Origin of the sequence: Kitasatospora sp. NPDC058184, assembly GCF_042883725.1 — a bacterium.
GTDB lineage: Bacteria > Actinomycetota > Actinomycetes > Streptomycetales > Streptomycetaceae > Kitasatospora.
This window is the reverse complement of record NZ_JBHVVE010000009.1, coordinates 213,162-267,931: the sequence shown is the minus strand read 5'-3', so window position 1 is coordinate 267,931 and position 54,770 is coordinate 213,162. Positions and strand designations below refer to the sequence as shown.

The following is a 54,770-nucleotide window of genomic DNA, read 5'->3' as shown; positions in this document are numbered from 1 at the left end:
GCGAGCAGGGCCAGTACGGCGTCGGGCCCCATCCGGTGCCCGTCGAGGGCGGGCGGTTCCGGCGGCTGTTCGGCGGCCGCCTCGATCAGGTAGAGGGTCCCGGGCGCCCCGCCCCGGTGGACGGCGTCCACCAGGACGGCGGTGCGGTGGCCGTCGAGCAGCCGGTAGGCCAGGTCGACGCCGCGCACGCCGACGTCGACCACCTCGACGCCCGCCGGCAGCGGGTGGGCGGACAGCCGCCGTACGGTCTCGACCCCGAAGCCGTCGTCGCCGAGGAAGATGTTGCCCACCCCGGCGACCAGCACCGTGCGGTCCGTCATGGCCCCTCCACCGGAGCGGCTCCGTCCAGCGCAGCGCTCCCGTCCACCGGGGCGGTCCCGTCCATCGGCGTGACCTCGTCGGGCTGGAAGTAGCGGAAGCGCCCCTGGGCCCGCCACAGGTCGGCGCCCGGGTCGTCCTCCACCGTGACGGCCAGGTGCACCGAGCCGTCGAGGTCGTGCAGCACCGCCTCCACGATGCCGGTCCGCCCGTCCAGGAAGAGGTCCTGGGCGTCGGTGCGCCGCCGTCCGGGCCGCAGCAGCACCCGGCTGCCGGCGCCCACCTGGTGGCCGTCGACCAGCACCCGGTCCCGCTCGGGGTCGACCCCGGGGTCGTCGCCCGGGTCCCACCAGGGCTGCTCGGGACGGCCGAGGGCGGTGCTGCCGGTGGCCTCGCGCAGCCCGCGGATCGCGCCGTGCAGCCGGTCCAGCACCTCCGGCGGCATGGACTCGGCCAGGTCGATCACCGCGCCGGCCCGGTCGTCGGTGCCCCGGGCCTCGCGTTTCTCCTCCTCGGTCAGGGCCGCCGTCCGCAGCGCCAGGATCTCGTCGATCTCGGTGGCGTCGTACAGGGTGCCGAGGCTCTCCGGGGCGATCCGCGGGTGGTCCTCCAGGATGATCGGCGAGGACAGCACCACCCCGCGCTCGCCCTCCGGTCCGGCCAGCACCGGCCAGGTACGCTCGTTGCGGCACCGCTCGACGGCCGGGCGGGCCCACTCGGGCGGGTCGGTGACGGACAGGAAGCGGCCGTGCTCCAGCCCGAGCAGCAGGTGCGCGGAGACCAGCGAGCGCGGCAGCGCCTGGTCGCGGGTGGCGTGCCGGGACGGCCGCCAGGCGGAGCTGTTCTCCACCTCCACGGTCAGCCGCTGCGCCCGGTACGGGCCGGGCAGCTCCTCGGCCCGCAGCCAGAGCAGGCCGTCGACCTGCTCGCGGCGCCGTATCACCCGGCCGACGACGGCGTCCCGCTCGTGCACCAGCCCGGTCTCGCCGACGCCCGGCAGCCGGAACGGCCGCTGCACCCCCTCGCCGGCCAACTCCTCGACTGGCACCAGGAGTTCGATCCGCTCCTCGACGCCCTCGTCCCATTCGACGAGGTCCCGGTCGGCCAGCTCCAGCCGTTCCACGGACTCGAAGCCGGCGGCGGTGGCCTGTTCGACGGTGCGCCGCTGGACCCGTAGGAAGCGCAGCTCGACCGCCAGCCGGTCCCCGTCGCGCGCCTCCATCAGGCACTCGGTGCGCTGGTGGGAGTGCTCGCCGCCCTGCGCGGTGTACTCGGGCGGCACCAGGACGCCGAACTGCCAGCGCAGCCGGTTCTTGGCCGCCGAGGCGCGGTACGGGTAGAGGACGTAGCCCTCCAGCAGTACCGCGTCGGCGATCTGCCGGGCGGCCGCGAAGCCGCGTTCGATCCGCTCCGGGAGGCCGCTCACCGGGCCCCCTCCCCGATCGCCGCGGCCGTGAGCAGCTCGCGCACCGTCGCCTCCCAGGAGGGCAGGGCCCGCCGCGAGCGGTAGGCCAGCAGCTCGGCCATGACGTCCTCCGGCAGCCGCAGCCAGCCGCTGCCGGGGAAGTGCCGGTCGATCGCCTCCCGCCAGACCCGCACCGGCATCCGCACCCGGGCCTCCCGGTCCCAGGGCACCGGGCTGACCTGGAAGCCGCCGGGGCCGGCGAAGGCGGTGCCGGAGAAGAGCAGCAGCAGCGGCACCTCGCCGCCGTCCAGTGCCCGGAAGTAGCGGGCCGAGGCGACGTCCTGGTCGTAGGTGCACGGCACCGCGAGGTCGATCTCGGTCTCGCCGGTGAAGCCGGGGACGAGCAGCGGCACGGTGGCGAACTGGATCGGGTTGAGCGTGGTCGCCCAGCGCTCCCGTCCGCCGAACAGGTCGGCCAGCCGCCCGCCCTCGGCCTCGCCGTACGGCCGGCGGACCGGTTCGATCCGCAGCTGGACCTGGAGGGCGAGGGCGTGCACCCGGGTGTCGGCCGGGGCCGTGATCCGCAGCCGGAAGACCAGGGTCGGCCCGGCCGCGTACGGGTCGGACCGCACGCCGGTGCAGGCGAAGCCGAGCGCCGTCACGCCGTCACCTCCGCGGGCAGCGGGCGGGCCCGGTCGGCCAGGCGCGCGAAGAACGCGTCGAGTTCGGCCCGCGCCTCGGCGCCGCCGTCGAAGCCGTGCCAGCACCGCCGCAGCCGGCCGACCAGCTCGTAGCAGATGTCGATCGGCACCAGGAAGCACGCCACGCGCTCCTCGGTGCGGCGCACCAGCAGCGCCTCCACGTCGGGTTCCAGGGCGGCGGCCAGTCGGCTGCCGCCGAGGGCGCGCTGCCAGGCCTGCTCGTCCAGTTCGCTCTCGGTGGCGCCGGCCGGGCCGGGGTAGAAGGCCAGCAGCTGGTCCATCACGGTGCTGCGGAACAGGAAGGCGGTGCCCACCGGGATGCCCAGCACCGACCAGGCCTGCTGGTCCAACTCCCGTTCCGGGTCGGCGAGGTAGCGGTCCGGCACGGTGCGGTAGCGGCCGTCGGCCGCGCCCGGCTGCTGGAACAGCAGGCCGCAGGCGGTGCAGGCGCAGGCCAGGGCGCGATCCTCGACGTCCACCAGGTGGCGGTGGCCGCCGGGCAGGTCCCGACCGCAGAAGGCGCACTGCTCGGGGCGCGGCGGCGCCGGTTCGCGCAGCCGGTGCAGCAGGGCGGTCCCGTCGCGGGAGATCCGGCGGGTGTTCATCGCGCCTCCGCGGGCTGCGGCGGGCGGGTGCCGATCTGGAGCAGCTGCGGGGCGCGTTCCAGTTCCACGGCCGTCACCTCGGGCGCGTGGCAGGCGAGGACGGCCTGCGCCTCCTGTTCGCCGCAGCCGCAGCCGGTGGCCGTGCGGCGCAGCCGCAGGACGCCGGTGGCCGGGTCGAAGCCGGCCGCCTCGACCCGCTCGGGCAGGGCCGCGAGCGCCCGCTCGATCCGGGCGGGGAGGTCCTCGGGGTGCAGGTCGTGCAGGAGCAGCAGCCCGGCCACGACCGGGTCGTCCAGCATCCGGTCCAGGGCGGGCGGGGGCAGTGCCGGCACCAGCCGGGCCAGGCCCTGGCCGTAGAACTCCATGAGGTCGCGGACCAGTTGCTCACCGGCCCGCTCGGCGGCGGAGCCGCTGTCGGCCAGCGTGTCCAGGGCCTGCTGGATCCGCAGCCCGGTCTGCTCGGCCGTCATGCGGTGAGCCCGCTCAGGCCGGTGGGCACGTGCATGGTCTGCACGGTGCGCCCGCCGCCGACGTACATGTGCACGCCGCAGGGCAGACAGGGGTCGAAGCTGCGGACCGCGCGCATGATGTCGATGCCCTTGAAGGTGTCCGGCGGGTTCTCCTCGAAGATCGGGGTGTTCTGCACCGCGTCCTCGTACGGGCCGGGCGTGCCGTAGCTGTCCCGGACGCTGGCGTTCCACGGGGTGGGCGGGTACGGGTGGTAGTTGGCGATCTTGCCGTCGCGGATCACCATGTGGTGCGAGAGCACGCCGCGCACGGCCTCGGTGAAGCCGCAGCCGATCGACTCGTCCGGCACCTCGAAGCGCTCCCAGGTCTGGCTACGCCCGGCGCGGACCTCGTCGAGCGCCTTCTCGGCGAAGTGCAGGGCGGCGGCGGCCGCGTACGCCTGGAAGTAGGTGCGGGCGCGGTTGCGCTCGATGGCGTTGCTCCACTGCGGAATCTTCCACTCGAAGGTGACCTCGGGCTTGGTCATCGAGCGGGGCAGGTTGATCTGCACGCTGTGGCCGGTGGCCTTGACGTAGCCGATGTCGACCAGCCCGGACAGCGCGGTGGACCACAGCCGGGCGATCGGGCCGCCGCCGGTGTCGAGGGCGAGGTGGTCCTTGCCGTCGAACCAGCGCGGGGACATCACCCAGCTGTACTTGTCGTCGAAGTTGCGCTTCTGCGGCTGCGGGATGGTGTGCTGGTTCCAGGGGTGCCGGGGGTCGACGGGGTTGCCGAGCGGGTCGTGGGTGACGAACAGCTCCTTGCCCTGCCAGTCCTCGTAGTAGGAGCTGCCGAGCAGGATGCGGATGCCGAGGTTGATCTCGGTGAGGTCGTTGGTGACGAGCTTGCCGTCCACCACGACACCGGGGGTGACGAACATCCGCCGGCCCCAGTCCGTCATGTTGCGGTACGTGAAGTCGCAGTGGTCCGGGTCGTTGAGGCTGCCCCAGCAGCCGAGCAGGACCCGACGCCGGCCGACCTCCTCGTAGCCGGGCAGGGCCTGGTAGAAGAAGTCGAAGAGGTCGTCGTGCAGCGGCACGACCTTCTTCATGAACTCGACGTAGCGCATCAGCCGGGTCAGGTAGTCGGTGAACAGCTGCACCGTCGCGACGGTGCCGACGCCGCCCGGGTAGAGCGTGGAGGGGTGCACGTGGCGGCCCTCCATCAGGCAGAACATCTCCCGGGTGTACCGGCTGACCTGGAGCGCCTCGCGGTAGAACTCGCCCTCGATCGGGTTGAGCGAGCGCATGATGTCGGCGATCGTCTTGTAGCCGTGGTCGCCGGCGTGCGGGGCCTCGGTGCGCTCGGCGAGCTCCAGCACGCCGGGGTTGGTCTCGCGGACCATCCGCTCGCAGTAGTCGACCCCGACCAGGTTCTCCTGGAAGATGTTGTGGTCGAACATGTACTCGGCGGCCTCACCGAGGTTGATGATCCACTCCCCCAGGTGCGGGGGCTTCACCCCGTACGCCATGTTCTGCGTGTAGACGGAGCAGGTGGCGTGGTTGTCGCCGCAGATCCCGCAGATCCGGCTGGTGATGAAGTGGGCGTCGCGCGGGTCCTTGCCGCGCATGAAGACGCTGTAGCCGCGGAAGACCGAGGAGGTGCTGTAACACTCCGCGACCCGCTTCTGCTTGAAGTCGATCTTCGTGTGGATGCCCAGGCTGCCCACGATCCGGGTGATCGGGTCCCAGGACATCTCGGTCAGGCCGCTGCCGTCGCCGGCCGCCCTGGTGGTCGGTGTTGCCATCGTGTCTGTCGTGTCCTTGTCTCTGGGAGCGGGGCCTCGGCGAGCGGGGGCCGTGCGGATGGGGGGCGTGGGAGCGGGGTCTCCGCGGAGGGGATCCCGGCGGACGGGGCGGGGGAAGGCGGCGGCCGCACACCGGGCGGTGTGCGGCCCCGCGGCGTCACCAGGGCGGGCGGTAGCCCGTGGTCAGGCGGCTGCCGGTGCGGCGCCACTTGGGTTCCTTGTCGAGGGTGCTCTGGGTGATCGCGCGCAGCCTGCGGATCACCGAGCCGTACGCGCTGCTGGCGGCGGTGGAGACGTGCGAGCCGGGCGGCGGGTCCATGAAGGGCATGAACTTGTCCGGGAAGCCCGGCATGGTGCAGGCGATGCAGATGCCGCCCACGTTCGGGCAGCCGCCGATGCCGTTGGTCCAGCCGCGCTTGGTGACGTTGCACTTGACGACCGGGCCCCAGCAGCCGAGCCGGACGAGGCACTCGGGCGTGCCGTAGTCGGTGGCGAACTGCCCCTGCTCGTAGTAGCCGCCGCGGTCGCAGCCCTCGTGCACGGTGGCGCCGAACAGCCAGGCGGGCCGCAGCTTGTCGTCGAGCGGGATCATCGGCGCGGAGCCGGCCAGCTGGTACAGCAGGTAGGTGAGGGTCTCGGCGAAGTTGTCGGGCTGGATCGGGCAGCCGGGCACGCAGACGATCGGCAGTCCGGCCTTGGACTTCCAGTCCCAGCCCAGGTAGTCCGGCACGCCCATCGCGCCGGTCGGGTTGCCGGCCATCGCGTGGATGCCGCCGTACGTGGCACAGGTGCCGATCGCCACCACGGCGGTCGCCTTCGGGGCGAGCCGGTCCAGCCACTCGCTGGTGGTGATGGGCTGGCCGGTGGCGGGGTCGTCGCCGAAGCCGCACCAGTAGCCCTCCTTCTTGATCTTCTCGTTGGGGATGGACCCCTCGACGACCAGCACGAACGGCTCGATCTCGCCGCGCTCGGCCTTGAAGAACCACTCGACGAAGTTGTCCGCGCCCTGGACCGGGCCGCACTCGAAGTCGATCAGCGGCCAGTGCACGGCGACCTTGGGCAGGCCGGGCAGCGCGCCGGTGACGATCTCCTCGATGCTCGGCTGCATCGCGGCGGTCAGCGAGACGGAGTCGCCGTCGCAGCTGAGGCCCGCGTTGATCCAGAGGATGTGCACCGCGTCGGTGTCGGGCTTCGCGGCAGCCTCGGCCGTCCCGGCCGTCGAAGCGGTTGGAGCTGTTGCAGCACCCATGAGGATGCCTCCTCGGGGATGGGAGCCGGAGGGAATGGCTCGAAGCCAGTCTTAGCAACGGTCCGGGCCGGGCGCCGGTCCGCGCGGCGGGAGCCGGCGCCCGGGGAGGCAAGCCCGGCGGGGCCGTTCGGGTCACGCTCGCGCGGCGGGCCCCGTCGGCACCGGGCGCTTGTGGACGAACGCGGAACGCAGCGCGTGATACGGCGATTCGGGTGTGAAGAACTGCCGGTGCATCACCGCGAGCTCCTCCTCCCGGTACGCGTCGAGCGGCTTCGTCCGCTCGTCGGCCTCGCGCGCGGCCTTCTTCGCCGCGATCCGCTGCTGGGCGGTGGGCGAGGCGGCGAGCAGCCCGGCCAGGTGGGCCGCGGACGGCCCGAACTCCTCGGGCCCGCAGGCCAGCACCCGGTCGACCAGGCCGATCCGCTCGGCCGTCGCCGCGGAGACCGGGAGCGCCTGGCGGGTCAGCCGCTCGGCCGCCGCCGCGCCGACCCGGCGCGGCAGGGTGTACGTCCAGTACTCCGAGCCGTGCAGCCCCATCAGCCGGTAGTGGGGATTGAGGACGGAGCCGGCGCGGCACCACACCTCGTCCGCCGCCAGGGCCAGCATCACCCCGCCCGCCGCCGCGTTGCCGCCGACGGCGGCGACCACCAGCCGGTCGGTGGTGGTGAGCACCGCGTCGACCAGCTCGTCCATCGCGGTGATGTTGTCCCAGGACTCGACGGCCGGGTCCGGCGCGGCCTCGATCACGTTGAGGTGGATGCCGTTGGAGAAGAAGTCCCGGCCGCCGCCGAGCACCAGCACCGAGGTCGGACGGGCCGCGGCGAAGCGGTACGCGGCCAGCAGCCGGCGGCAGTGGCCGGTGGACATCGCGCCGCCCGGGAAGGAGAAGCGCAGGAAGCCCACCGGGCCGTCCTCGCGGTAGCGCAGGTCCGACCAGACCGGGCCGTCCCCCTCTCCCGGCATCAGCGGCGCCGCCACCTCCGGCAGCGCCGGCAGCAGCCCGCCGAGGGCCGTGGCGGCCGGGAGCTTGACGCCCGCCGGGCCGCCGGGGGTGCGACGGCGGAGCTCGGGGATCCAGACCGCGCCGTCCGAGGTGGCCCGGCAGACGGCGCCGGCCCGGGTGGCGATCAGCTCGCCCGGGCGGCCGCGCAGCACCGGCTCGCGGTGCCCGCCGTGCAGGTACCAGGCGCCGCCGCACAGCTCGTCGAGCACCCCGGGGCGCGAGTCCGCCGCGCGGAGCCTGCGCAGCACCGCCTCGGTGGGGTCGGCCGCCCAGTCGATCCGGCGCTCCTCCTGGCGCAGCGCGGGCCGGGTCCGTACGGTGCCGCTCCAGCCGGGGCCGGACTGCGGCTCCGGCGCGTACCCGCCGGAGGCGAAGCGTTCGACGGCGAGCAGCGCGGCCGCCACCGCCGCGTCGGCGACCTCGTTGCGGTACAGGTCGCTCTTGCCGTACCCGGGCAGCCGGCAGGGCGCCCAGGCCCAGACCGGCCCGGCGTCCAGCTCCGCCTCGGCCTGCAGCACCGTGACGCCCCAGTCGGTGCGGCCCTCCTGGACGGCCCGGTCGAGGGAGGACGGGCCGCGGTCGCCCGGCGGGCCGGGGTGGACGACCAGGCAGGTGAGCTGTGACCAGAGCTCGCGCGGGATCGCCGTGCGCAGCATCGGCGCGAGCACCAGGTCGGGTTTCAGGCGGTGCACCGCGTCGAGCAACTCCTCGTCGTCACCGGCCAGTTGGACGTCCACGGTGTGGAGCCGGTCGCGCAGTTCGGCGTGCAGCCGCTGGCTGAGGCTGTTGAACGCGCTGGCGAGGAGAAGAATCCGCATGTACGACTCCGACGGGGTGGGGTTCCGGGAACCCGGCGATCATCGCTTCCGCCCCCGTGACGCCCCGTCCCGTCCGGTATGTCGCGCCGCGCGTTCACCCGAGCGGCCGGAGCCGGGCGGCGGGGCCGAGCGGGTAGCATGTAAGGTATGACTCCGAGTAGTGACCCTTACGAAATCCGCCCCGGCGTGCCCACCGTCGAGGTCTTCCGCCGCCTGCGCACCGACGCCGGCCTCTCCGACAAGGCCCCCGAGGCGGTCGCGCTCGCCCTCCCCAACACCTGGTACGGCGTGGTCCTCCACCACCAGGGCGAGCCCGTCGGCATGGGGCGGATCATCGGCGACGGCGGCACCGCGTTCCAGGTCACCGACATCTGCGTCCACCCCGCGCACCAGGGCCACGGCCTCGGCAAGCGCATCATGGCCGCCCTCACCGGGGAACTGGAGCGCCGGGCACCCGCCACCGCGTACGTCTCGCTGATCGCGGACGGGCCCGCGCGCTTCCTCTACGAGAAGTTCGGCTTCGCGGACACCGCCGCCCACGACTCGATCGGCATGTACCGCCTGATGGGCGGGCGCTGACGGCCCGACGGCCCGGACTGTCGGTGGCGCGGTGTGTACTGGTGCCCGACCCGCCGCCCGCCCGCACGACCCCGGAGGCACCCCGATGGCCCGACTCCACGTCCGTTCCGGCCTCGACCCCGACGAGCCGGACACCCCGGCGGCCGCCCTGGTCGTCGACCCCGAGGGCACCCCGGGGGAACAGGCCCTGGAACGCCTCGGCGGGCACTGCTACGAGGGCGACGAGGTCCTCTACCTGGTGCAGACCGACGGCTGGGCCGAACACAGCTACGACGGGGGCCTGCTGACCGTCGCCGTCGCCGTCCACCCGGCCGTCCTGGAACGGGCGGAGATCGACCCGGCCGGCTTCCCGCTCCGCTCGGCCGCCGACCCGGCGGCCGTCCTCGTGCTGCGCGCCGAGACCGCCGTCGCCCCGGACGTGGCCGAGCGGCTCGCCGAAGGCGCCGCCGTCCTCCTCGGCCCGCCGGACGCCCCGCTCGACGACCTCCTCGGCCCCGACGGCGACTGGCCGATCATCCTCGCGGGGCCCCCGCAGCCATAGGCGGCCGCTTCGGCCGTCCGCGCGGCCGGGTCCATCCGGTCCGGGGACGGCGGAGGGCGCGCCTAAGTCCCGCAGCGGCGCAGCAGAAAGGGCCCTTCCGGTGGCGACCGGCGGGGCCCTTTCCCCACACCGAAGCGTGGGCGCGTCACTCCCCGTCGGCGGCCACCGGGACCTCGTCCTCCCGGAGGATGATGTGGTCCTCGCCCTCGATCTTGATCTCGGTGCCCGCGTACGAGCCGGACGGCTTCGCCTCGCTGTCCTCGGCCATGGCTCCTCCTTTCGGTCGACACGGTGTCGACCCGCGCTGATCCTGCCATGACCAACCGTCACCGGGCTATCGCCCTCGGTGGACCAGAGCTTCCCTGTTGATGCCAACCTGCCGATGACATCGGCGACTTGATGTCATTTCAGAATTTCGGACGCGTTGCCGCCGACGCTCCCCGGCCCGCGGCCCGTCGGACACCTCCGACGGACCACGGGCCGGACGGGTCCGGACTTCGTCACACCGAGGTCAGGGTCAGGTCGGCGGGGCCGCTGGCTCCGGTGATGGTGCCGCCCCCGACCGGGCACAGTTCGGGGTTGGTCCCGGTGATGTCGGCGGCCTCCGTGGCCTTCACGGCGGCATCGCCCAGGTAACGGCCGGCGGTGACGGTGCCGGTGAAGGTCGCGGCTCCGCCGGTGTCCTCCACGGAGGCCCAGTGCACGGTGCTCGTGGTCTGGTCGCTCCAGGTGATGGTCTCGTCGAACGGGGTGAGGGTGTGGAGCACGTTGAGGCAGGTCTCGCCGGGCTCGTTGTTGGTGACCGAGCTCGACCCGGGGAGGCCGGTCACGCACGTCGCGTAGGAGTTCTGGGTGGCGATGGTGACGTTCTGCGGCTGGTTGGTCAGCGCGGGGGTGAACTCGTCGGTGAACGTGCCGGTGCACTGCACGTCCACCACCCCCTGGGCACGGGCCGGCGCGCTCGCCGGGACGAGGAGGAGCCCGCCGGCCAGCGCCACGGCCCCGGCCGCGGCGGCGAGGCGGGAGAAGACGACTCGGGACGGAACAGCGTTCATGCGAACCTCCGACGAGGGAACCCCGAACTGCTTTGCACACTGACGGTGCCACGGAGCGCCACCGCCCGGGAGGCGTGCGAGGACGGCGTGACGGATCGCGGCGGCCGCCCGGACCCGTCCGCGCCCCGGCGGGCACAGCGGACGGGCCGGGCACACCGCGCCGGACTCTGCCCGTCGGCGGGCCCTACGCCCCGTCCGGGGTGCCGAGGAGGTCGGTGACCAGGTGGCGGGCGTAGGCGGGGGTGAGGCCGGAGGGGCGGAAGAGGATGCGGTACATCAGGGGGGCGACGAGGCGGTCCATGGCGGTCTCGACCTCGGGGGTGTCCTCGCCGCGGGCGCGGGCCCGGGCGAGGACGAGGCCGAGCTGGTCGGCGGCGTAGGCCGAGCACTGGCCGGCGTTGCCGCCGTCCGGGTCGCCGAGGAGGGCGTCGCGGACGTAGGCGCGGCCGGAGGCGGAGGCCATCTCGTCGAGGAACTGTTCGGCCCAGGCGGTGAGGTCGGCGCGCAGGCCGCCGCGGTCCTCCGGTTCGGCGTCGGGGCGCAGCCGCTCCACCGCGACGTCCGACAGCAGCTCGGCGAGGTCGCCCCAGCGGCGGTAGACCGTGGACGGGGTGACGCCGGCCCGCTGGGCGACCATCGGCACGGTGAGCGCCTCGCGGCCCACCTCCGCGAGCAGCTCGCGGACCGCGGTGTGCACCGCCTCCTGGACGCGGGCGCTGCGCCCGCCCGGGCGGGCCATCTGGCGAGGACTCATACCGCCATCTTAAAGCGTCGCCTTTGCGTTAAGGCGGGCCGGGCCCGGTCAGACCACCGGTGCGAGCGCCCGCGCGGGCTGCGTGCGCTCGTAGGCGTGGCCCACACGCAGCAGCGTGCGCTCGTCGAAGGGCCGCCCGAGCAGTTGCAGGCCGATCGGCAGGCCCGCCGCGTCGTGGCCGGCCGGGACGGTCAGGGCGGGCAGGCCGGTGACGTTGGCCGGGGCGCAGAGCCGGACGTAGGCGTCGGCGACGCCCTCGGAGGTGCCGTCCGGCCAGGTGACCGTCTCCTGGCCGGCCCGGACCGCCGTGGTCGGCACCGTCGGGGCGGCGATCACGTCGACCTCCTCCAGGACCCGTGCCCACGCGTCGCGGATCAGCGTCCGGGCCCGCTGGGCGCGCAGGTGGTCGCCCGCGTCGATCAGCTCGCCGGCCTCCAGCAGGACCCGGACGTCCGCCTGGTACAGCTCGGGGACGGTGCGCAGGGTGCGGGCGTGGTAGGCGGAGGCCTCCGGCGCCACCAGGCCCCACAGGGTGGGCAGGAGGTAGCGGGCCAGCGGGACCTCCACCTCGACGGGCCGGGCGCCGAGCGCCTCCAGCCGCGCGACGGCGTGGTGGACGGCGGCCGCCACCTCCGGGTCGACGTGGTCGACGTAGTGGTTGACCGGCACGCCGACCCGCACGCCCGTCAGGTCCGGCTCCCGCTCCGGCCGGTAGTCGACGGCGGGGGCGGCCACCGAGGCGGGGTCGCGCGGGTCGTGCCCGGCGAGGGCGGCCAGGACCAGCGCCGCGTCCTCCACGGTGCGGGTGATCGGGCCGACGTGGTCGAGTGACCAGGACAGCGGGGTGACGCCGTGGCGGGGCACCAGCCCGTAGGTCGGCTTGAGGCCGACCACCCCGTTCAGCGCGGCGGGCACCCGGATCGAGCCGCCGGTGTCGGTGCCGAGGGCGAAGGTCGCCGCCCCGGCGGCCACCGCGACGGCGGACCCGCCGCTGGAGCCTCCGGCGACCCGCTCGCGGTCCCAGGCGTTGGCGGTCTGCGGGGTGGTCAGGCCGTAGGCGAACTCGTGGGTGTGGGTCTTGCCGGCCAGGACGGCGCCGGCGGCGCGCAGCCGGGCGGCGACGGTGCTGTCGGCGGCCGCGCGGTGGCCGTCCCGGACCCGGGAGCTCGCGGTGGTGGGCGATCCGGCGACGTCGATCAGGTCCTTGAGCCCGACCGGGACGCCGTGCAGCGGCCCCCGGTACCGGCCCCGGGCGATCTCCCGCTCGGCCTCGCGCGCCGCGTCCCGGGCCTGTTCGGCGGCGACGGCGACGTACGCGCCGAGGTGCGGCTCGACCCGGTCGATGCGGCCGAGGACGGAGTCGACCAGCTCGACGGGGGACAGCCGCCGCTCCCGGATCCGCGCCGAGGCGGCGGCGATGGTCAGCTCATACGGCTGCATCGGGGCGCCCCCCTTCCGCACGGAAGGCGGCGGCGGGCGGAGTGTCCCCGAGGTCCAGCTCCCGCAGGACGGCGACGACGGACCGGATGTGCTCGGCGGTGGCCGCCACCGCGGCGTGCCGGTCGGCCGGCAGGTCGAGCCCGGCCCGGGCGGCCCGGCGGGCCGCCTCGGGCGGGGTGAGCTCCGCATTGGACATGGATGCGCTCCTGATCGTGGGCGAGGCGGGGGTGGTGCGAGGCACCACGAGGCACCCCACCAAAAGCTAAGGGTTTGCGTTAGCGAGACTGTAGGTTCTATGGTCGCGTTAACGCAAACGAATGGCTTTTGCAGCGGAGGAACCGCCCCATGCCCGACACCCCTACCCCTTCCTGGACGGTCGGCGACCTCACCGTCCACCGCGTCGACGAAGTCCCGCTGCCGCCCGCCACCGGGCCGTGGCTGCTGCCCGACGCCACCCCCGAACTGGTGGCCGGCCAGGACTGGCTGCGCCCCGACTTCGCCGACGCCGACGGCGTGCTGCGCCTGGACAGCCACAGCTTCGCCGTCGTCGTGGACGGGCTGCGCGTCCTCGTCGACACCGGCATCGGCAACGGCAAGCAGCGGGCCAACCCGGCCTGGCACGATCTGCGCACCGACTACCCCGAGCGCCTGGCCGCCGCCGGCTTCCCGCCGGACTCCGTCGACCTGGTGGTCCTCACCCACCTGCACGCCGACCACGTCGGCTGGAACACCCGGCAGGTGGACGGCGCGTGGGAGCCCACCTTCCCCGGCGCGCGCTACCTCACCACCCGCGCCGAGCGGGAGTTCTGGGCCGGGTACCCCATGGACGAGGCGCGCGCCCAGCTGTTCCGCGACTCGGTGCTCCCGGTCGAGCGGGCCGGCCTGCTGGACCTGGTCGACGTCCCGGCCGAGGGCCTGCGGATCGTCCCCGGCCTGCGCCTGCTCCCCACCCCCGGCCACACCCCGGGGCACGTCGCCGTCGAACTGACCAGCCGGGGCCGGACGGCGCTGATCACCGGCGACTGCCTCCACCACCCCGTGCAGCTCGCCCACCCCGCCATCGGCGCCTGCGTCGACATCGACCCCCGGCGGTCCGCCGCCACCCGCCGGGCGCTGCTCGCCTCCCTCGCCGGTACCGACACCCTGCTGCTCGGCACCCACTTCGCCCCGCCCACCGCCGGCCATGTCCTCGCCGACGGGGAGGCCTACCGGCTGCGGCCCGTGCCCCCGACGGCCGGGGAGAGCGGCCCGCCCGTCGGCGCCGACGGAGCGCGGTGAGTGCGCACCGGGCGGGGCCACCGAGCCGACGCGCCGTCGGTTCGCCTCCGCTCGACCCCCTGACCGTCAAGTCGGCCCGTCCGAGCGCCGGTCCGATCGTCTGATGAACCGTAGGCTCGACGGCACCCGCTTCGCCGAACCGGGATCGGTGCCCGCCCTCCCGGGGGCGGGCGGGACGATTGAGACGGCAGGAGGAGTTGAGGACGCTGGGAGCGTTCGTCGAGCCCTTCGGGCAAGGATGGGTCCACTTCACCGACTTCGCCATCGCCCTGGTCCTGGCCAGCGCGATCGGCCTGGAACGGGAGATCAGACAGAAGGCCGCCGGACTGCGCACGTACACCGTCGTCGGCCTCGGGGCGGCACTCTTCACCCTGGTGAGCAAGTACGGCTTCAGCGACGTGGTCCAGTCCGGCGTGGTCACCCTGGACCCGTCCAGGATGGCCGCCCAGATCGTCTCCGGACTGGGCTTCATCGGCGCCGGGGTGATCTTCGTCCAGCGCGGCTCGATCCGGGGGCTGACCACGGCCGCCACCGTCTGGCTGACCGCCGCGATCGGCACGGCGGCGGCCGCCGGACTGCCGCTGCTCGCCACCGCGGCCACCGCCGCCTACTTCTTCGTCGGCTACGTGCTGCGGCCGCTCACCCACCGGCTGCCGAGGCTGCGCACCCGGCCGGTCAGCTGCCACGTCACCTACACCGAGGGCAACGGCCTGCTGCGGCTGCTGCTCACCCGGATCACCGCCGCGGGGTTCGCCGTGGCCGAACTGGCGACCGTGGACCGGGCCGGGCCGCCCGACGAGGGCGGCGGCGGTGTCGACGAGCGGATCGCGGAGGTGCACCTCACCGTGCACGGCCGGGGGGACCTGTCCGCCCTCACCGCCGAACTGGCCCGCCTCCCGGGCGTCCTGACCTGCGCGGTCAGTCACGCCGAGGACTGAGGCCGACTCAGTCCGCCGACCCGGCCGGCACCGCCGGCGCCACCGGGGGCGTCCGGACGGCGAGCAGGGCGGTGTCGTCCGTCAACCGGCCGCCGGTGTGCCGGAGGACCTCGGCCGCCACCTCGTCGACCAGGCGCCCGGGGTCGACCGCCCCGGGCCGGGCGGCCAGGCGCTCCAGGTGGTCGCGCAGGGCGAAGAAGGCGCCCGTCCGGTCGCGGGCCTCGGTCACCCCGTCCGAGACGATCAGGACCGTCTCCTCCGGGCCCAGGCTCAGCCGCCGGACCTCCGGCAGCCCGCCGGCCAGCTGGGCCAGCCCGAGCGGTGCGCCGTTGCCCGGCGGCAGCTGGCGCACCCCCGCGGGGCCGAGGACGTGGGGGCTGTCGTGGCCGAAGTTGACCACCTCCACCTCCCCCGGCGCGTCGGCCGGGAACCAGACGACCACCGCCGTGGCGAACCGCTCCTCCTGCTCCCCCAGCCGCTCCGCCAGCAGGTTCTGCCGGTGCAGCCGCTCCTCCAGCCAGGACGCGACGGTGGCCAGGTCCGCCTCGTGGAAGGCGGCCTCCCGGAAGCAGCCGACCAGGGCCGCCGCCGCGGAGACCGCCGGCAGGCCCTTGCCCTGGACGTCGCCGAGGATGACCCGCGCCCCGAACGGGGTGGCCAGCACGTCGTAGAAGTCGCCGCCCACCCGGGCCTCGACGTCCGCGGCCAGGTAGCGCGCCGCCGAGTCCACCCCGCCCCAGCCCGGCGGCACCGGGCGCAGCACCACCTGCCGGGTGGTCTCGGCCGTGCCCTGGAGGTGGTGGACGTAGGCGGCGGCCCGGGCGCGGAAGATGCTGATCGGCACCGAGACGGCGGCCCCCGCGATCACCAGCAGGAAGTCCTCGATCCCCTGGGACTTGCTCCAGATGCTGTCCAGGGCCGGGTAGGCGACGACGGCGAGGAGGGCGAACAGCGTGGTGGCCGCCGGGCCGCAGAGCCCTGCGGTCACCACCGGGACCATCGCCAGCCAGCTGACGGACGCGAACGTGACGGGGGTGGCCGCGTCCACGCCCACCACCGCCGCCAGCACCGCCAGCGGCACCAGCCAGGACCAGTGGCCGTACCTGATCAGCACCGGCAGCCGCGGCCCCGGCTCCTCGACGGAACGCGCCCGCAAGCCGTCCCTCCCGTTCTCGCGACGTCCCCCGCTGTTCGGGCGCCCCGCCCGGCGCGCAGCCGCCCGGCGGAGGTTGCGCCCAAGGTACGGGGCCCGGTCACGGCAGGGGTGGTGCGGCGGCGTGGTGGCCCCGGCGCTCGCACGTTCGGCCCAGTCGGAGCACGGCTCGCGACGCCCCGCCCGGGCCCGGCACCGCTCCACCGCGTGCGGCTTTCCGAGTGAGGGGGCAGGGTGGTCCCGTACGGACCTGCCCGAACCACGCGGCGCCACCGGTGACCCGGCGGCCGGCCGAAGGAGGCGCCATGCGCACCCTGAAGATCCCCCGTCGGAGCCTGGCCCTGGCCGCGGCCCTCGCCGCCCTGCCGACCGCCGCGCTCGTCGCCCCGGCCCAGGCCGCGACCGGTGCCCGGACCGCGACCGCCGCCCCGCCGGTGTCCTTCGTGGAGCTCCCCGAGACCGCGCTGCCGCGCGACCACGCGACCCGGCCGATCACCGTCACGTACCGCAACGACTCCTCGGCCGACCGGACGGTGGCCCCGCAGATCCTCGTCGAGTCGCCGGACAACGGGCCCTTCCTCAACCCGGCGGGCATCCGGATCGAGGTGCTCTCCCCCGACGGCCACTGGCGCGCCATTCCGCTCGGCAGCCAGACCGGCACGCTGTACACCCGGCTCGTCCCGGCCAAGACCGTCCTGCACGGCCACCAGACCCTCACCGCGCACTACCGGGTCACCGTGGTCGGGAAGGCGCCGCTCCAGGGCACGGTCGAGCCCCGGGTGGCGCTCTACCGCTGAGTCACCGGCTGCCCTGGGTCACCGGTGGCTCAGGGCAGCTGCACCGGCGTGAAGGTGCCGGCCGGGGTGCCCGCCAGCGCGCCGTCCATCGCGTCGCGCCAGATCGGGCCGGCCAGGGTGCCGCCGAAGGCCTGGCCGACCACCTGGCCGCCGATCCGCTGGCCGTCCAGCGGCTTGGGGTCGTCGGTGTCGCTGACCACGGTCGCGCCCGCCATCTCCGGGGTGTAGCCGACGAACCACACCTGGCGGCTGTCGTTGGTGGTGCCGGTCTTGCCCGCGCTGTCCCGGCCGGTGAGGCCGGCCGTCTGCCCGGTGCCGTCCTCGACCACGCCCTTGAGCATCGCGCTGACGGTGTCGGCGGTGCCGGCCGACATCACCGCCGAGCAGTTCGCCTGCGGCACCGCGAGCGGCTTGCCGTCGGGGCCGGTCACCGAGGCGATGGCGGTCGGCGCGCAGTAGGTGCCGTGGGCGGCGAAGGCCGCGTAGACGGCCGCCATCGTCAGCGGGGTCAGGTCGTTGCTGCCGAGCGTCATCGACGGGACCACCTGGAGCTTCTCGCCGCCCGCCTGCTGGGTGATGCCCAGCTTGTTCGTCATCCGCGCGACGTTACACAGGCCGGTGTCGGCCTCCAGCTTCGCGAAGTAGGTGTTGACGGACTGCGCCATGGCCGACTTCATGTCGAACCGGCCGGTGAGGCTCTGGCTGTCGTTGTGCACCTGCCCGGAGGACGGGAACCTCCCGCCCGAGCAGTCCGTCATGGCCGGCCACGGGATGCTGTAGTCCGTGGTGTAGGCCTGGTCGGCCGGGATGCCGCTCTCCAGGGCCGCCGCCGCGACGACCGGCTTGAAGGTCGAGCCGGTCGGGAAGCCGAGCCCGCCGCCCATGGCCTTGCCGGCGTTGTAGTTGATCTGGGTCTGGTGCTGCTTGCCGTCGACGCCGTACGGGCGGCTCTGGCCCATCGCCAGGATCTTCCCGGTGCCCGGCTGGACGATGCTCATCGCGGTCGCCGCCTGGTCGCCCGCGTCGACGTGGCCGGTGACCGAGGCCTGGAGCGCCGCCTGGGCCTTCGGGTCGAGCGTGGTGCGGATCTGCAGGCCGCCGCGCTTCCAGACCGCCTGCCGCTCGGCGGCCGACGCGCCGAAGGCCGGGTCGGTGAGCACCGTCTCGCGCACGTAGTCGCAGAAGAAGCCCGCGCCCTGCTTGGCCAGGATGCACCCCTGCTGCGGCGCCTGGACGTTCAGCCCGAGCGGGGCGGCGATCGCCTGCCGGGCCTCCTCCTGGGTGATGTGCCCGTACCCGGCCATCTTGCGCAGCACGGTGTCGCGCCGCTCCTTCGCCGCCGTCGGGTTGACCGTCGGGTCGTAGCCGGTCGGCGACTGCACCAGGCCCGCCAGCAGCGCGGCCTGCGGCAGGGTGAGGTCCGCGGCGTGCACGCCGAAGTAGCGCTGGGAGGCCGCCTCGATGCCGTAGGCCTGCTCGCCGAAGAAGGTGATGTTCAGGTAGTTGGTGAGGATCTGGTCCTTGCTCAGGGTCTCCTCGACCTTGATCGCGTACTTCAGCTCCTGGATCTTGCGGCCGACGGTCTGCCGCTGCGCCTCGGCGACCTTCTGCGGGTCGTCGCCCGCCTCCTCGACGAAGACGTTCTTCACGTACTGCTGGGTGAGGGTGGAGGCGCCCTGGGCGGTGGTGCCCGAGGAGGCGTTCTTGTCCAGGGCGCGCAGTACGCCCTTGAGGTCGATCGCGCCGTGCTCGTAGAAGCGGTTGTCCTCGGTGTCCACCAGCGCGGTCTTCACCAGCGGGGAGATCCGGTCCGCCGGGACGACCGTGCGGTCCCGGTCGTACACGGTGGCGATCGTGCCGCCCTGGGCGTCGAGGATCGTCGTGGCCTGGGACAGCGGAGGGGTCTTGAAGTCGTCGGGCAGGCTCTGGAAGTCGTCCGCAGCCGACTGCGCGCCGAGCCCGACCGCCGCCACCGCGGGCAGCACCATCCCCGCCGCCACCACCCCGGCGACCACGCTGACCGCGACCAGCCGCGTCCCGTGTCCCAGCTTCCGTATGCCCGCCACCACCCGCAGTTCCGCCATGACGCGTGACCGTACGCGGCGCAGATGAGGAACTCCTTGGAAGCCCGGCCCGCCGCCGGGCGCGGACGGCGCACCCGGCGGCAGGCCCGTGGAGCGGGGTCAGCAGGCCTTGACGTACCAGACCGGGCCCCAGTCTGCGGTGGGGTCGCCGTAGGGGGCGCCGGGCGTGGTGTAGACGAGGTTCTTGGACTTGCCGTACATCTTCGCCTTGAGGCCGGTGGACTGGTTGTTGTACCAGGACCCGCCGCTGTTCAGGCCGTCGGGGATCTCCTGGAGGATGCCGCAGTCGCTGAAGCGGAACATGAGGTGCTGGTAGTTGCTGTACTTGTAGCCGCAGATGTAGCCCTTGGGGCAGTCGGCCGGGGCCGCCGAGACGGCCGGCTGGGCGTTCGCCACGGGGGCGAGGAGCGTGGTGGCGGCGGCGAATCCGGCCGCGAGGACGATGCCGGCCTTGTGGACGAAGCGCATGGGGGACCTCCTGGGAGCAGTGACGTCGTGGTGCGGGCCGCCGGGTCCGGCGCCCGCACCTCAGTCTCGGAGTCCGGGGCACCGCCGCTCGACGTGTTTCGGCCTGGCCCGAATCACGGACGCACCGCTCAACTCCCCTACGAACCGGGCACATCGGGAACGTCGGGCGCGTCGCCGAGCAGTCCGAGGCCGAGCGCGGTCGGGCTGTGCAGCGCGGTGTTGCGGTACCGGGAGGTGCCGATCAGCCTGGCCTCGCGCAGCACGGTGGCGTGCTCGCTGGCGCTGGAGGGGGTGATCCCGGCGAGGGCGGCGAGCTCCTTCGTCGAGCAGCCCGGGTGGTCGGCGATCACCCGCAACACGGCGGCCCGGGTGCGCCCGAGCAGGGCGGTCACGGTGGGCCCCGACCCCGCCGGGGCCGGCTCGGGGCCGAGCAGGTCCGGCCAGCCCGCGGGGCGGCTGTCGTCGATCGGGAAGGTGACCGCGGGCTGGGGCAGGCCGTGGGAGTCGTCGCTGACCATGGCCCGCTTGGCGAACACCGAGGGGGCCAGCAGGACGCCCTGCCCCTGGAGCCGCAGGTCGTGGTCGACCCTGCTGCGGACCTCCAGCACCGGCGGCTTCCAGCGCATCCACCGGGGGCTGGCGCCGGCGAGCAGGAGCTCGACTCCCCCGCCGAGGAACTGGCGCATCCGCACCGCCCGATCCGCGGCGTAGCAGTCGGTGATCCGCGACCAGTAGCGGCCGACCAGGTGCTCGTAGAGGAGGCCGAGGCTCTGGGCGAGTTCCTCGCGCAGCGCGCCGTCCTCGGCCAGGCGGCGGGCCCACCCGGGGACGGGCTGGTGCTCGGCGATCGCGGCCAGCTCCGCCGCGACGAGCCGGCCCGGGGTCGCCCGTACCCGCTCCAGCAGCTCCTCCGGCCGGCCTGCCACCGCGGGCATCAGGAAGGTCGGCCCCCAGCCGTCCGCCGGTGCCAGGGAGAGCGCCATCCGGGCCCGCTCGGGCAGCCGCCCCAGGACGCTCCGCCGCCACGGGTCCAGCCGCGCCGCGCGGCTCCGGTCCTGCAGGGCCCGCGCCGCGGCCAGGAGTTCGGCGAACGGCATCGGACCCGCCGGCCGGGTCCTGGCCAGGTCCTGGGAGGTGAAGTGGATCCGGTAGACCATGGGTTCCCTCCGGTGGCGGGCGACGGGGTCAGGTGCGTTTGAAGAACTCCACCTCCGCGAGCGCGATGGCGCGGCCGGGGCCGGTCCCGGCGGCCTCCCGGACGGTGAGCTTCACCTGGGTGACGTCGCTGATCCCGGTCTGGACGGTCTGCGGGCCCGGCTGGTCGTTGAGCGGGACCTGCTGGGTGTGGACCTCGCCGTCCTTCCCGGTGACCTCCAGGGTGAGGACGACGGGGCGGGCCTGCTGCTGGAACTGCTGGGGATCCGGGGAGGCCCCGGTGTGGACGATCAGGTCCACCAGCCGGAACGGGCTGCGGAAGGAGAAGGTGACGGAGTCCCCGATCGCGGGCGCGCCCCAGTAGGTGTTGCTGAGGCCGTCGTCGGCCAGGGTGGCCGGGTGGCCCTCGACGGCGGCGCTCGCCGAGGTGGTGGCGGGGGCGATCGGCGCGGTGCCGCGGACCTTGTCCAGGACGTCCTGGAAGACCCGCTGACCGGCCGGGAAGAGCAGGACCCCGGCCACGACCACCGCGACGAGCGCGAGCAGGGCGATGGTGCGGCGCAGCGCGTTGCCCGAGCCGCCGATCCGCACCCGGCGCCGGAACGGCCAGCGGGTGCGCCACCAGGGCAGTTCGGCGACGGCTTCGGTGGGGGTCAGGGGTGCGGCGCAGCGGCGGCAGAACTTCCGCCCGGGCAGGTTGGGCGTGCCGCAGCTGGGGCAGGGCGGGCCGTCCTGGGTCTCGACGGCCTCGGTCGCCCGGCTGACGGGGCGGGGCGCGACGGGCTTGGCGGGCTGGACGGCCACCGGGTCGGCCGGGGCTGCGGGGGCCTGCGCACCGGGGACCTGCGCTGCGGGGTCGGGGGCCGGGGTCCGCGCGGGGGCCGGGCGTACGGGGGCGGTGGCGGGGCGCGGGGGGTCGGCGGCGGCCGGGGGTTCGGCGGCCGGGGCCGGGGCAGGCGGTCGCGATGCTTCGACCCGGTCCTTCGCCTCCTGGTTCGCCTCGCCGTCCTTGGCTTCCGGTTCGGCGCGCGCCGTCCGGCGCGAGGCGCTTCGCCGTACGGGTTCGGCGGGAGCGGGGGTGGGCGTGGGAGCAGGCGCGGAGGCGGGCGTCGGCGCGGGCGTCGGCTTCGGCACGGGGGCAGGCACCGGCTCGGCCTGCGCGGGCGCGGGCACGGCCGGGGCGGCGCCGGCGGTGCGCGACCAGCCGAGGTAGGCGCCGCAGTTGCCGCAGAAGTCGTCCCCCTCCCCGTTGGCCGTTCCGCATTCGGGGCACACCGGCATTCGTCAGTCCTCCGCTCGCCCGGGTGGGCCGGGCAGGATCTCCACCCGGCAGGTCAGATGGACCGGACAGCCGGCCCTGACGACGGACCGCACCTGGTCCTCGTCCGGTTCCGCTCCGCGCAGCGGCCAGACCCGGACCAGCAGCTCGCCGCTCGGCGCGGGCGGCAGCGGGGCGTCCGGGTCGGCGGACCAGGAGGCGCCGCCGCCGTCCACGAGCTCGGCGCCGACGCCGAGCACCAGCCGCAGCCGTTCGGTGAGGCCGCGCCGGGTGCCGCGCCAGCGGTGCAGTTCCACCGCGCGCCCGACCACGGCGCGGCGCACCTCCACCGGCCAGGCCGGATCGACCTCGACCGCGACCCAGGAGGCCAGCCAGTCGAGGAAGTCGGCGGGCGCGAGGCCGGGTCGGAAGTAGGCGGGCAGGTTGTCCAGGGTGGCGAAGACCGGGGCGAGGACGGTGTCCAGGCCGGCCGTGAACCGCTGGGCGAAGTCGTCCTCGGCGAACAGCGCGGGCAGCAGTTCGCCGATCGGGTGCGGGCTGGGCAGCCCGGGGACGGCGGCTCTGGTCATGACCGCCCGTCCTCGGCCTGCGCGGTGACCACGACCTGGTGCTGGTGGGAGAAGACCAGGGCGTCCGGCGGGACCTCGACCCGCTCGGTCGGCGCGCCCCGGCGGCCGGTGATCGGGTCGGCGGGGAACAGCCGCAGTTCGTCGACGCCCGCGACGGCGGCCACCCGCTGGAGCACCGCGAACACCTCCCCGTACTGCACCGCCCGGCCGAACGGCCAGCCCGTGCCGTCGGCGCCGCCGCGCAGCGGGTTGAGGTACCGGTAGAGCGCGGCGAGCACCTCCTCACGGACCCGGTCGGGGTCGGCGGCGCGGGTGGTGAGCCGGGCGACCACCGTCACGCCCTGGTAGGCGGGCGGCTGGACGACCAGCCGGGTGCCGATCAGCCGCCGCTCGTCGAGGGCGGTCGCGACGGCGGCCAGCACCTGGTCGTCGGGGATCAGCTGCTCGAAGCGCAGCCGGTCGCCCTCGTCCGCGACGGCGTCGGGGACGACCAGCACCCGCACCGCGCCCGCCTCCCCGCCGGTGGCGGGCACGCAGCTGATCCGGGCGGCGGACGGCGCGGCCTGCCGGGCGATCAGCTCGAAGTCCCCGGCGGTGACGGCACGTTCCTGCAGGCGCAGCTGGTGCGGGGCGCGGGCCTTGGCGTTCTCGACGGTCTCGCCGTCGACCCCGCCGCGGGCCGCCTCCCGGTTGTCGACCCGGGCGATGTACGGGACGGAGCTGCGCAGCACCGTGATGGTGCCGCGGGCGACGTTGCCCGCGATCCCGCCGCCGGTGCGGTAGCGCGGGACGCGCAGGTGGGCGCCCTTGGGCGGGACGGCGCCGAAGGCTCGCAGGCTGCCGTCCGGTTCGCGGACCGCGGGCGGGAAGAGGAACTCGCCGGTGGTGGCGTCCAGCACCACGTGCCGGTCGGTGGGCGAGGACTCGCCGAAGTGCTCGACGACCGTCCACCGTTCCCAGCCCTCGCCGGCCGCGACCTCGACCACCGGGGGCTCACCGTCGAGCAGCACCGGGGGCCGGGCGAGCCGGAAGCGCTGGCCGGCGACGCCCTCCGAGGCACCGAGCGGCGCGTCGGTGACGGTCTGCGCGTGGACGGCGGTGGCGGTGCCGCCGACGGTGAACACCTCGGCCCGGCGGATCGTGGGCGACTCGGAGTAGAACGGCTGGCCAGGCTGCGGCTCGGTGACCCGGCAGCGCAGCCAGCCGGCCCGCCGTCCGGCGACCACCGAGGCGGTGTGCCCGGCGGGCACGAAGACGACCACCTCGCCGGGCCGGTTGAGGCCGCCGGTGGTGTCGCTGCCGGTCTCGCAGGCGATCCAGCGCGCGCCGTCCCAGACCTCCCAGGCCAGCGGCGGTTGGCGCGGGTCGACGCCGACGCCCTCGACCCGGCTGTCCAGCCGGACGACCAGGATGCAGCGCGGCACCACGGCCGGCAGGGCGAAGAGCATGGCGTCCCCGGCCACCGGGCGCTGCTGGAAGCATCGGACGTCCGCGCCGTCGGCCAGTCGGGCCGTGCCGTCGGACTGCTCGCCGGAGGCGGAGACGGTGACCAGCCGATCCAGCGAGCTGGGGACGATCGGCAGGTCCTCGGCGGTGGAGAGGACCACCGCCTCGTCGGTCTCGGTGCGCAGCGTGGAGACCTCGGTGCCGGCCCGCAGCAGGACGGTCTCGGTCTGCGGGGCGGAGAGCCAGAAGTCGACCTCGGCCCGGGCGGCGGCCGGTGGGAAGAGCCGGATGCCGAGCAGGTCGAGGAAGGCGGCGTAGTTCTTCTCCGGCACCCGGTTCAGCCGGTAGAGCAGCTGGTCCACCAGGTAGGCGAAGGTCTCGATCAGGGTGACGCCCGGGTCGGAGACGTTGTGGTCGGTCCACTCGGGGGCGCGCTGCTGGACGTACCGCTTGGCCTCGTCGACGAGCTGCTGGAAGCGGCGGTCGTCCAGGTTCGGGGAGGGCAGGGCCATCAGTTCGCAGACCCCTCGGCCGAGTTCGGGTGTTCCGGGATGGTGTAGAAGGGGAAGACCAGGTTGCGGCGGTCGTTGGTGGCCCGCACGGTGTAGTGGACGTCGATGTAGAGGGTGCCCTCCTCGACGCTGTCGAAGGCGATCACCACGTCGTCCACCTCGATCCTCGGTTCCCAGCGCTCCAGCGCGATGCGCACCTCGCGGGCGATCCGCCCGGCGGTGGTGCTGTCGCCGGTGGCGAAGACGTACTCGTGGATGCCGCAGCCGAACTCGGGGCGCATCGGCCGTTCGCCGGGGGCGGTGCCGAGGATCAGCCGGATCGCCTCCGCGAGTTCGCGGTCGCGCTCCACCAGGGCGATGCCGCCGGTGGCGTTGACGCGCAGCGGGAAGGCCCAACCGCGGCCGATGAAGCTGCCCGTCATATGGCGCCGCCGATCAGCACGTTGAACGCGCCGACGGTGACGGTGGCGCCGCAGGTGGTCTTGTCCCCCACGCGGGCCGCGGGCAGGCCGCCGATCAGCACCACTCCCCCGGCGAGCGCGCCCGGGGAGGGCAGCACCACGTCGCCGGGGCCCAGGGCCAGGTGCGGGGGGACGACGCAGGCGTGGACGGTGCCGACGACGGCGGCGGGGCGGCCGCCGATCAGCACGGTCGCCACCTTGAGGGCGCCCGGCGGCAGGGTGGTGAGGGCGCCGCCGTGATCGGTCAGGTCGCCGGTCCGGGCTGCGGGGGGCATGTGCGGTCTCCGTTTCGGATGGTGCCCGCTGGTCGTGGGGCACTCGTCTACTGCCAAGTGTCTGTGACGATACGTCAGTTGATCCGGACGATGGCCCCCTTGAGCACCGCCTCGGCGCCGCCTTCCACGGTGACCGCCGTCGTGCCGCGGACGGTGACCGATCCGCCGCGCACGTCCACCGTGCCGGTGCCCGCGTCCAGGGTGATGCCGGAGGGGGAGAGCCGCACGGTGCTGCCGGCCGCGCCGCCGAGGCCGTGGACGGTCAGCACGATCTCGCCGCGCTGCTGGTCCAGCTTGACCTCCAGCTTGCCGTCGCCGCTCGCCAGCCGGACGCCGGACTTGCCGCCCGGTACGTCCAGCAGCTCCATCCGGTGGCCCGAACGGGACACCACGGAACGGCGGTTGACCTTGCCGGAGCCGGCGTCGACCAGCGGCACGTCGTGCGGGGAGGGCCGGTCCACGCCGTTGTAGAGCCCGCCCAGCACGTACGGGCTGTCCAGGTCGCCCTGCTCGAAGCCGACCAGCACCTCGTCGTTGACCTCGGGGCTGACCACCCCGCCGCCGCCGGCGCCGCCCCACTGCACGGTGCGCACCCAGTCGGAGACGTAGGTGTCGTCCAGCCAGGGGAACTTGAGCTTCACCCAGCCGCGCTGACCGCCGCCCGGCTCCCGGACGTCGGTGACCACGGCGACGGCCAGGCCGGGTATCCGCGGCCCGCGCGGCGGCGCGTTGCCGCCGCTGGTCAGCCCGGCCAGCGAGCGGTCGGGGGCCGCGCTGACCACCACGGTGGTGCGGTAGCCGCGGAACGGTTCGAGCAGGTGGCGCACCCCGGTGGCGGTGTAGCGGCCGGAGAAGGCGGCGCCGACGTTGCCCAGGGCGACCGCGGTGCCCGCCCGCAGCCGCGGGTTGCCCTCGGCGACGACCTCCAGCTCGCCGAAGCCGGCCGCCACCGAGGCGGCCAGCGACCGGGCCACCGAGGCGGTCTCCGCCTGGGTGCGGTACGGGGTGTCGGCGACGGTCAGCCGGGCCCGGCCGGGGAAGGCGGAGGTCACCGCCGAGGGGCTCATCCCCGGCTGCACGGTCTGGGACGTCACCGCGGGCTCGGTGGCGACCAGGGCGCTCTTGGTGGTGACGTTCCAGCCGCGCGCCTCGACGGTGTCCGCCCCTCCGGCGCCGGTCAGCACGCCGCGCAGCTCCAGCAGGTTGCGCCCGTACTCCAGCACCAGCGGGTTCTGCGGCGCGGGGGTGGAGGGGGCCGGCGCGCCGGAGGCGGGGTCGGGCTTGACGAACTCCAGCTTCCCGTCGTCGTCCACCCGTACCTGGGCGCCGCTCTCCTGCGCCAGGAACTGGAGGAACTCCCAGTCCGGGACGTTCGCCTGGGAGAGCTGCTGGTGGACGACCGGGAAGGCGTCGACCCGCCCGCAGGTCAGGCCCGCTCCGGAGGCGACCTCGCGGACGATGTCGGCGGTCGTCATGTTCCGGAAGGCCTTCACCCGGCGCCCGCGCATCAGCCGGTGGGTGACGGCCGAGGCCCGCACCACGGTGTACGAGCCCGTGGTGTCCACCTCCAGCTCCAGCGCCGTCACCTCGCCGGTGAACAGCCGCGCCCGGGTGTTCCCCTGGACGGTCACCACGGACACCTTCAGCGGGGTGCCGATGGTGATGCCGGTGGCGGAGAGGAAGGTGTGGTCGGCGTCCCGGAAGGACAGCACGGCGGTGTCGGGCAGGCCGACGCTCTCCTCGATGTCGCAGGAGACCAGCTGGGTCGCCCAGATCGGCGGCAGCGGGCCGGGCGCCTCGACGACGGGGTCGGCGGCGAAGGAGCGGCCGCCGCGGGCCTCGGGCGTGGTCATGGCCGTACCCCCTGCGCGGAGCCGCTCTGGGTGAGCTCCTCGATTCCCGGCACGATCAGCTCCGCGCCCGGGATCAACGCCAGCGGGTCGTCGATGTCGTTGGCCTCCGCGATGGTGCGCCAGGCGGTGGCGTCCCCGTAGGCGCGCCAGGCGAGCAGCGGCAGGCTGTCGCCGGCGATCACCCGGTGGGTGCTGCGGGCCTCCGGCGAGCCCGAGGTCGGGTTCTGGCCGGCCGGGTCGACGCTGGCCTCGTCGATGGTGAGCGAGCAGACCGCCCGCAGCGGCTTCCCGTCCACGTCGAAGAGCGAGTAGGTGACCGAGAGGCCGGTCAGCACCCCGTTGAACGACGTGGTCTTCAGGGTGCCCCAGTCCAGCCGGATCCACGGGCTGGCCGGGGTCTTGCGCGCCAGGCTGGCCGGGGTGGGCACACAGGCCGTCATCAGCTGCTCCACCGCCCGCTCCACCGAGTTGTCGTGGGTCGCGGTGGAGTCCAGGAACACGTCGAGGGAGAGCGAGCGCGGACCGCTGCCGACGAACTCGGGCAGCGCGGACTCACCCGCCATCCGGGACGGGGTGCGCCGCCACTCGGTGGTCTTGCGCAGCACCAGGGTCGCCGGGTTGAACTGGAGCCGGAGCTGCGCGAGCGTGCCGCCGGGCTGGGCACCGACCGTGGACGGTGGCTCCATGATGGTCAGTTGGGCCCGGGTGACGCTCGCGGGGACCGCTGGGGACATCCTGGTGCTCCTTCCGTGGGTCGGGCTGTCGGGCGGGGGGTCGGGTAGGCGGGCGGTGGGGTCAGAAGGGGCGCAGGCCCGCGTGGGCGATCTCCAGGGTCTCCATCGCGGCCTGGGAGTTGGCCGGGTCGAAGGACGGGCCCTCCCAGCGCACCGGGACGATCCCGAGCACCTGCCAGCCGACGATCCGGCTCAGGTCCGGCCGCAGCGCCACGATCTCGCCGTCCTTCGGCTCGACCTTGCGGACGATCTCGGACAGCCAGCGGGCGATCTTCGTCGTGTCGGCGGTGACCGCCCGGGTCAGCGTGATGTTCGTCCAGGTGATGCGGCCCGGCAGCTGCCAGGCGAAGCCGTTGTTGCCGCCCTCCGCGTACTGCTCGATCTCGACCTGGGCGCCGAGTCCCGAGCAGGTGGTGAACTCACCCAGGTCGTTGCCGCCGATGGTCAGGCTGAAGAACACACTGGTCGCGAAGATGGTGTCGGTCATCGGTTCGGCTCCCTGCTCCCTTGCTTCCGGTCACGTCGCCGCGGCCCGCTGGCGGCCGTCCGGCTGGTGTGTGTCGTTCTGGTGTGCGTTTCCCGCTCCGCGCTCAGCGGCGCATGTCGTACGGCTTGCCGCCGCGCTCCCGGCCCCTGCGCAACTCGGTGCGCAGCAGCCGGCCGACCGGTTCGACCAGCCGCCGGGCCAGTTCGTCGAGGTCGGCGGGGTCGGCGGACGACGCGGCGGGCGGTCCGCCGGGGACGCTCCCCGGGGTGGTCGCGGCGGTCGAGGCGGCCGAGGACGGTGCGGCGCGCTGCACCGTGGTGGGCGTACGCGCCGGTACGGCGGTCAGCGGCACCCCGGTCAGGCCGTTCTGCTCGGCCACCCGCTGCAACAGCCGCGCCGTGGCGGGCGAAGGCGGGGCGGGCGGGGTGGACGCGGCGTTGGCGGCCCTGGTGGCGGTGGTGGCGTGCCCGGTGGGCAGGGCCCGTGACACGACGAGCGCGGGTGCGCCGGAGGACACGGTGGCGGCCGGGACGGCGGGCTGCTGCGCCGGGGACGGCTGCGGGGGCCGGGACGTCGCCGGAAGGCGCTGGACCGGCGCGGCCGTCACGGGCCTGAGCCGGACGACCGGCGGGTGTGGGGCGGCGGCCGCCGCCGTCGTGGACGCCGCACCGGGGGCGCCGGGGCTCGGGCGGCCTGCCGATGTCGGCATGCCGGAATGCTGCACCACCGGGGCGCTCGGGTTCGGGACCACCTCACGGGGCCGGTCGGGCAAGGCGTACGACGGGTTCGCGGGTCCGGCTGCGGTCGGGCCGGTACCTGCCTGCGCTGACGGGTGCTCCGCCGCCCGGTCCGACGACCGCCGGGAGAACGCGCGTTGCACGGCAGCCACGACCCCGCGCGACGCCCCCGCATCGGAGACGGCCGCCCCCGGGGTGCTGAACCGCGCCGGGGGGCCGAACCTCGCCGGGCCCGCCTGTGGGGCCGACGTCCTGGCGGCGGTGCCGCTGCCGTCCCCGGTGCCCGACGGACGCCGCGCCTGCGCACGCGCGTGCCGCGGAGCACCCGCGGCCGGCGCGGCCGCCGCCTCGCCGTCCGTACGGGAGGCGAGCGCGTTGGGCCAGACGGCCGGGACCACGGGCTTGGCGGGCCCCGTGCCCGCGCCGGTGGGCGCGGAGGTGCCGGTCGCGGGCGGCGCCGGCGGAGTGGCGAGGGCGACCGTCATCCGACGGTCGCCGAGCAACCCGCGCCGCTGGCCGATGAGTCGGACGGCGCGTTGCACGCCCAGACCGCCGGGAGCCGGACGTGCGGGAACCGTCACGGGAACCACCGGACCGCTGCCGTCGGCGGGCGCGGCGCCCGCAGGGCGGGGCCGGGCGCCGGGGACGACCGGCTGCGCGGAGGTACCCGGCCGCCGCTCCGGGCCACCGCCCGACGGCGAGGCGGCGGAGGTGCCCGTCGTCCCCTGCGGGGTGTCGGAGGCCACCGGGCGTCCGGCGGCCGGTCCGCGATGGCTGTGCTCCCCCCGCGGGTGCGCACCGTGGGCGCCGGCGGCCGGACTGGTCGAACCCGCCGATCGTCCGCCATCACCGCTCCGGGACGGGGAGTTGGGCTCCGCCGGGCTGTCGCCGGGCTGCCTGACGGCGCGCTGCACGGGCAGCCCCTCACCGGCCACCGGCGAGGTGCCGGCAGGGACGGCCTGGCCCACGGTCGGGGCCATGATCCGCTGGACCGGTCGGCGCCCGCCGAGCAAGGGAGCGGCGCCCCCCGCCACGGCCGCCGTCGGCGGCAGCGCGTCGAGCGGCGCGCCCAGGCCCCCGCGCGTCCGGGCAGGGGCCGGGTCGGGCTGGGTCGGCGCGGACGGCGCGGGCGAGGACGTCGCACGCTGGACGGACGCACCCTCGACGGTCCCACTCCTGTGGGCGGCGGCCGAGTCGGGTTGGGTCGACGCTGACGGCGCGGACGTGGTGCCCTCGACGGTCCCGCCCCGACGGGTGGAGGTCGGGTCAGGCTGCGCCGACGCGGCACGACCGGGAGCCGGTGCTGACGGCGCAGGCGAGGGCGTCGCACGCTGGACGGACGCACCCTCGACGGTCCCACTCCTGTGGGCGGGAACCGGACCGGACTGGGCAGGCGCGGCACGTTCGGGAGTCGGCGAGGACGTAGCGCGCTGGACCGGCGCACCCTCGACAGTCCGGCCGCTACGGGCGGAGGCCGGACCGGACCGATCCGACGCGGCACGACCCGGGGTCGGCGACGACGAGGGTGCGGGCGTGCTGTTCCCGGACGGTGTGCGCTGGACAGGTGCGCCCCCGGCGGACCCACGGTCGGGCCGCGCCGGTGCCGAGTTCCCCGACCCGGAGGCCGTACGGGCACGGCGGGCGGGGGTGGTGGCGGCGTCACGGCCCCCGCCGCCGGACGGCCGGGCACCATCGGTCCCGCCCGCCTCGGAGCCGGTGGGCCCCGGGTCGGCGGCGGAGACGACGGGCATGGCCGGCGCACCCGAAGGAGCGCCAACGGCCCGGGGGCCGCCGGTGGCCAGGGGCGAGGCGCTGGCGGGCAGCGCGGTCAGGGGCGCGCCGAGGACCGGGCGGGCGGCCGCGCCACTGCCCGACACGGCGGCGCGCTGGACCACCCCCGCGCCCCGTTCGGGCACAGCGGCGGCTCCCGCACCCGGCGACGTCCGTACGACAGCCTCGGGGTTCGCGGACGGCCGCGAGCCGTCGGCGGGTGCGGCCGTCGCCTCCGCGAGTGGCGGCGGCGCCTCCGTGGCCCGGCTCGGCGGCTCGGCGGCGGTGTCCCGCCTGCCGACCGCCCCCGGGAGGGCCGTCACCGGGCGCACGGGCAGGGCCCGGGGGCGCCGCGCGACGGTCAACGGTGCGCTGACGGAACGCGGACGGACCGGACGCTCGGCCCCGTAGGGACGCGAGGAGGCGGCGCCCGCAGCGGGCGTCACCCCGGCAGGAGCCGACCCACCGGGCGTCCCGGCATCATTCGCCGACACCGCAGGACGAGGTGAACTCCCCCGCACCCCACCGGACTTCGGCTCACCGTGCTCCGCCGCCCCGGCCGCCGTCGCCGCAGGCCCCGGCGCACCGCCGTCGGCCTTGCCCGTACGTGCCGGACGCGGCCCCGAGCGCACCGGAAGCCGCCGCAGCCGGACGGACCGCTGGACCGGCCGGGCCTGCCGGGCCGCCGCCGACTCCCCGCTCTCCACGGGCTCTTCCGCCCCGGACCCCCTCGGGAGGACCGGCACGACGAGCTCGTCCCCGCCCGTGCGGACGGGCGCCGGAGAGCCCGGCCCCGCCACCGCCCGCAGGATGCCGGCCGGCGCGGTCGGGAGGACCGCGTGGCCGAGCGGCCCGCAGAGCGAGGGGTCCTGCCACGCGCTGAGCCGGGATCGGAACCTCAGGCCGTCGCTGACGCCGTGGCCCGGCCCGGCCAGGGTCGGGACCAGCGGCGCGACCGCGCGCCAGCCCCCGTCCCCGGCCGCCCGGCGTCGCTGAACGACCTCGCCCGTACCACCGGGCGCGCCGTCAGCACCGCCGTCGCCGACAGCGGCGTCGCCGCCGCCCCGACGCCGACCGATCCAGTCCCGAAGCCCCACCCGGCTCACCCGCCTTCGCTGATGCGGGTGTTGAGCCGGGCGATCTCCCTGACCCACTGCCCGCGTTCGCGGTGGGTCAGTTCGAGGATGTCCTCCCGCTGCCAGTGGAAGTGGTAGGCGATGTACGCGATCTCCTCGTACAGCCGAGCAGGCGCGTACGTCACGATTCCCCCAGGCGCCCACCGGCGAGGTCGACCTCGAAGGCGCCGTCGCAGTGCGGGCAGGTCACCGCGGCGCGCGTGTGGCCTTCGCTGTTGATCCGCTGGTAGAGGTCCTGGAGGAAGGCCACGTCGGTGGCGTACATCCGCTCGACGATCCCGGCGTGCACGTCGGTGAGGTCGCCGAGCCGGGTGATCACGTGGCTGAGCAGCACCACGCTGAGGTACGCCGGGTTCTCCTTGACCCGCAGGTCGATCTGCGGCATCAGCTCGTCACGGGCGGTGGCCAGGCGCATGGCGCCGTGCCGGTGCACGGTGCCGTCGTCGTCCACGTACCCGATCGGCAGCTCGAACTCGAACTCGGTGTGCGGCACCCGCCCCCGGGGCTGCGCCGCCGCCGCTGCCGCCGGGGCCTGCTGCTGCGGCGCGGTGTTCTGGGGGGCCGGAGCCCGTTCCAGCAGCTCCTCCAGGCCGATCTTGCGCCTCACTCGACCGAGATCTCCTCGAACACGATGGTCACGGTCTCGGTGGCGGCGCTGGACTCGCCGGCGCTGAGGGTCGGGCCCTCCCAGCGGCTGGCCCAGGCGTTGAGGAGCTGGATGCGCCGCAGGGTGGCACCGGTGGTGTCCTTGACCTCGATGGTGAGGTTCTGCCGCGCGGTGTTGATCGCCCCGTTGTTGAGGGTCTCCTTGATCCAGTCCGTGAACGCGCCGCTCTTGTCCAGGCCGCGGGTGATGGTCACCTCGCCGGGGAGCCGGGCGCCGGGCTGCTTGCGGACGATCAGTTTGCCCTCTTGGGTCACCTGCTTGTACTCGACGACGTCCTGTTCGACCGTCAGGTTGCTGATCTCCTTGACGGACTCGACGTTGTAGCCGCCGAGTTGGACGCCAAATATGTGTGTGGAGAGCGGATCGCCTTCAGCCATGGGTCTGTGTCACCTTCCGATGCGAGGGGTGCCGAGGGTGCCGAGGAGCGGCACGGAGGGGTGGTGCCGACCGAGCCGGCCGGTCATTCGTTGACGAGGCTCGTGCTGTCGGAGAACTGGGACAGCCGGAACACCACGAACTCCGCGGGCTTCACCGGGGAGACGCCGATCTCGCAGATCACCTGGCCGAGGTCGATGGACTCCGGCGGGTTGTTGTCGCGGTCGCACTTGACGTAGAAGGCCTCGGCCGCGGTCTGGCCGAACAGGGCCCCGCGCCGCCACTCCTCGGTGAGGAACGCGGTGATGTTCCGGCGGATGCTGGACCACAGCCGGTCGTCGTTGGGCTCGAAGACCACCCACTGGGTCCCCAGGAGGATGGACTCCTCCAGGTAGTTGAACAGCCGGCGGACGTTCAGGTAGCGCCACGCCGGGTCGGAGGAGAGGGTGCGAGCGCCCCAGATCCGGATGCCGCGCCCGGGGAACGCCCGGACGCAGTTGACGCCGATCGGGTTCAGCAGGTCCTGCTCGCCCTTGCTGAGGCGCAGCTCCAGGTCCACCGCGCCGCGGATGACCTCGTTGGCGGGCGCCTTGTGCACGCCACGCTCGGCGTCGCTGCGGGCCCACACCCCGGCGACGTGGCCGCTCGGCGGGACCAGCACGTTGCGGCCGCTCGCCGGGTCGAACACCTTGATCCACGGGTAGTAGAGCGCGGCGTAGCGGGAGTCGAAGCCCGCCTCGTCGTTGCGCCAGGTGCGCATCCGCTGGGCGTTGAGGCCGGGCGGCGGGTCCAGGACGGCGATCCGGTCGCCCATCTGCTCGCAGTGCGACATCACCGCCAGCTGGACGGTGCGCAGGCCCTCGTCGTCGAGGTCGCCGCGCTGGTAGGCGCTCATCAGGTCGGGGACCGCGACCATGGTGATCTCGTCGATCGCCTCCAGGCCGCCGAAGCCGGTCCGGGCGGCGGCGTCGCCGACGTACTCGGCGGGGTCGAGCCGGCCGGTCGGGGCCGCGGCGGGCGCGGGCGCGGCGGCCAGGGCGTGGCCGCGGCGCTCGGGGCGGCTCGGCGCGGTGCCGGGCTGTTCGGCGACGGCGACCAGCTTCGACTCGCGCAGCTGGGTGACGACGTAGCCCTTGGTGCTCTTGCGGGTCGAGACGTCGTACGTCTCGACGACCTCGGCGCCCCGGCGCACCAGCAGCCGGAACCGGTCGTCGGGGACGTTCTCGCCCTCCGCGTCGACGACCTCGACGGACACCTCGCCGCCCGCGCCAGGCAGGGCGGAGAAGAGGAAGCCGGCGATCTCGACGGGCGGGGCCGCGGTGACGGCGGGGGCGGCGCCGGGCGTCCGCCGGGCCGGGTCGCCGACCCGCACGACGTAGGCGGAGCCGCCGCCGTTGGCGAAGAAGCCGTACACCGAGTGGGCCAGGTAGGTGCCCTCGGTGAAACCGCCGAACCGCTGGACGTACTGGTCCCAGTTGGTCACCAGTGTGGGCTCGTGGAAGGGGCCGGTCTCGGCGAAGCCGACGAACGCGGCGACGGCCGTGCCGACGCCCTCGATCGGCCGGGCACCGGACTGGACCTCCTCCACGTACACGCCCGGGGTGAGGTACGACGGCATACGCGCTCCTTCGGCTGGCCCTGCATTTTCGCCGGTCATTCGCCCCCGAGTCTGCTGCCCGGGCGGCACCCGGGGACATGTCCCCAGGTGCCGGACCGGGGGCAATGCCGCTGCCCCCGGCGGACACCGCCGTACGTACCCACCGGCCTCGGCCGACCCGGGAGTGCTCGGCCGTGCCGACCGGCCACGCGGGAGGCGCTCAGCCGTGCCCGGCGTCGCCGAGGACGCCCAGCCACGGCCCGAACTCGCTCGCCAGCACCAGCCGGCCGAGCTTGCGGTACTCGCCGACCACCGCGGAGACCAGCTGCGCCATGCCCAGCGGGGCACCCGTCCCGGCGGCCAGGTAGGCCGCGGAGACCGCGCAGGCCCGGATGGAGCCGCCGGTGAGCTCGAAGTTCCGGGCGCAGTAGTCCAGGTCGAGGTCGTCGCCGCGGGGCACCAGCGGTCCCAGGCAGCGGTCCCAGAGCCGGCGCCGCTGCGCCTCGTCCGGGAGCGGGAACTCCGCGATGACGTCCAGTCGGCGGGTGAACGCCTCGTCGAGGTTGGCCCGCAGGTTGGACGTCAGCACCGCGATCCCGTCGAAGGACTCCATCCGCTGGAGCAGGTAGGCCGTCTCCACGTTGGCGTGGCGGTCGCGGGCGTCCTTGACCTCCGAGCGCTTGCCGAACAGCGCGTCGGCCTCGTCGAACAGCAGGACGCCGTTGACCTGCGCGGCCTCGGTGAAGATGCGTTCCAGGTTCTTCTCGGTCTCGCCGATGTACTTGTCCACCACGGTGGCGAGGTCCACCACGTACAGCTCCATGCCGAGTTCGGCGGCGACCACCTCGGCGGACATCGTCTTGCCGGTGCCGGACTCCCCGGCGAACAGGGCGACCACCCCGTTGCCCCGGCCGCCGCCCGGGCGCATCCGCCAGCTCCCGAGCACCTGGTCGCGGTGCCGGGCCCGCAACACGAGTTCGCGCAGCCGGCCCGCGGTGGGGGCGGGCAGCACCAGGTCGGACCAGCCGACCGCGGGTTCGATCCGGCGGGCGAGCCGGGCCAGGCCCGCGCCGTTCTGCGCCCGCACCGCCGTCCGCAGGTCCTCGGCCCGCACCGGGCGGTGTTCGGCGGCCGCCGTCCGGGCCGCCACCGAGGCCGCGCGCGCCACCTGCTCCTGGTCCAGCCGGTACGCGGCGACGGCCTCGGCCAGGTCCTCGCTCAGCTCGCCGCCCGGCTGCCCGCCCAGCGCCTGGGCCCACTGCCCGGCGCGGTCGTGCTCCTCCGGCGGCGGGACGGTGACCACCACGGGGCTCCGCGCCGCCCAGGCCGGATCCCAGACCTGGGGGCCGTGCACGACCAGCGGGACGCCGTCGAGTTCCGCGCAGAGCTCGCGCAACAGCGCGGCCCGCTCGGGCCGTTCGGGTTCGAGCCGGTCCAGCGGTCCGAGCACCACGCCGCCCCCGCCCAGCCGCGCCTCGCGGGCGAGCACCCGGACGGTGCCCTCCGGCCGGCGGGCGGCGAGCGCGGCGGCGTCGACCACCAGGGGCGGCGGGCCGTCGGCCGCGAGGGCGGCCACCGCGAGCGGGCCGGCGTGCCCGCCCCGGTCCAGCAGGTGCACCAGTCCGCCGTCGGCGGCCAGCGCGCGCAGCCGCTCGTCCGGCCGTTGGAGGCGGGGCCCAGGACCGGCGCGGTGGGCGAGCCCGGCGAGCGCGCCGTCCGGCTCGTCGTCGCCGAGCAGGTGGGCCGTCACCCGGTCCGGGACGCGCAGGGTGCGGGAGAGCAGCGGGCGGTCCGGCTCGGTGATCTCCAGCAGGCCGCCGGCGACCAGCGGGGACCGGGCGGAGAACCGGAAGCGGCCGGCGCCGGCCCCGGGCAGTCCGCACAGGTCGAGGGCCAGGCCGATGGTCGCCCGGCGGCGGGTCAGGTCGTCGTTGAGGTAGCCGTAGAGCTGTTCGAAGCGGGAGTCGAGGTCGGGGGCGAGCGCCACCAGCAGCAGGTCGAGGTCCACCGGGAGCAGGCCGAAGGCGGCGGTGAGCCGTCCGAGCCGGGAGCCGGGCGGCGGCGCGGGCCCGTCGCCGGGGTCCGCGGCGGCGCGGTGCACGGTGGCGGAGGCCGCCAGGATGCGCTCCACCGCGTCCGGGCCGAGGTACTGGCCGCGGTACGGGTCGTCCGGGTCCGGGTCGTCGGCGCGGCGTTCGCGCACCGCGGCGCGGACCCGCTGCTCGACCCGGTGCAGCCGCTCCCAGAGGTGGTCGTGGCCGGGCGGCGCACCGTCGACCGCCTCGTCCAGGTCGACACTCACAGCGTCCTGCCCCTCGTCCAGGTCCACGCTCATCGCGCCCTGCCCCTCGGCCGGCGGCCGGGCGGCAGCCCGCGGTCCCGGGGCGCGGCGAAGCCGTCAGGACCGGGGTCGGTGGCGTCCTGGTAGCGCAGTCGGCGGCCCGGGCCGTCGGCGGGCGGCGGGCCCGCCGGGGTGGTGTCGCCGGCGCGCAGCACCAGCCCCTCGGTGACGGGCGGTCCGGCCGGGGTGCGTCCGCCGGGCAGCGGGGCGAGCACCCGAAGGTCGACGGAGGGCCGCAGCTCCCCGCCGAGCGAGGACCAGACGTCGGACACCGACGGCAGGCCGGTGTCGCGCCCCGCGATGTCCAGTCCGACGGTCAGTCCGAGTTCGGCGAGCGTGCCGGTGAGCAGCCGGGCGGGCAGCGTATCGGTGGCGGTCAGGCACTGCAGCACCTCGGCGAGCAGCCGGTGTTCGTCCTGCGGCCGGTTGGTCCAGGCGGTGACCAGGTAGGCCAGTTCGAACCAGCGGGGCGCGGGACGGTGGCCGGTCACCAGGCCGTCCGCGTCGTGCTCCGCGACGGTGCCGGCCTGTCGGCGGCCGGTGTCCTCGCGGAGCCCGTACAGGAAGACGCTGACGGTGGGGGCGTTGCGCCGGGCGGCGAAGTCCCGGGTGGGGGCGTCGAAGACGACTTCGATGCCTCGTTCGGGCAGCCCGGTCTCGGCGAGCAGCTGCCGCAGCGCCTCGTCGACTTCGTGGATCACCGGCGCTCCACCTCTCCGGGCGGGCCGATGCTGCCCTCGACGACGAGGAAGGGGCAGGTCACCGGGGAGAATCCGGGGCCTTCGGCGGTGATGGTGCGCGGCCCGGTCTCGTCCTTGGGGAGGATGAGCAGCTGGCCGGCGAAGGTCCCGTCGCCCTTCGGTCGGGTGGGGGCGGCCGCGGCGGTGATGCCGGGCTGCCAGGTGAACCGGACGGGTGCGCCGGGCGGGAAGTCCACGCCGCGCACCGAGGTGACGAAGCCGGGCTTGCCGATCGGCGGCACCGCGACGATGCGGGGCTGGAGGATGCGCAGCGGGGTGCTCGCCCGGTGCGGTCCGGGGGTGGCGTCGGTGCCGGTGGTGGTGAGCTCGGCGGTGATGGTGGTGTCCAGCGCCGCGACGGGTGAGAGCACCACCCGGACGACCGCGCTGCGGCCCGGGGCCAGGTCGCTCACCGTGCAGGTGCCGTTGCGGCAGCCGGGGGGCAGGGCCCCGGTGGGCACGCCGGCGGGCAGGCCGAGGGTGAGGCGCAGTCCGGTGGCGCGGGCCTGGCCGGTGTTGCGCACGGTGTAGCTGACGGTCACGTGGCCGCCGACGTAGCCGGGGTTGGGCTGGGCGCCGACGGTGATGTCGGGGCCGGCCTGCGGCGGCGGTGCCGGGGCGGGGGCCGGGGGCGGCGGCGGTGCGGGGCTGGGTGTGGCGGTCGGGGTGGGTGTGGGCGTCGGGGTCGGTGTGGGTGTCGGGGTGGGCGTCGCGGTCGGCGAGGGGGTCGGGCTCGGGCTCGGCGAGGGGGTCGACGGTTCCAGCACCGGCAGGAAGGTCCGGGCGGAGTCGTCGTCGGGGTACGGGTCGACGACCGTCCCGGTGACGGTCCAGCCGAAGTCCGGGACGCCGGGCCGGGTGCCGACCAGGGTGGCCTTGATCCGGACCACCTGGCGCGGGGTCAGGGTGCCGAGTTCGCAGCGCAGGGCGGCCGCGTCGCACGTCCCGGTCGGGGTGGTCAGCTTGTCGAGCCGGGCGCCGGTCGGCACCGAGACGGTGAGGGCGGTGCCGGGTGAGGGCGCGGGGCCCTTGTTGGTGACGGTGACGGTCACCTCGGTGCTGCCGTCGACGGGGACGGCCGGGGTCCGCTCGGGCACGCTGACCGCCAGGTCGACGGACTGCTGGACGGCCGGCTCCTTCTGGCGGCCCGGCAGCCGCCAGTCGAGCTCGGTGAGCTTCGCGCTGGCGAAGTCGTAGACCTTGAGCCCCTCCGGTGAGCTCGGCGGCGCGGCGCGGCGGGACGTCAGGACCAGCTGCGCGCTGTTCGCCGTCCAGGCGACGTCGCGGGGCTGGAAGGGCCCGGTGGTGGGGCGGTCGGGCAGCGGCCGGGTGCAGGCGCCCTGGCCGAGCCCGGTGGGCACGACCACCGTGCAGCCCTCGCCGGTCGGCGAGGTGACGACGACGCCGTCCTGCTGGTTGTTCCCGCCGTCACCGGCCTTGCGGTTGAAGGCGATGCGGCGGCCGTCGGGGGCGAAGGCGGGGCTGTCGTCGATGACGTCGCAGTTGCCCGGGCAGGCCGTCCGGCTGAGGTCGGTCTGCCGGGTGAGGTCGTCGGCGGTGACGGTCCAGACGTGCAGGTTGCCGGCGTTCCCGTTGACCACCGCCGTCCGGGAGAAGGCGATCAGCTTGCCGTCGGGGGACCAGAACGGCTGGCCGTCGGAGGCGCCCTGCTGGCCGGCCGGCGGCTGGACGGTGCCGACGATCTTCCCGGTGGCGACCTCGGCGACCAGCACCCGCCCGGGCCGGGCCGGGTCCTGGCCGGTGGCCGGGGTGCTGCGGCTGAACACGATCAGCCGGCCGTCCGGGGAGATCGACGGGTCGGTGTCGCGGTCGTTCGGGCCGCGTCCGGCGAGGTTCATCGGCTGCGGGTCGGCGCCGTCGCCGTCGGCGGTCCAGATCCGCTGGATCCGTCCGGCCGGACCGTCCTCGTAGCGGGTGACCACGATCCGGCGGCCGTCGGGCGTGTAGGTCTGGCGCTCGTACCAGGGGTCGAAGCCGGGGCGGGGGTGGAACAGCGGGTCGTCGCCCGGGTCGGTGCTGGTGTTGTCGGCGGCGGCCGGGTCCTCGCGGAGGACGCTGATGCCGAGGTCGCGCGGGTCGGAGCCGTCGGGGAGGACGTCCTCGACGTCGGCGACGTTGGCGCCGGAGGCGCTGGTCTGCTCGACGACGGGGCCGCCCTCGTTCTGGGTGCCCAGCCAGGTCGGCGTGGCGATCAGCCGGTTGGCGCGGTAGAGCACCTTCGGCGCTTCGCAGTTGCAGGTCAGCGCCCGGTAGAGGTTCACCACCGGCGGCCGGGACGGGTCGGGCTGCGGGGTCGGGTCGTTGGGGTCGAGCAGGTCGGCGCTGAGGAAGAGCACCCCGCTGCCGTCGGCCAGCCAGCCGGCCGAGCCGGTCTTCCAGGTGGAGCCGGTGCCGGGGAAGAAGGCCTTCTCGCCGCCGGTGGGCGAGGTGAGGACCAGGGTGCGGCCCTGGGCGCCCTCGTCCCGGGTGTAGACGATCTCGTTGCGGTGGGCGTCGTCGTTCACCGGGTTCCAGGCCGGGTCGACGGCGTCCCCGCTGGTCACGCTGGTGACCTTGACGGGCGCGCCGCCCTCGAACGGCCGCAGGTAGATCTGACGGTGCGACGGTTCGCCGTCGCAGGAGTACGCGATCCACTTGCCGTCGGGCGAGACCGTCGGGTGGGTCTCGTCGGCCGCGCCCTCGGTGATCCGGCGCAGCCCGCTGCCGTCCCGGTTGACGGCCCACAGGACGTGCCGGGGGCCGGCGTCCCCGGCACGGGGCTCCAGGGCCTCGAAGACGACGCCCTTGCCGTCGGGGGCGAGCGCGGGGTGGGCGGTGTCCATCCCGGTGGTGAGCCGGTGCACCGCGCCGGCCGCGTCGCGCAGGTACACCTGGGGCAGCGGGCCGTCCCGCAGGCTGGTGAAGACGAGTTCGCCGCCGCGGGCGGACGGGTCCCGGTCGAAGTGGATCGGGCCGGGCCCGAACAGCGGGGCGCTGTCCGTCATGCCGGTCACCCGGCCGAGGCCGCGGTGGTCGGTGCCGGCGAAGACGATCCGCCCGGCCGCCGGGTCGACCGCGGCCGCCGGGGCCGCGGCGGCGCCCTGCCCGCCGGGGGCGGCGCCGGCCAGGGTCACCAGGGCCGTCGCGAGCGCGAGCAGCGCCGCGAGGGCGGCCCGGGCCGGCCGCCGGGCGGAGCGGGGAGAGGCGGTGGCGCCGATCACGGCTCGACCTCACAGGTTGCAGGGGCGGTCTCCCCCGCAGTCTCCCGGGCCCGGGCGCCCGGGGACAGAGCCCGGGCACCCTCGGCGGGGGAAGCACCTCCTGTCCCCAAAGGGCAGACCGCCGGCGCCGTGCACGGGAAGTCGGCCGGGCCGACTTCCCGTGCGGGCCTCCGCCGCCGGCCTACAGTGCGGCGAGGTGGTCGACCAGGTCGTCGAGGCCGAGCGAGCCCAGCGACAGCGCCTTCATGTGCCAGGCCTTGAGGTCGAAGGCCGCGCCCTGCCGGCGGCGAGCGGCTTCCCGCCCCTCCAGCCAGGCGCGCTCGCCGAGCTTGTAGCCGATGGCCTGCCCGGGCCAGCCGAGGTAGCGGGCGATCTCGCTGCCGCGCATGTCGGCGGGGCTGCCGTTGTAGGTGGCCATGAACTCGGTGGCGAGCTCCGGGGTCCAGCGCTCGCCGGGGTGGAAGCCCGAGTCGGCGGGGATCGGCAGGCCCAGGTGCATGCCGATGTCGATGATCACCCGGATGGTGCGCAGCATCTGCTCGTCGAGGAAGCCGAGGCGGTGGGCGGGGTCGGTGAGGAAGCCCAGGTCGTCCATGAGGCGCTCGGCGTACAGGGCCCAGCCCTCGACGTTGGCGCTGACCATGCCCAGCGTGCTCTGGTAGCGGCTCAGCCGGTCGGCGACGGCGACCCACTGGGCGAGCTGCAGGTGGTGGCCGGGGACGCCCTCGTGGTACCAGATGCTGACGAGCTGCCAGGTCGGGAACGCGTCCCGGCCGAGCGTGGGCAGGTAGGTGCGGCCGGGCCGGCTGAAGTCCAGGCTGGGGCCGGAGTAGTACGGTGCCGCGGCGCTTCCGGCGGGGGCGATCCGGGACTCCACCTTCCGCACCGGTCCGGAGATGTCGAAGTGGGTGCCGTCGAGGGCCTCGATCGCCCCGTCCATCTTCTGCTGAAGCCAGTCGCGGATCCCCTCCTCACCCGCGACCCGGTGGCCGTGCCGCTCCAGGTGGTCCATGGCGTCGAGGGCGCCCGCCCCGGGCAGCACGCGCCCCGCCTCGGCCCGCATCTCGGCGGCCGTCCGGTGGAACTCACTCCAGGCCCAGGCGTAGGCCTCGTCCAGGTCGACGTCGGCGCCGGTGTGGTGGCGCACGGCGAGCCGGTAGCGGTCCCGGCCGACGGCGTCCGGGGTGTCGGCGGTGGCGGGGGCGTAGCTGTCGCGCAGCCAGCTGCGGAACTCGGCGACGGCGGCGGTGGCCTGGCCGGCGGCCGCGTCCAGGTCGCCGCGCAGCCGGTCGGGGCCGGGGGCGACGAAGTCGGCGAACCACCCGGCTCCGGTGCCCGCCCGCTGGTCGGTGGCCTCGCCGGTCCAGGCGGTGAGCTGGTCGATCACCACGGCCGCCTGGCGGGGCGCGGCGAACAGGCCCCGGGCCATCCCCTCGGTGAGCGTCGCCCGGTAGCCGTCGAGCGCGGCGGGCACGTTGCGCAGCCGCCCGGCCACGGCCGCCCAGTCCTCGTCGGTGACGGTCGGCATGTAGGTGAAGATCTCCCGCACGTGGTGCACGTGCGCGCCGATGTTGCGCAGCTGGCGGAAGTTCTCGCCCGCGTCGTGCAGGGCGAGTTCGGCGGTGAGGCGCTCCCGCAGCAGCCGGGCGCAGGCCCGGTCGGCGGGGTCCTCGGTGACGGGTGCGGTGTCGAGCGTACGGAGGGTGCGCCGGGCGATGTCGGCGAGTGCCTCGAACCCTTCCGGGGAGAGGTCCGGCTGCCGTTCGTCGCCGGGGTGCAGGCCCAACCAGGCGGCCTCCAGCGGGTCGTGTGCGGCCACCTGGTCGAGGTGGTGGTCGGCGATGGTGCGCGGGGTGATCTTTTCATCTGCCATACGGCCATCCTGGCGCACCGTCAGAACACACCGCCGCCCGGGTGTCAGGGCCTCAGCAGCCCGCCCACCCACCAGTCGTGCGGCTGGCCGTCGTTGGCGTAGTCACGGTTGCGCAGGGTCCCCTCGACGGTGAAGCCGAGCTTCTCGGCGACGGCACGCGAGCCGGTGTTCCCGACCATGGCCCACCACTCGATGCGGTGCACGTCGATCGTGGCCCAGCCCCAGTCGCACAGGGCCCGGGCGGCCTCCACCGAGTACCCGCGCCCGCGCTGCTCCTTGACCGCCCAGTAGCCGAGCTCCCAGACGCCGCGCCGCCTGAGGCTCAGGCCGTACAGGCCGGCCAGGGCTCCGGTGTCCTTGCGGAACGCGCCGAGGGTGTAGTCCTTGTCCTCCGCCCACTGGGCGGGCAGCCGCTCGCCGACCAGGTGCTCCGCGTCGGCACGCCGGTAGGGCACCGGCACCGGGGTGAAGAACTGGATGTCCTTGTCCTGGCAGGCCTCGTACACCGCGTCCACGTCGGCGGGCGTGAAGGCCCGGAGCAGCAGACGGTCGGTCTCAAGCGTCACTGGATCCATCGCGGCAGTATGACCACCGTCGGCAAGCGGCGGCCAGTGATTTTCCCGACCGGGCACCGCCCCTCACCGCACCCGGGCCGGTCGACGGCCTCAGCCCGTGGGCATGCCGACCTGGTCGCGCTCCAGGGCGGAACGCAGCTCCGCGAGGGCCTGCGCGGCGGCCGCCACAGGGGACGTCTTGAGTGCGTCCGCGGTCAGCTCGGCCAGGCGCTCGGTGAAGGTCCCTTCCGCCGCGTCGACCAACTCCCGCCCGTCGTCGGTCAGTTCCAGCAGTGACGACCGGCGGTCCGAGGGGTTCGGCACGCGGGCGACCCAGCCCTGCCGCTCCAGGCGGTCGACGCCCTTGCTGGTGGACCCGATGCCGACGGCGAACTCGGCCGCCAGGTCCGCCACCCGGGCCCGGGGGTGGTCGCGGAGGTGGCGCAGGAACTCGAACTGGGACGTGACGATCCCGTGCCGGTCGCGGAGACGGTCGTTGAGGGCGTTGTACAGGCGCGTCTCGCATCGGACGAGGTCGGCGAAGAAGCTCGGGAGGTCGACCGTCTCGCCGGTCACTTTGGATGCCATGGCATATAGTCTACGTTAGATGCCTCGGCATATAGTGCCGAAGAAGCCACTTGCGACAGGAGCAGCCACCATGAGCAAGGAACAGCGCGCACAGGTCGACGCGATGCTGCGGCAGCCCCGACCCGACGGCCCCCGGTCGGTCGAGGAGATCCGGGTCGGATTCGAAGCGCTGATGGCCCGGATGATCGTCCCGGACGGCCTTCGCACCACGCGGACGACGCTCGGCGACCGGCCGGCGCTGTACGTCGAGCCGGGCGACGGGCTGGGCGAGGGGACACGCACCGGGACGATCCTGTACTTCCACGGCGGCGGCTGGGTGTTCGGCTCCCCCGAGACGGCGATGTCGCTGACGGGGAACCTCGTGGCCAGGACCGGGTTCAGGGCGTACTCGCTGGACTACCGGCTCGCCCCCGAGCACCCGTTCCCGGCCGCGATCGAGGACGCGCTGGGCGCCTACCGCGCCCTCCTCGACAGCGGCGAGGACCCGGCAAGCATCGCGTTCGCCGGGGACTCCGCCGGGGGCGGCCTCAGCGTCACCACCTGCCTCGCCGCCCGCGACGCCGGCCTCCCGCTGCCCGCCGCGATCGTGGCCTTCTCCCCCGGCCTCGACGCCACCAGGACGGGCGAGAGCATGGACACCAAGGCGGGCATCGACCCGATCTTCACCCGCGAGAACCTCGAACACACCGGGGCCATGTACCTCGCGGGAGCCGACCCGCACCAGCCCCTGCTCAGCCCCGCTGTCCTCGCCGACCTGACGGGCTTCCCGCCGATGCTCCTCCAGGCGGGCACCAACGAACTGCTCCTGGACGACTCCACCCGCATGGCCGCCCGCGCCCGCGCGGCCGGAGTGGACGTGGTCCTCGACATCACCGCCGACGTACCCCACGTGTTCCAGTCCTTCGCCGGCGTGCTCGACGAGGCCGACCGGGCACTGGACCGCGCGGCCCTCTTCCTCAAGCAGCACGTCCAGAATCCCGGCACCGCGGCCGGGTCGGCCCAGTAGAGCTCGGATCCCTCCGGTCCGTACGGCGGTCGCGACCCGGCCCGGCCGTCATGGTTGTGACGGTTCTCGGCCTCCGTGTCATACGGGCAACCATGCGACCTGTGACTCCGTCCCCGGTCTCAGCCGGATGGCGCAGCTTCGGATTCTCACAGTTGTGACAGATCCTCGCGATCGCGGTGCCGCCTCTCGATGCGGTCGACCGGCGCCCTCAGGGCGGGTGAGGTCAGTTCCAGGGTGCGGTTGTCGCGCCCGGCGAGCATGTGGTCGAGCCAGCGTTCGTACCAGGCCAGGAAGTCCGTGGCCGACGAGACGTTGGGGCCCCAGAAGCCGTCAGCGTTTCCGGTGACGACGCGGCCCGCCAGGGGACCTGTGATGCCGAGAAGCACCAGGTCGGAGCACCCCGCCTCGATGATGTGCAGGAACAGGTCACTTCGGTGAGATGGGCCACCGGCGAACGTGAACCCCCGAGGGCGGCCGGGCTCCCCGTGGGGGTCCATCGTGAAGAGCCGACATGACTGCAAAGGCAGCAGGCCATAGAAAGGCGATGCCCCGCCCCCGCCCAGCATGGTCAGGAAGCTTCGGTAGGGGTCGGGCAGTTCGATGTGGCGGTCGGCCTCGAACTCGGCGACCTTCGCGTCCGGCAACGGGGGTTTGAGGCGGAACCCGTGCTTCTCTTCACCGAAGGAGTAGCTTCGCAGCGCGGCATAGGGCACCTTGGCGAGCTTGCGTCGGATACGGGCGATCCGGGAGTCCATGTGAACTCTTCTCTCTGTCCTCCGCAAACTACCTGCTGTGGACAGTGATTCTCAATCCCGTGTCAGTTCGACCGGTCGGATGACATCGCGCCTGAGAACTGGCACAGGATCCGAGAACCTACCGGCTGGGCCTCACGACAACTGGACGACCGGCATTCCGAGTTCGGCCCGAGCAGCACCATGCGCAGGAAGTCGGCCGGGCCGACTTCCTGTGCGCACGCCCATGCCGCCCGGCGGGTCCGGCCGGGCGGCATGGGCGAGTGGGGCTTCAGGCCACCGGTTGGCGGTCTCGGCCTGGGCTGGGACTTGCGGCGCGTTCATCCGGGCGGTGGGGCATCCGCAGGACGGCGACCGCGCCGAGGCCGACGACGGCGATGGCGAGGAGCAGGAGAAGGGGAAGGGCGAGATCGATCAGGAGTCGCACGGGGCTTCGGTCCTCTCGTAGTGCCGGAGGATCGCGAGGAGGTTGAGGACAGTACTGGCGGGAGCCATGCCGAAGCGGACCGAGACGCGGCCGTCGACTCCCACGTGGTCCGTGGCCGCACCGGGCCAGAGGAGGCCGAACTTGCGGCCCCGCTCGTGGAGTTCGTCGAGCAGGGAGGCGACCTCCGGCTCGGTGTAGGTGCGCATGATCGCGTCGGCCGGCCCGGTCGGGCGGCGGTGGTCGGCGGTCACGCGGCGGCGTCCAGCTCGAACCAGCAGGACTTGCCGGACTTCCGGGGCTCCGTACCGAACCGGTCGGTGAGGGAGCGGACGAGGCGCAGGCCCCGGCCGGAGACCGCGAGGAGGTCGGAACCGTCGCGCTGGATCGGAGCGATGGGGTTCCCGTCGCTGACGGAGACCCGGAGCACGTGGTCGATCAGCGCGATGACGACGAGCGGCGCCGCACTGCCGCCGTGGCGCCACGCATTGACGAACAGTTCGAGGAGCGCGACCTCGGCATCGGCGACCAGGTCGGCGTCCCACCCGGCGCGCGCCGTGAGCTCGCGCAACTCTTCGCGCGCGGCCGACCAGTCAGGGGGGAGTCCAAGGGGAGACACGAAGAAACCTCCATGGGAGTCGAGAGATGACTCCGAGCGACCGATGATCAGTCAGGAGAGTCGACCCGGAGCATGATCGCGACGTGTGCACACGACGAAGCATCCAGCAATTGCTGTCAGTGTGCAGCCCGTCACACACAGCATGGGGCCAGGCGTCTGTGTTTGGCAACTCGTCATGATGTTTTGGATATATTCAAATCGAACGCCCAGCAGGGCCCCTACAGTGGCCATAGCCGGTGGCGAACGTGCCCGCCGGGAAGGCAGACTGGTCCACTGAAGCTCAGAGAGGGCGGGGATGGGCGGAGCAACAGGTCCGACGGTTCGGCGGAGGCAACTCGGGGCCGAACTCCGCCGCCGGAGAGAGGAAGCCGGCCTCTCGCATGAGGAAGTCACCGAAGCGCTGAGCGGGATGAGCCAGCCGAAGCTGTCCCGCCTTGAGAACGGCCGGGGTGCCACCAAGGTCGATGACGTCAAGCGACTCCTCGCCCTCTACCGGTGCGAGGACCACGAGTTGATCAACGCGCTCGTGGATCTGGCCAAGCGTGGCGCACAGCGCGGAATGTGGTGGCAAAGCTACAGCGCTGACATCGGGGAGCCGCTTGGCAACCTCATCTCGTTGGAGGCAAGCGCCTCATCGATGCGCTCCTACGAAGGCTTCTTCATCCCAGGTCTTCTTCAGACTCCCGCCTACGCGCGCGAGATCATCAGGAAGCTCACTCTCCGCCCTGGAGTCAACGTCGAGGCACTCGTCGATGTCCGCATGGCACGCCAGAGCGCGCTGACCCGAGCCGAACCGCTCGCGCTGTGGGCAGTGATAAACGAAGCCGCAATCCGGTCCGGAGTCGGCGGGCCGAAGGTCATGGCTGAGCAACTCGCCAGGATCGCCGACAGAGCAAGCCAGCCCAACGTCAAGATCCAGGTGATGCCCATTGGTGCACCTGCGCACCATGGCATGGGCGGTGCCTTCTCCATCCTCGGATTTCCGCAACGGCAGGATCTCGACGTCGTCCTCGTGGAGGGCGCGTTGAACGACCTCTGGGTCGAGGACGCCGCCGATGTGGCGCTGTACTCGGCGAAGTTCGACGCCATCCGAGCGGATGCTCTGGGCCTCGACGACTCCCTCGCCCTGATCATCGAACAGAGAGACAAGCTCACATGACGTTCATCCCGAACGCAGCCACCATCGCCGCAGTCTGGCGCAAGTCATCACACAGCAACGAGTCCACGAACTGCGTCGAGTTCGCCCTGGGTGAGCCGGTCTCCTACATCCGTGACTCGAAGAACCCCTCCGGCCCCGCCCTGGCCTTCGACCGCGCGGCCCACTCCTCCTTCCTCGCCGCCGTCGCCACCGGCGAGTTCGACTTCGGGCTGCTCTGATCACCCCACAGAGAGGCAGGCTCACATGCCCATATCCCTGAACCACACCATCGTTCCGGCCGTCGACAACGAGGCGGCAGCCCGCTTCTTCTCCTCCGTCATGGGCCTCGACTACCAGGGCGCCGACCGGCACTTCGCGCCGGTGCGGGTCAACGACTCCCTCACCCTGGACTTCATGACCGTCGAGGACCCGGTCGGCCATCATCTGGCCTTCGACGTGGACCCGGCCTCCTTCGACGGGATCCTCTCCCGGCTCCGCGAGGCCGACGTGCCTTTCGGCGACGATCCCCGCGAGCCCGGCAACGGCCGGACCGACCACCCGTTGTGCCCTCGCGGGCTGTACTTCACCGACGAAGCCGGGAACCTCTACGAGGTCATGTCCCCCGCGTGAACTCCCCCGCTCCACGCGGTGCCCCGCCCGCCCGGGCGGGGCACCGTCATTGCCGCTAGATGAGGCCGCGCCGCATGGCGTACCCCACCGCGTGGGCCCGGTTGCGGAGGCCGAGGCGGGTGATGATCTCGTGCAGCACGTTCTTCACCGTGCGCTCCGAGTACGACGTCTTGGCGGCGATCTCGCTGGTGTCGAAGCCCTCCGCCACCAGCTTCAGCATCTCCGCCTCCCGTGCAGTTAACGTCGAGAGGGTCAGGCCCCGCCCGTCGAGCATGGTGCGCTGGAGGATGCCGATCCGGTCGAGCAGTTCGCCGAGCAGGTCGCCGGGCATCACGCCCTCGCCGTTGGCCAGGGCGGTGATGAGGTTCACCAGCCGGTCCTGGTCGGCTTCCGAGCGGCGCAGCACGGCGGCGACCCCGTTCTCCACGATGGTCTGCAGCCCGCCGGCCTCGAAGTGGCCCACCACCAGGCCTATCCGGCCGGTGGTGGCGAGTCGCAGCCGCCGCAGGTGCTCGGTCACCGTCTCCGTCAGCGCGTCGACCACCAGCAGGGAGACCTCGGCCTGCCCGGCCTCGCTCTCGTTCAGCAGGACGACCTCGGGCCGCTGGCGCAGCTGTTGGACCACGCCGGTCTGCAGGATGAGGTCCTCCGCGTAGACCGCCACCCGCACCTGGCTGGGCCTGCCGCGGAGTTGGGCGGGTACGCGCGGGACGGCGGCGCCGGCGGGCTTCGGTGCCACCGTGGTGCGGCGGGCTGTGACGACTTCCTCACGGGTTGTATCGGTCGACGTCATCGAACTGCTCCATTCTGCAAGTGCCTGCGAGGGTGACGGCCGGGCGCCGCGGGGCGGTGCCGGCCGGGGGCTTGGGGGCGGGTCACGTGGAGCCGGGCCGGGCCCGCGACGGGACCGGGCGGGGTCTCCGGTCGGTCCGTACGGGCAAGGGGTGTGGCCCCCAGCTTGCCCGTACGGCCCTCTTCTCCGGCGCGGTACGGCCCTACCGTCACGCTATGACCACATCCGCCGAACTCGGCCTGCCAGCACTCACGGTGGCCCCCGGTGGCGTGGCCACCACGACCCTGACGGTCCGCAACGACCTCGACATCGTCGAGGCTTACACGTTCGAGGTGGTCGGCGACTGTGCCGGCTGGACGAAGGTGGAGCCGGCCCGGGTCTCGCTGTACCCGGGGACCTCCGAGACCGTGACGGTCCGGCTGGCCCCGCCGCGCTCCCCCGCCACCCGGGCCGGCGAGTTCCCGCTCGGCATCCGCGTGCTGCCGGTCGAGCGCCCCGACCTGGTGACGGTGCCGGAGGCCACGGTCACCGTGACGCCGTTCCAGGAGCTTCAGGCCGCGCTGGCCCCGCGCCGGCGCCGCGGCTGGCTGCGCGGGCGCTACCGGGCCTCGGTGCGCAACCTCGGCAACGCGCCGACCGGTGTGACGTTCACTCCGGGGCAGGCCGGTGAGGACCTGCGGTTCCGGGTCACGCCGGAGAAGCTGCGGCTGGAGCCCGGCGAGTCCGGGGAGGTGCGGGTGCAGGCGCGCACCCGCAAGCTGATCTGGTTCGGCAAGCAGGCGACCTGGCCGTTCGAGGTGACGGTGGGCCCGGAGGAGCGGGCGGACGGCAAGGACGCGAAGGACGGCAAGCCCGGCAAGGACGGGAAGGACGCGAAGGAGGAGAAGGCGCCGGAGGCCGCACCGGGCGCCGCGCAGCCGCCCGTCCAGAAGCCGCTGCTGGACGGCGAGTTCCTCCAGCTGCCGATCTTCCCGAAGTGGCTGCTCGCACTGCTGGCGGCGCTGATCGCGCTGCTGCTGGCCTGGTTCGCCCTGGTCCGCCCGGCGGTGCGCAGCTCCGCCAAGCAGGCGGCCGAGAAGGCCGTCGCCCAGCAGATCGCCACCCCGGCCCCGCCCGCCGGCGTTCCGGCCGGTGACACACCGGGCAGCCCCGGTACCGGGAGCACCCCGGGCGGCCAGACCAAGCCGGGCGCCGGGAAGCCGACCACCGGCCCGGGCAGCCAGGGCGGTCCGGGCGGCCTGGCGGTGCCGGGGACCGGCCAGCAGAGCTCCGCCGCGATCGACGTCGTGACCGAGACCGGAACCGCCAAGACCGGCAGTTACCAGGTGCCGCACGGCAAGGTCTTCGACATCACCGACCTCGTGGTCGCCAACTTCCAGGGCGACCAGGGGCTGGTGACCATCATGGCCGGCAACACGACCATCACCACGATCGCCTTGGAGACCTTCCGCAACCAGGACTACCACTGGGTGACTCCCCTCCAGGTCCCCGAGGACCAGGCCGTGACCGCGAACGTGACCTGCGAGGTGCCGGGCACCCCGGCCTCGGGCAAGCAGGCGCCCACGTGCCACGAACTCCTCAACGTCAGCGGGACCCTGAGCGACATCCGGCAAGGAAACTGAGCGTTTCCAGGCCGTTCGTCTCCGAATTCCCGCTCCTCCCCCACGTCCCCCTCACGTCTCGTGACCATGTCAATACCCGACGGACACTGTTGCATCGTGCACCCGTCCGAACCAAACCGACCCGCCCGTAACCTGCTGTGATCTGCCCCTGAGGGCAACCGGCCTGGTCCCTGAGGGCAACCGGTGCGCCCCCACGAGCGGTTCTGGGTCTCCCGCTCCGGAAAAGCCGAACGCCGGTCCCCGCCCAACCAGGGCGGGGACCGGCGTTCGGTGTCTGTCGCGGGTGGCGGCCGCCGGATCAGAACCAGTGCAGGCAGTGCGGCGTGCGCTCGGCGCGGAACAGGGCGTCGGCGAGGGCGGCCGCGCCGGGGCGGTGGGCCAGGACGTGCCCGGCCCGGACGAGCGCGCTCGGGGCGGTGCCGCCGAGGTAGACCGCGCCCAAGTCCCGGATGTCCAGGGAGAGGTCCGGCTCCCGGTCGGTCGGGACGCACTCGGCCTTCCCGTCCCGGACGGTCAGCAGGTGGCGGTGGTGCTCGCCGAGGAACGGGTCGTCGACGTCCAGGACGAGCTCGCCGTCCGTGAACCAGCCGCGCGAGGTCAGCGCGCGCGGGACGTCCAGCAGCCGTACCCAGAGCCAGTCGGTCTCGCCGCCCGGCTGGACGGCGCGGAAGTCCTCCAGCTGCCAGCGCAGCGGGTGCTCCGCCGGGACGTGCTTGAGCACGACCTGGGCGGCCAGGTCGTGGCCGAGCACGAACCGGGCGAGGTCGGTGTAGCCGGCGTCGTCGACGGCGATGGTCTCGTCGACCGTCAGGGTGTCCCCGTCCATCGCGTAGCTGGCGTACCCGTCCGGCGTTCCGTCGGCATCCCGGTGGACGGCGACGTGGCGCGCCGTCGGGGCGGTCGGCACCTGGCCCGCTCCCAGCTCCCACCAGCGGCGCGGCCGGGACAGCGCGCCGGGCTGGGCGCGGCGGTAGCGGTCGTAGACCTCCTCGAGGATCCGCCCGCAGTCGGCCCGCTTGAACAGCTCGACCGAGCCGCCCGCTGGGGCCCCGGCCGCCAGGCGCACCGCCCGGGGCGCGGCGAAGGCGGCCTGGTGGCGCTGCACCGTCAGCCGCTGGGTGTACGTCGCCGGGCCGTAGCCGAACCGGCCGTAGATCCCGGCCTCGGAGGCCAGCAGCACCGACAGGAACTCCCCCCGGCCCCGCAGCTCGGCGAGCTGGTGCCGCATCATCGCGGTGAGCACGCCCTGGCGCCGGTGGGTGGGCAGGACGCCGACGGCCGTCACTCCGGAGGTCGGGACGACGACCTGCCCGGGCAGGGTGAGTTCGAAGGTGTACGCACCGGCGGTGCCGACGGGCCGCCCGTCCGCCGTCACGGCGAGCAGGTTGCGGTCCATCTCGGTCGCGGCCCACCAGACCCCGCCGCCGTCCGCGCCGGGGGCGTCCGAGAAGCGCCCCAGCGCGGTGTGGAAGGTGGCGACGAACGCGTCGAGGTCCTGGTCGGTCGTGGAACGGATCTCCATGTGGTGCTGCTGCCTCCCCGTGTTGCCCGCGCCACTTCGTGCGGCGCCTCCCGAAGTTCAGCGCGGCCGCGCGACCGGGTCAACCGAATTAGGGGGCGTCGGATCAGGGGGCGTCGGAAGTCCTCCGTGCCGGCGGTCCGCGTGGCCCGCGCCGCGCAGCAGCGAACCGAGCGAGAGCATCGCGGAGAGGCCGAGCAGCACCGTGGACCAGAACCAGAAACGCACCCAGGTGTCGGGGACGGGCAGCAGGACCGCCAGCACCGCCGGATACAGGACCAGCAGCCACGCCAACCGCCGCTCCGCTCCGGCCTGTTGGCGCAGCCGCCCGGCCGCCCGCTCGCCCTGCCCGGCGGCCCCACCGGTGACCAGCCGCAGCCCCTCGGCAGTGGTCAGCCGACACGTGTGCACCAGCGCCGCGATCATCGTGAGGAGCAGGGCGAGCCCCAGCAACTGGGCCCATTCGGGCACGCTGGGCCGGCCTGACGTGGTGACCACCAGCATCGGCACCGCGAAGAGCAGGGTGCTCGACGCCTCGAAGGCGACGAGCCGGGCGGCGGGGGTACGGGGCGCGGCCACCGACGTCTCCCAGGACAGGAGTCTCCGGTGGCCGCGGGCGCAGCCGTTCGCCCGGCGGCGGTGTGAACCCGTCATGACCCCGGCTGCGCTTCGCCGGCGCCCGCGCGGACGGGCCCGTCGGAGCCGGACCGGTCCGGGGCGACGCGCGGCACCGTCAGGACGTACTCGTCCGGGTCGATGGCCCGGGTCCGGCGGCGGAACCGCCAGGTCGACGCGGGCCAGATGGTGGTGACACGGCCCGTGCGGTCCTGGTACCAGCCGGAACAGCCGCCCGCGGCCCAGACCGTGGGGGCCATCCGCTCCTCCAGTTCGGCGTTGTACGCGTGCTGCGCCTCCGCGCGCACGTCCACGGAGCCCAGACCGCGGCTCCGCATCAGCCGCAGGGTGCTGAGGAGGTAGTTGATCTGCGACTCGATCATGTGGATGAGGCTGGTGTGCCCCACGCCCGTGTTGGGTCCCGCCATCAGGAACAGGTTGGGGAATCCCGCGACGGTCGTGCCGAGGTGTGCCTGCGGGCTGCCCTGCCAGACCTCGTCCAGGGAGCGTCCGTCACCGCCGATGACGTGCTTCGCGTAGGAGGCGTCGGTGACCCGGAATCCGGTTCCGAAGACCAGGACGTCCACCGGATGCGCGGTGCCGGCGGACGCGGCCGGAGTGCCTCCGCGCGGGGTGGTGAGGACCGTGTCCGGTCCGATGCTCGCGATCGGGTCGGTGACGACGCGGACGTTGGGTTGCACCAGTGCCGGGTAGTAGTCGTCGGAGAGCAGGACCCGCTTGCAGCCCAGCGCGTAGTCCGGGGTCAGCTTGGACCTCAGCTCGGGGTCCTCGACCTGGCGGTGCAGGTGGGCCAGGGCCTCCCGGCGCCCCAGCTCGGACATGGCGCGGTTGCCGAGCAGGGCCGGCAGCGTCGCCTCCCGTGCCAGGTACTCCCAGCCCCGCGCCAGTCGCTGCGCCGTCGGGGACAGCTGGAACAGGCGGTGCTGCCACGCCGGTACCGGCCGGTCCCGGCGCGGGGCGATCCATGACGGAGTGCGCTGGAAGACGGTCACCTGCCGGGCCGTGCGCTGCAGGTGGGGGACGAACTGGACGGCGCTCGCGCCGGTGCCGATCACGCCCACCCGCTTGGCCGACAGGTCCAGGTCGTGCCGCCACCCGGCGGAGTGGAACGCCTCTCCGGTGAAGCCGGCCAGGCCGGGCAGCGCGGGGACGGCCGGCTCCGAGAGGGGCCCTTGGGCCATCACCAGCAGCCCGGCGCTGAGCGGTCCGGCGCTGGTGTCCAGCTCCCAGCGCAGCCGCTCGGGGTCCCAGGTGGCGCGCCGCAGTTCGCAGCCGAGCCGCAGGTGGGGCGCCAGGCCGTACCGGCCGACGCAGTGCTTCAGGTACCGGTCGATCTCCTCCTGGGGCGCGAAGCGCCTGCTCCAGGCGGGGTTGGGTGCGAACGAGAACGAGTACAGGCGCGAGGGCACGTCACAGGCGCAGCCGGGATAGGCGTTGTCCCGCCAGGTGCCGCCGACCTCGTCGGCCCGCTCCAGGACCAGCAGGTCGCGGTGGCCCTCCCGCAGCAGCCGGATGGCCGTGCCGAGGCCCGCGAATCCCGCGCCGACGATGACGACGGACACGTGTCCGGGCGAGGCGCCGGCCGCTTCGCGCGGGGCCGGGCTCGTGGTGTGCGGGTCGGTCATGGTTCCCCTCCGGCCGAAGACTGTTCGAACTGAATGCTATCGTAGACATAACGATCGTAACTCTCACGATAGATGGAGTGGCGAATGAGGATTCTGGCTCTCGGAGGCCCCGGAGCGATGGGCGCCGTGGCGGTACGCGTGGCCGCCGGACTCACCGGCGTCACCGAGATCGTCGTGGCCGACCGGAACCCGGAGG

Annotated in this window: 54 protein-coding genes (2 of these 54 cut by a window edge); 11 read left to right on the top strand and 43 right to left on the bottom strand. The window is 74.2% G+C overall.

All coding sequences use genetic code 11. The features are described from left to right. The 8 genes from ACFVXH_RS19485 to ACFVXH_RS19450 all read right to left on the bottom strand — a co-directional run. Positions 1-320, bottom strand: the 5' portion of a protein-coding gene (locus ACFVXH_RS19485; protein ID WP_117485856.1) for a hydrogenase maturation protease. The gene continues 202 nt to the left of window position 1, outside the view; the window shows 320 of its 522 coding nt (coding positions 1-320); the start codon lies at positions 318-320; its stop codon lies off the left edge, out of view. Next, a complete protein-coding gene (locus tag ACFVXH_RS19480) occupies positions 317-1,744 on the bottom strand; it encodes a hypothetical protein (protein WP_387825366.1) in 1,428 nt (475 codons plus the stop codon). The genes ACFVXH_RS19485 and ACFVXH_RS19480 overlap by 4 nt, the downstream gene beginning before the upstream one ends. Then, a complete protein-coding gene (locus tag ACFVXH_RS19475; protein WP_387825363.1) occupies positions 1,741-2,385 on the bottom strand; it encodes a DUF6084 family protein in 645 nt (214 codons plus the stop codon). The genes ACFVXH_RS19480 and ACFVXH_RS19475 overlap by 4 nt, the downstream gene beginning before the upstream one ends. Beyond that, positions 2,382-3,029 carry a DUF5947 family protein gene (locus tag ACFVXH_RS19470; RefSeq protein ID WP_387825360.1) on the bottom strand — a complete coding sequence of 216 codons (648 nt, stop codon included), beginning with the start codon at positions 3,027-3,029 and terminating at the stop codon, positions 2,382-2,384. Before ACFVXH_RS19470 ends, ACFVXH_RS19475 begins: the two co-directional genes overlap by 4 nt. Then, positions 3,026-3,499 (bottom strand): thioredoxin, encoded by a 474-nt coding sequence (locus ACFVXH_RS19465; protein WP_387825357.1) that lies wholly within the window; start codon positions 3,497-3,499, stop codon positions 3,026-3,028. The genes ACFVXH_RS19470 and ACFVXH_RS19465 overlap by 4 nt, the downstream gene beginning before the upstream one ends. Then, positions 3,496-5,283, bottom strand: a complete 1,788-nt coding sequence (locus ACFVXH_RS19460; RefSeq protein WP_049652594.1) for a nickel-dependent hydrogenase large subunit — start codon at positions 5,281-5,283, stop codon at positions 3,496-3,498. Before ACFVXH_RS19460 ends, ACFVXH_RS19465 begins: the two co-directional genes overlap by 4 nt. Before the next feature lie 157 nt (positions 5,284-5,440). Further along, the gene (locus ACFVXH_RS19455; RefSeq protein ID WP_380739081.1) at positions 5,441-6,532 is read right to left on the bottom strand and encodes a hydrogenase expression protein HypE; all 1,092 of its coding nucleotides are present in this window, start codon (positions 6,530-6,532) and stop codon (positions 5,441-5,443) included. Between the two features lie 132 nt (positions 6,533-6,664). Further along, entirely contained in the window at positions 6,665-8,353 is a 1,689-nt protein-coding gene (locus ACFVXH_RS19450) for an enoyl-CoA hydratase-related protein (protein WP_074002683.1), read from the bottom strand. Between the two features lie 147 nt (positions 8,354-8,500). Between ACFVXH_RS19450 and ACFVXH_RS19445 the strand changes: the two genes are divergently transcribed. Then, the gene (locus ACFVXH_RS19445) at positions 8,501-8,932 is read left to right on the top strand and encodes a GNAT family N-acetyltransferase (RefSeq protein ID WP_387825353.1); all 432 of its coding nucleotides are present in this window, start codon (positions 8,501-8,503) and stop codon (positions 8,930-8,932) included. 85 nt (positions 8,933-9,017) lie between these two features. Beyond that, entirely contained in the window at positions 9,018-9,473 is a 456-nt protein-coding gene (locus tag ACFVXH_RS19440) for a hypothetical protein (RefSeq protein WP_387825350.1), read from the top strand. Positions 9,474-9,618: 145 nt separating this feature from the next. Here the strand turns inward: ACFVXH_RS19440 and ACFVXH_RS19435 are convergent, their stop codons facing one another. The 5 genes from ACFVXH_RS19435 to ACFVXH_RS19415 form a co-directional block, all read right to left on the bottom strand. Beyond that, positions 9,619-9,741, bottom strand: a complete 123-nt coding sequence (locus tag ACFVXH_RS19435) for a hypothetical protein (protein WP_259316342.1) — start codon at positions 9,739-9,741, stop codon at positions 9,619-9,621. A gap of 232 nt (positions 9,742-9,973) precedes the next feature. Further along, positions 9,974-10,528 (bottom strand): hypothetical protein, encoded by a 555-nt coding sequence (locus ACFVXH_RS19430; RefSeq protein ID WP_387825347.1) that lies wholly within the window; start codon positions 10,526-10,528, stop codon positions 9,974-9,976. Positions 10,529-10,712: 184 nt separating this feature from the next. Beyond that, the gene (locus ACFVXH_RS19425; protein WP_387825344.1) at positions 10,713-11,282 is read right to left on the bottom strand and encodes a TetR/AcrR family transcriptional regulator; all 570 of its coding nucleotides are present in this window, start codon (positions 11,280-11,282) and stop codon (positions 10,713-10,715) included. A gap of 48 nt (positions 11,283-11,330) precedes the next feature. Then, positions 11,331-12,722, bottom strand: coding sequence for an amidase (locus tag ACFVXH_RS19420; RefSeq protein WP_387825341.1), 1,392 nt, complete (start codon positions 12,720-12,722; stop codon positions 11,331-11,333). Further along, positions 12,709-12,918 carry a hypothetical protein gene (locus ACFVXH_RS19415; RefSeq protein WP_375873122.1) on the bottom strand — a complete coding sequence of 70 codons (210 nt, stop codon included), beginning with the start codon at positions 12,916-12,918 and terminating at the stop codon, positions 12,709-12,711. Before ACFVXH_RS19415 ends, ACFVXH_RS19420 begins: the two co-directional genes overlap by 14 nt. Before the next feature lie 149 nt (positions 12,919-13,067). Here ACFVXH_RS19415 and ACFVXH_RS19410 point away from each other — a divergent pair, with 149 nt between their 5' ends. Continuing rightward, positions 13,068-14,000, top strand: coding sequence for an MBL fold metallo-hydrolase (locus ACFVXH_RS19410; RefSeq protein ID WP_387825337.1), 933 nt, complete (start codon positions 13,068-13,070; stop codon positions 13,998-14,000). Positions 14,001-14,197: 197 nt separating this feature from the next. Next, positions 14,198-14,938, top strand: a complete 741-nt coding sequence (locus tag ACFVXH_RS19405) for an MgtC/SapB family protein (RefSeq protein ID WP_387825334.1) — start codon at positions 14,198-14,200, stop codon at positions 14,936-14,938. 7 nt (positions 14,939-14,945) lie between these two features. Here ACFVXH_RS19405 and ACFVXH_RS19400 read toward each other — a convergent pair whose 3' ends face one another. Continuing rightward, positions 14,946-16,094, bottom strand: a complete 1,149-nt coding sequence (locus tag ACFVXH_RS19400; RefSeq protein WP_380777960.1) for a PP2C family protein-serine/threonine phosphatase — start codon at positions 16,092-16,094, stop codon at positions 14,946-14,948. A gap of 302 nt (positions 16,095-16,396) precedes the next feature. Between ACFVXH_RS19400 and ACFVXH_RS19395 the strand changes: the two genes are divergently transcribed. Then, positions 16,397-16,888: a hypothetical protein gene (locus ACFVXH_RS19395; protein ID WP_107086501.1), complete on the top strand. Its 492-nt coding sequence runs from the start codon at positions 16,397-16,399 to the stop codon at positions 16,886-16,888. 29 nt (positions 16,889-16,917) lie between these two features. Here the strand turns inward: ACFVXH_RS19395 and ACFVXH_RS19390 are convergent, their stop codons facing one another. The 22 genes from ACFVXH_RS19390 to ACFVXH_RS19285 form a co-directional block, all read right to left on the bottom strand. Beyond that, positions 16,918-18,972, bottom strand: coding sequence for a transglycosylase domain-containing protein (locus tag ACFVXH_RS19390; RefSeq protein ID WP_387825330.1), 2,055 nt, complete (start codon positions 18,970-18,972; stop codon positions 16,918-16,920). A gap of 99 nt (positions 18,973-19,071) precedes the next feature. After that, a complete protein-coding gene (locus tag ACFVXH_RS19385) occupies positions 19,072-19,440 on the bottom strand; it encodes a hypothetical protein (protein WP_387825327.1) in 369 nt (122 codons plus the stop codon). Between the two features lie 137 nt (positions 19,441-19,577). Further along, a complete protein-coding gene (locus ACFVXH_RS19380) occupies positions 19,578-20,597 on the bottom strand; it encodes a winged helix-turn-helix domain-containing protein (protein WP_387825324.1) in 1,020 nt (339 codons plus the stop codon). 28 nt (positions 20,598-20,625) lie between these two features. After that, positions 20,626-21,876: an NADase-type glycan-binding domain-containing protein gene (locus ACFVXH_RS19375; RefSeq protein ID WP_387825321.1), complete on the bottom strand. Its 1,251-nt coding sequence runs from the start codon at positions 21,874-21,876 to the stop codon at positions 20,626-20,628. Positions 21,877-21,879: 3 nt separating this feature from the next. After that, positions 21,880-22,443, bottom strand: coding sequence for a phage tail protein (locus ACFVXH_RS19370; RefSeq protein WP_387825319.1), 564 nt, complete (start codon positions 22,441-22,443; stop codon positions 21,880-21,882). Next, complete coding sequence (locus ACFVXH_RS19365; protein ID WP_074002697.1) at positions 22,440-24,401, bottom strand: putative baseplate assembly protein; 1,962 nt, start codon at positions 24,399-24,401, stop codon at positions 22,440-22,442. Before ACFVXH_RS19365 ends, ACFVXH_RS19370 begins: the two co-directional genes overlap by 4 nt. Next, positions 24,401-24,823 (bottom strand): GPW/gp25 family protein, encoded by a 423-nt coding sequence (locus tag ACFVXH_RS19360; RefSeq protein ID WP_049657621.1) that lies wholly within the window; start codon positions 24,821-24,823, stop codon positions 24,401-24,403. Before ACFVXH_RS19360 ends, ACFVXH_RS19365 begins: the two co-directional genes overlap by 1 nt. Continuing rightward, on the bottom strand, positions 24,820-25,137 hold the full coding sequence (locus ACFVXH_RS19355) for a PAAR domain-containing protein (protein WP_387825316.1): 318 nt from the start codon (positions 25,135-25,137) through the stop codon (positions 24,820-24,822). Before ACFVXH_RS19355 ends, ACFVXH_RS19360 begins: the two co-directional genes overlap by 4 nt. Positions 25,138-25,211: 74 nt before the next feature. Further along, complete coding sequence (locus tag ACFVXH_RS19350) at positions 25,212-26,990, bottom strand: VgrG-related protein (protein ID WP_387825314.1); 1,779 nt, start codon at positions 26,988-26,990, stop codon at positions 25,212-25,214. Further along, on the bottom strand, positions 26,987-27,724 hold the full coding sequence (locus tag ACFVXH_RS19345; RefSeq protein ID WP_049657627.1) for a LysM peptidoglycan-binding domain-containing protein: 738 nt from the start codon (positions 27,722-27,724) through the stop codon (positions 26,987-26,989). The genes ACFVXH_RS19350 and ACFVXH_RS19345 overlap by 4 nt, the downstream gene beginning before the upstream one ends. 61 nt (positions 27,725-27,785) lie before the next feature. Next, positions 27,786-28,211 carry a phage tail protein gene (locus ACFVXH_RS19340; RefSeq protein WP_049657629.1) on the bottom strand — a complete coding sequence of 142 codons (426 nt, stop codon included), beginning with the start codon at positions 28,209-28,211 and terminating at the stop codon, positions 27,786-27,788. A 103-nt stretch (positions 28,212-28,314) separates the two neighbouring features. Next, a complete protein-coding gene (locus ACFVXH_RS19335; RefSeq protein ID WP_387825312.1) occupies positions 28,315-28,920 on the bottom strand; it encodes a hypothetical protein in 606 nt (201 codons plus the stop codon). Between the two features lie 2,900 nt (positions 28,921-31,820). Continuing rightward, positions 31,821-31,979 (bottom strand): DUF6760 family protein, encoded by a 159-nt coding sequence (locus ACFVXH_RS19330; RefSeq protein WP_380739042.1) that lies wholly within the window; start codon positions 31,977-31,979, stop codon positions 31,821-31,823. After that, on the bottom strand, positions 31,976-32,461 hold the full coding sequence (locus ACFVXH_RS19325; protein WP_074002702.1) for a hypothetical protein: 486 nt from the start codon (positions 32,459-32,461) through the stop codon (positions 31,976-31,978). The genes ACFVXH_RS19330 and ACFVXH_RS19325 overlap by 4 nt, the downstream gene beginning before the upstream one ends. Further along, positions 32,458-32,898 (bottom strand): phage tail protein, encoded by a 441-nt coding sequence (locus tag ACFVXH_RS19320; protein ID WP_049660364.1) that lies wholly within the window; start codon positions 32,896-32,898, stop codon positions 32,458-32,460. Before ACFVXH_RS19320 ends, ACFVXH_RS19325 begins: the two co-directional genes overlap by 4 nt. A gap of 83 nt (positions 32,899-32,981) precedes the next feature. After that, positions 32,982-34,514, bottom strand: a complete 1,533-nt coding sequence (locus ACFVXH_RS19315) for a phage tail sheath family protein (RefSeq protein WP_380739038.1) — start codon at positions 34,512-34,514, stop codon at positions 32,982-32,984. A gap of 199 nt (positions 34,515-34,713) precedes the next feature. Beyond that, a complete protein-coding gene (locus ACFVXH_RS19310) occupies positions 34,714-36,828 on the bottom strand; it encodes an ATP-binding protein (protein ID WP_387825309.1) in 2,115 nt (704 codons plus the stop codon). Beyond that, positions 36,825-37,535: a DUF4255 domain-containing protein gene (locus ACFVXH_RS19305; RefSeq protein WP_074002704.1), complete on the bottom strand. Its 711-nt coding sequence runs from the start codon at positions 37,533-37,535 to the stop codon at positions 36,825-36,827. Before ACFVXH_RS19305 ends, ACFVXH_RS19310 begins: the two co-directional genes overlap by 4 nt. Further along, positions 37,532-40,792 (bottom strand): CARDB domain-containing protein, encoded by a 3,261-nt coding sequence (locus ACFVXH_RS19300; RefSeq protein WP_387825648.1) that lies wholly within the window; start codon positions 40,790-40,792, stop codon positions 37,532-37,534. Before ACFVXH_RS19300 ends, ACFVXH_RS19305 begins: the two co-directional genes overlap by 4 nt. A 184-nt stretch (positions 40,793-40,976) precedes the next feature. After that, complete coding sequence (locus ACFVXH_RS19295; protein WP_387825307.1) at positions 40,977-42,668, bottom strand: DUF885 domain-containing protein; 1,692 nt, start codon at positions 42,666-42,668, stop codon at positions 40,977-40,979. 44 nt (positions 42,669-42,712) lie between these two features. Further along, positions 42,713-43,243, bottom strand: a complete 531-nt coding sequence (locus tag ACFVXH_RS19290) for a GNAT family N-acetyltransferase (protein WP_074002706.1) — start codon at positions 43,241-43,243, stop codon at positions 42,713-42,715. A 90-nt stretch (positions 43,244-43,333) separates the two neighbouring features. Then, complete coding sequence (locus tag ACFVXH_RS19285) at positions 43,334-43,810, bottom strand: MarR family winged helix-turn-helix transcriptional regulator (RefSeq protein ID WP_387825303.1); 477 nt, start codon at positions 43,808-43,810, stop codon at positions 43,334-43,336. Between the two features lie 70 nt (positions 43,811-43,880). Between ACFVXH_RS19285 and ACFVXH_RS19280 the strand changes: the two genes are divergently transcribed. After that, positions 43,881-44,816, top strand: a complete 936-nt coding sequence (locus ACFVXH_RS19280; protein ID WP_387825301.1) for an alpha/beta hydrolase — start codon at positions 43,881-43,883, stop codon at positions 44,814-44,816. A 146-nt stretch (positions 44,817-44,962) separates the two neighbouring features. On the opposite strand, the gene ACFVXH_RS19275 is transcribed toward ACFVXH_RS19280, so the two are convergent. The 3 genes from ACFVXH_RS19275 to ACFVXH_RS19265 form a co-directional block, all read right to left on the bottom strand. Continuing rightward, complete coding sequence (locus tag ACFVXH_RS19275; RefSeq protein ID WP_387825298.1) at positions 44,963-45,571, bottom strand: SMI1/KNR4 family protein; 609 nt, start codon at positions 45,569-45,571, stop codon at positions 44,963-44,965. Between the two features lie 411 nt (positions 45,572-45,982). Next, on the bottom strand, positions 45,983-46,246 hold the full coding sequence (locus ACFVXH_RS19270) for a hypothetical protein (protein WP_117485911.1): 264 nt from the start codon (positions 46,244-46,246) through the stop codon (positions 45,983-45,985). After that, positions 46,243-46,611, bottom strand: a complete 369-nt coding sequence (locus tag ACFVXH_RS19265; protein ID WP_387825295.1) for an ATP-binding protein — start codon at positions 46,609-46,611, stop codon at positions 46,243-46,245. The genes ACFVXH_RS19270 and ACFVXH_RS19265 overlap by 4 nt, the downstream gene beginning before the upstream one ends. A gap of 295 nt (positions 46,612-46,906) precedes the next feature. On the opposite strand from ACFVXH_RS19265, the gene ACFVXH_RS19260 reads away from it, so the two are divergent. Genes ACFVXH_RS19260 through ACFVXH_RS19250 form a run of 3 tightly spaced genes read left to right on the top strand, consistent with a single transcriptional unit; the run spans position 46,907 to position 48,379 of the window. After that, positions 46,907-47,770, top strand: a complete 864-nt coding sequence (locus ACFVXH_RS19260) for a helix-turn-helix transcriptional regulator (protein ID WP_074002712.1) — start codon at positions 46,907-46,909, stop codon at positions 47,768-47,770. Next, positions 47,767-47,988, top strand: coding sequence for a DUF397 domain-containing protein (locus ACFVXH_RS19255; RefSeq protein WP_387825292.1), 222 nt, complete (start codon positions 47,767-47,769; stop codon positions 47,986-47,988). The genes ACFVXH_RS19260 and ACFVXH_RS19255 overlap by 4 nt, the downstream gene beginning before the upstream one ends. 25 nt (positions 47,989-48,013) lie before the next feature. Beyond that, positions 48,014-48,379 (top strand): VOC family protein, encoded by a 366-nt coding sequence (locus ACFVXH_RS19250; RefSeq protein ID WP_387825289.1) that lies wholly within the window; start codon positions 48,014-48,016, stop codon positions 48,377-48,379. Between the two features lie 55 nt (positions 48,380-48,434). Here the strand turns inward: ACFVXH_RS19250 and ACFVXH_RS19245 are convergent, their stop codons facing one another. Then, positions 48,435-49,172, bottom strand: a complete 738-nt coding sequence (locus ACFVXH_RS19245) for a response regulator transcription factor (RefSeq protein ID WP_375873101.1) — start codon at positions 49,170-49,172, stop codon at positions 48,435-48,437. Positions 49,173-49,387: 215 nt separating this feature from the next. Between ACFVXH_RS19245 and ACFVXH_RS19240 the strand changes: the two genes are divergently transcribed. Next, complete coding sequence (locus ACFVXH_RS19240) at positions 49,388-50,794, top strand: hydrolytic protein (RefSeq protein ID WP_387825286.1); 1,407 nt, start codon at positions 49,388-49,390, stop codon at positions 50,792-50,794. A 298-nt stretch (positions 50,795-51,092) separates the two neighbouring features. Here ACFVXH_RS19240 and ACFVXH_RS19235 read toward each other — a convergent pair whose 3' ends face one another. The 3 genes from ACFVXH_RS19235 to ACFVXH_RS19225 form a co-directional block, all read right to left on the bottom strand. Beyond that, positions 51,093-52,316, bottom strand: coding sequence for a GNAT family N-acetyltransferase (locus tag ACFVXH_RS19235; protein ID WP_387825283.1), 1,224 nt, complete (start codon positions 52,314-52,316; stop codon positions 51,093-51,095). Positions 52,317-52,373: 57 nt separating this feature from the next. Further along, positions 52,374-52,892: a hypothetical protein gene (locus ACFVXH_RS19230; RefSeq protein ID WP_387825280.1), complete on the bottom strand. Its 519-nt coding sequence runs from the start codon at positions 52,890-52,892 to the stop codon at positions 52,374-52,376. Positions 52,893-52,963: 71 nt separating this feature from the next. Continuing rightward, on the bottom strand, positions 52,964-54,574 hold the full coding sequence (locus ACFVXH_RS19225) for a flavin-containing monooxygenase (protein WP_387825277.1): 1,611 nt from the start codon (positions 54,572-54,574) through the stop codon (positions 52,964-52,966). 84 nt (positions 54,575-54,658) lie between these two features. Between ACFVXH_RS19225 and ACFVXH_RS19220 the strand changes: the two genes are divergently transcribed. Then, on the top strand, positions 54,659-54,770 hold the beginning of the coding sequence (locus ACFVXH_RS19220) for a saccharopine dehydrogenase family protein (RefSeq protein WP_387825274.1). The gene runs 1,118 nt beyond the window's last position; 112 of the gene's 1,230 nt are visible here — the first part of the coding sequence; it begins with the start codon at positions 54,659-54,661; its stop codon lies off the right edge, out of view.

Bases quoted from the DNA above. Each gene is read 5' to 3' on its own strand.
- ACFVXH_RS19470 (WP_387825360.1), bottom strand. From the start codon at position 3,029: ATGAACACCCGCCGGATCTCCCGCGACGGGACCGCCCTGCTGCACCGG.
- ACFVXH_RS19465 (WP_387825357.1), bottom strand. From the start codon at position 3,499: ATGACGGCCGAGCAGACCGGGCTGCGGATCCAGCAGGCCCTGGACACG.
- ACFVXH_RS19460 (WP_049652594.1), bottom strand. From the start codon at position 5,283: ATGGCAACACCGACCACCAGGGCGGCCGGCGACGGCAGCGGCCTGACC.
- ACFVXH_RS19455 (WP_380739081.1), bottom strand. From the start codon at position 6,532: ATGGGTGCTGCAACAGCTCCAACCGCTTCGACGGCCGGGACGGCCGAG.
- ACFVXH_RS19450 (WP_074002683.1), bottom strand. From the start codon at position 8,353: ATGCGGATTCTTCTCCTCGCCAGCGCGTTCAACAGCCTCAGCCAGCGG.
- ACFVXH_RS19445 (WP_387825353.1), top strand. From the start codon at position 8,501: ATGACTCCGAGTAGTGACCCTTACGAAATCCGCCCCGGCGTGCCCACC.
- ACFVXH_RS19440 (WP_387825350.1), top strand. From the start codon at position 9,018: ATGGCCCGACTCCACGTCCGTTCCGGCCTCGACCCCGACGAGCCGGAC.
- ACFVXH_RS19435 (WP_259316342.1), bottom strand. From the start codon at position 9,741: ATGGCCGAGGACAGCGAGGCGAAGCCGTCCGGCTCGTACGCGGGCACC.
- ACFVXH_RS19430 (WP_387825347.1), bottom strand. From the start codon at position 10,528: ATGAACGCTGTTCCGTCCCGAGTCGTCTTCTCCCGCCTCGCCGCCGCG.
- ACFVXH_RS19425 (WP_387825344.1), bottom strand. From the start codon at position 11,282: ATGAGTCCTCGCCAGATGGCCCGCCCGGGCGGGCGCAGCGCCCGCGTC.
- ACFVXH_RS19420 (WP_387825341.1), bottom strand. From the start codon at position 12,722: ATGCAGCCGTATGAGCTGACCATCGCCGCCGCCTCGGCGCGGATCCGG.
- ACFVXH_RS19415 (WP_375873122.1), bottom strand. From the start codon at position 12,918: ATGTCCAATGCGGAGCTCACCCCGCCCGAGGCGGCCCGCCGGGCCGCC.
- ACFVXH_RS19410 (WP_387825337.1), top strand. From the start codon at position 13,068: ATGCCCGACACCCCTACCCCTTCCTGGACGGTCGGCGACCTCACCGTC.
- ACFVXH_RS19395 (WP_107086501.1), top strand. From the start codon at position 16,397: ATGCGCACCCTGAAGATCCCCCGTCGGAGCCTGGCCCTGGCCGCGGCC.
- ACFVXH_RS19390 (WP_387825330.1), bottom strand. From the start codon at position 18,972: ATGGCGGAACTGCGGGTGGTGGCGGGCATACGGAAGCTGGGACACGGG.
- ACFVXH_RS19385 (WP_387825327.1), bottom strand. From the start codon at position 19,440: ATGCGCTTCGTCCACAAGGCCGGCATCGTCCTCGCGGCCGGATTCGCC.
- ACFVXH_RS19380 (WP_387825324.1), bottom strand. From the start codon at position 20,597: ATGGTCTACCGGATCCACTTCACCTCCCAGGACCTGGCCAGGACCCGG.
- ACFVXH_RS19375 (WP_387825321.1), bottom strand. From the start codon at position 21,876: ATGCCGGTGTGCCCCGAATGCGGAACGGCCAACGGGGAGGGGGACGAC.
- ACFVXH_RS19370 (WP_387825319.1), bottom strand. From the start codon at position 22,443: ATGACCAGAGCCGCCGTCCCCGGGCTGCCCAGCCCGCACCCGATCGGC.
- ACFVXH_RS19365 (WP_074002697.1), bottom strand. From the start codon at position 24,401: ATGGCCCTGCCCTCCCCGAACCTGGACGACCGCCGCTTCCAGCAGCTC.
- ACFVXH_RS19360 (WP_049657621.1), bottom strand. From the start codon at position 24,823: ATGACGGGCAGCTTCATCGGCCGCGGTTGGGCCTTCCCGCTGCGCGTC.
- ACFVXH_RS19355 (WP_387825316.1), bottom strand. From the start codon at position 25,137: ATGCCCCCCGCAGCCCGGACCGGCGACCTGACCGATCACGGCGGCGCC.
- ACFVXH_RS19350 (WP_387825314.1), bottom strand. From the start codon at position 26,990: ATGACCACGCCCGAGGCCCGCGGCGGCCGCTCCTTCGCCGCCGACCCC.
- ACFVXH_RS19345 (WP_049657627.1), bottom strand. From the start codon at position 27,724: ATGTCCCCAGCGGTCCCCGCGAGCGTCACCCGGGCCCAACTGACCATC.
- ACFVXH_RS19340 (WP_049657629.1), bottom strand. From the start codon at position 28,211: ATGACCGACACCATCTTCGCGACCAGTGTGTTCTTCAGCCTGACCATC.
- ACFVXH_RS19335 (WP_387825312.1), bottom strand. From the start codon at position 28,920: ATGCCGACATCGGCAGGCCGCCCGAGCCCCGGCGCCCCCGGTGCGGCG.
- ACFVXH_RS19320 (WP_049660364.1), bottom strand. From the start codon at position 32,898: ATGGCTGAAGGCGATCCGCTCTCCACACACATATTTGGCGTCCAACTC.
- ACFVXH_RS19315 (WP_380739038.1), bottom strand. From the start codon at position 34,514: ATGCCGTCGTACCTCACCCCGGGCGTGTACGTGGAGGAGGTCCAGTCC.
- ACFVXH_RS19310 (WP_387825309.1), bottom strand. From the start codon at position 36,828: ATGAGCGTGGACCTGGACGAGGGGCAGGACGCTGTGAGTGTCGACCTG.
- ACFVXH_RS19295 (WP_387825307.1), bottom strand. From the start codon at position 42,668: ATGGCAGATGAAAAGATCACCCCGCGCACCATCGCCGACCACCACCTC.
- ACFVXH_RS19290 (WP_074002706.1), bottom strand. From the start codon at position 43,243: ATGGATCCAGTGACGCTTGAGACCGACCGTCTGCTGCTCCGGGCCTTC.
- ACFVXH_RS19285 (WP_387825303.1), bottom strand. From the start codon at position 43,810: ATGGCATCCAAAGTGACCGGCGAGACGGTCGACCTCCCGAGCTTCTTC.
- ACFVXH_RS19280 (WP_387825301.1), top strand. From the start codon at position 43,881: ATGAGCAAGGAACAGCGCGCACAGGTCGACGCGATGCTGCGGCAGCCC.
- ACFVXH_RS19275 (WP_387825298.1), bottom strand. From the start codon at position 45,571: ATGGACTCCCGGATCGCCCGTATCCGACGCAAGCTCGCCAAGGTGCCC.
- ACFVXH_RS19260 (WP_074002712.1), top strand. From the start codon at position 46,907: ATGGGCGGAGCAACAGGTCCGACGGTTCGGCGGAGGCAACTCGGGGCC.
- ACFVXH_RS19255 (WP_387825292.1), top strand. From the start codon at position 47,767: ATGACGTTCATCCCGAACGCAGCCACCATCGCCGCAGTCTGGCGCAAG.
- ACFVXH_RS19250 (WP_387825289.1), top strand. From the start codon at position 48,014: ATGCCCATATCCCTGAACCACACCATCGTTCCGGCCGTCGACAACGAG.
- ACFVXH_RS19245 (WP_375873101.1), bottom strand. From the start codon at position 49,172: ATGACGTCGACCGATACAACCCGTGAGGAAGTCGTCACAGCCCGCCGC.
- ACFVXH_RS19240 (WP_387825286.1), top strand. From the start codon at position 49,388: ATGACCACATCCGCCGAACTCGGCCTGCCAGCACTCACGGTGGCCCCC.
- ACFVXH_RS19235 (WP_387825283.1), bottom strand. From the start codon at position 52,316: ATGGAGATCCGTTCCACGACCGACCAGGACCTCGACGCGTTCGTCGCC.
- ACFVXH_RS19225 (WP_387825277.1), bottom strand. From the start codon at position 54,574: ATGACCGACCCGCACACCACGAGCCCGGCCCCGCGCGAAGCGGCCGGC.